A 54,484-nucleotide genomic window follows, 5' to 3' on the forward strand; every position below is an offset into this window, starting at 1 on the left:
ATCGACATGTCGATGGGAATGCCTTCGAGGACGGACATGACGCGTCTCCTTTCAAGCCTGCTTATAGGAATTATTTTATAGGAGTGCGCGGTGGTAGGCAAAAAATGCCTATAAGGAAGCTGTCTGCCGCAAGGGCAGGGCAGGAGCTGTCTTGATGGAACTGAACAACTCGATCGGCGTCTCGGCATCGGGCCTTCGCGCCCAGTCGCTGCGGATGCGCGTGATCGCGGAAAACCTGGCGAACTCGGATTCCGTGGCGAAGACGCCGGACGCCGATCCCTATCGCCGCCGGGTCGCCACCTTCACCGCCGAAGTCGATCGTGCGAGCGGGGCAACCCAGGTCGCCGTCAAGTCGATCGAAGGCGACAAGAGCCAGTTCGGGCGCGTCTACCAGCCGGGCAGCCCGGCCGCCGACGCGCAGGGCTATGTCAGCCAGCCCAACGTCAATCCGCTGATCGAGGCTGCCGACATGAAGGCGGCGCAGCGGTCCTACGAAGCCAATCTCAATGCAATCGAATCCGCGCGCGGCATGACCATGCGCACGATCGACCTGCTCAAGTAAGGAAACACTCCATGGCAATCGGAGCACTCGACGCCGCGGCCGCCTATGGCCGCGCGATGAAGGCGGCTGCGCCTTCCACAGGCGGCGCCGCAGGCGGTCTCGCGGGTCTCGGCGACATGGCCGGCGGCCTTTCCGGCGCATCTGCCAGCACCGGCGGCAACTTCGGCAGCATGGTGGAATCCATGGTGACCGACGCCTCGACCTCGCTGCGCACCGCCGAGGCGGAAAGCGCCAAGCAGGTGGCGGGCAAGGGCGACCTGATCGACGTCGTCACCGCGATTGGCGCTGCCGAGACGGCCCTCGATACCGTGGTGGCCGTGCGCGACCGCGTGGTCAGCGCCTATTCCGACATCATGCGGATGCAGATCTAGGACGGGCCGGAATTCAGCCCATGCGGGCCTGCGAACCGCGATTTTCTGCGCTTCGGTGCTCACGGACTTGATGTCCGCTGCGCTCCGATGCTCCAAAATCACGTTTCTCGGCTCCACCTGAACTGAATTCGACCCATCCTGGCCTAGAGTCCGTTCCAGAGGAAAGCCGGCAGTCATGACCTCATCCGAAGCCATCGAGATCGCCCGCGCGGCGCTGGTGCTGGTCCTGACCATCGCCGGGCCGATGCTGATCGCCGCGCTGATCGTCGGCGTCGTCATCGGCCTGCTCCAGGCACTTACCCAGGTGCAGGAAATGACGCTGACGTTCGTGCCGAAGATCCTGGTGCTGGGCGTGGTCATGCTGCTTTCGCTGCCTATGATCGGCCATGCCCTTGGCGCCTTCATGGACCGCATCGCCGACGCCATCGTCACCGGCTGACACGATGGGCGGGGCTTCTCTCGACGTCGCGACCCTGGCCGCGCTGCCGATCGACGCGGCGACGTTCCTGATCCTGTTCTGCCGGGTCGGGGCAGTCATCATGCTGCTGCCGGCCTTTTCCGAGGACACCATCCCGCCGCAGATCCGGCTGGTCATGGCGCTGGGCTTCACGCTCGGCCTCTACGGCATGCTGCAGGGCCAAGTCGCTCCGGCGGTGAAGTCAGACGCTTCGCTGCCGATGCTGGTGATCGGCGAGATGCTGGTCGGCATCGCCATGGGCATGATCGTGAAGATCCTGTTCAGCGCCGTCGCCATTGCCGGTTCGATCGCCAGCCAGCAGGTCGGCCTCGCCTCGGCGCTGGTCAACGATCCGTCGATGGGCGGGCAGGCGCCGCTGCTTTCGCGCCTGTTCGGCATCGCCGCGATCATCGTCTGCATGAGCCTGGGCGTCCATCACTTGTGGATCGCCTCGATCTTCCAGTCCTACACCGTGTTCCCGGTCGGCGGATTGCCGCCCTCGGCGCAGTTCGCGGACCTCGCGGTCAAGGTGACGGGCCAGGCAATGGCGCTCAGCGTGAGCCTTTCCGCGCCGCTGATCCTCTACGGCGCACTGTTCAACGTCGGGCTGGGCCTTGCCGCCCGCGTCGCGCCTTCGATCCAGGTGTTCTTCATCACCCAGCCGCTCAACCTGCTGCTCGGCATCTCGGTGCTGGCGATGACGCTCGGCACGATGCTGACCGCTTTTGCGACCGCGATGGGCAGCTTCATGCAGAACGGATGGAGCCTCTAGGCCATGGCGGAGAGCGACAAGGACCAGCGCACACAAGAGCCGACCCAGAAGAAGCTCGAGGATGCCCGCAAGCGCGGCGAAGTGGCGATGTCGCCGGAAGTGCGCCATGCCGCGATGATGACCGGCGCGCTGGTCGTCACCGGCTGGGTCGGCATTTCCGCGATCAGTCACCTCGGCATGATGATGACCCGCCTTTGGGGCAGCGCCGAGGATTATCCGCTCGATTCCGGCGGCGCGCAGAACCTGATGACCGGCGTGGCGCGTCATTTCGCGTTGTCGCTGCTGCCGGTGTTCGGGGTGCTTTTCGCCTGTGCGGTGGCGACGATCTTCCTTCAGGGCCGCTTCGTGCTCAGCTGGACGCGCCTCTCGCCCAAATGGTCCAAGCTCAATCCCGCGAGCGGGTTCAAGCGCATCTTCGGCATGCGCGCGCTGGTGGAGTTCGCCAAGACGCTGGCCAAGTTCAGTGCCATCGGCCTCGTCGTGTTCCTGGTGCTGAAACCGCGCATGACCGGCTTCGACCAGCTCGTCGGCTTCGCGCCGGGCGCGGTCGGTGCGGCGGCGGGCGAACTGGCCTATGAGGCGATCCGCGCGGTGCTGCTGCTGGTCATGGCGCTGGCGCTGTTCGACTTCATCTATCAACGCCGGGCCTTCATGAAGCGCATGATGATGACGCTTCAGGAAGTGAAGGACGAGCACAAGCAGAGCGACGGCGATCCCAAGATCAAGGCCAAGATCCGCCAGATCCAGATGCAGCGTTCGCGAGGGCGGATGATGGCGGCAGTGCCCGAGGCCAGCGTCATCATCACCAACCCGACGCACTATGCCATCGCGCTGAAATACGACCACGGGGCCATGGCCGCGCCGGTTGTGGTGGCCAAGGGCGTGGACGCCATCGCCTTGCGCATCCGCGAGATCGCCACCGAATCCAAGGTGCCGATCGTCGAGAGCCCGCCGCTCGCGCGCGCGCTCTACGCCGCCGTCGATATCGACCGCCCGATTCCGATCGAACACTACGCCGCCGTCGCCGAGATTATCGGCTACGTCATGCGGCTTGCCAGAACCGGGAAGAAGTGAGGTGAAAATGCCGAACCTGCCCGCCCTCCGCCGCTTCAATCATCCTATAAGGTCAGTGATGTTCAAGCCTTTGAAATCGAGGATGCACGGTTCGCTGCTGGCCATGGCGGCCAGCACGGCCCTGCTTGCGGTCCTGCTGGCGCCGGGTGCGGCCTTCGCCGGCTCCCAGCCGCGCATCAAGGACATCGTCGATGTCGAGAACGTGCGGTCGAACCAGTTGGTCGGCTACGGTCTCGTGGTCGGTCTCCAGGGCACCGGCGATCGCATCCGCAACATCCCCTTCACCGAAGAGACCCTGCAGGCCATGCTCGAACGCATGGGGGTGAACATTCGCGGCACGCAGATGTTGACGCAGAACGTCGCGGCGGTGACGGTGACGGCGACGATGCCGCCCTATGCGCGCGCCGGTTCGGCGATCGACGTGCAGGTCTCGGCGCTCGGCGACTCCACCAGCCTGCAGGGCGGCATTCTGCTCGTCTCCTCGCTGCGCGCGCTCGACGGCGAGATCTATGCCGTGGCACAGGGCCCGGTCGCAGTCTCCGGCTTCAAGGCCCAGGGCGCGGCGGCGAAGCTCAGCCGGGGCGTCATGACCACCGCGCGCATCGCCGGCGGGGCCATCGTCGAGCGCGAGGTTCCTTACGACCTGCGTTCCGCCCAGACGCTGAAGCTGGCGCTCAAGAACCCCGATTTCACCACGGCGCGCCAGATCGCCGCGACCATCAACCGCGAGGCGCCCGGTTCCGCGCAAGTGCTCGATCCGGGCACGGTGGAGCTTGATCCGGCGGGCGGTTCGGTGATCGACCTCATCACCCGTGTCGAGAACCTGCCGGTGCAGGTCGATCAGGTTGCGCGCATCGTCATCAACGAGGCGGCCGGAACCGTGGTCATGGGCGCGGATGTGCGCGTCAGCCCGGTGGCCATCGCCCAGGGCGGCCTGACCATCAGCGTCACCGAGACGCCGGTTGTCTCGCAGCCCGCGCCGTTCTCGAACGGCCAGACCACCGTGGTTCCGCGCACCCAGGTCCAGGCGGACGACGGCAGCGGTGCCCATCTGGCGGTGCTGAACAGCGGCACGTCGCTCCAGACGCTCGTTGCCGGGCTCAATTCGCTGGGCGTCAGCCCGCGCGATCTCATCACCATCCTGCAGGCGCTGCGCACGGCGGGCGCGCTTCAGGCCGAAATAGCGGTACAGTAAAGATGGCAGATCCGGTTCTTCCCTCGCTTCCTTCCCGTCCCACAGTCCAGACGCCGGACCGCAGCCCCGCCAAAGTGGCGCGCGAGTTCGAGGGCGTCTTCGCCGGGCAGATCACCAAGATCATGCTGGAGACCGTCGAGCAGGGCGAGGATTTCAACGGCGGCCACGGCGAGGAGATGTTCCGCGGTGTGCTGGCCGAGCAGATCGGCAACCAGATCGCCAAGGGCAAGGGCCTCGGCATCGCATCCGCCGTCGAGGCGCAGATCATCCGCCTGCAGGGAGGCAGCAGCCGTGCCGAATGAACTGATCGAGATCATGACCTCGCTGTCGCTGGTCATGCGCGAGGAGACCGAACGCCTCGAAGGCCGCGAACGCGCGCTCGATCTCGCCGAACTGGCGGCGGCGAAGACGCGGCTGGTCGCTTCACTGGAAGAAGTGCTGGCGCGGCGCAACCGGCTCGATCCGGAATGGACCGAACAGATGGACGACGAGACGCGCGAGGCCTTGGCGGCTGCGCTCGGCGAGCTGCGGGCGGCTTCGATGGTCAATTCCGCGCTGCTGGAACGGCAGATCGAACTGTCGATGGAAATGATGGGCGCCATCGCCAACGAGGCCAAGCGGCTCTCCGGCAATCGCACCTATACCTATAGTCCGAAGGGCGACATCGCCCGCCTCGACCTGACCACGCCGATCTCGTTCAACACCGAATACTGATCGCGGCGCGGGGCGCCTATGAAAAAGGGAGGAGCGACATGGCGTCGCTCCTCCCTTTTTCGTGCCGCTTGAGGCGGCAGATTTGTCCCCCGTGGCTTTCATCCGGACGCGAGAGAGTGTGCATGGCGCGCGTGTCAGGAAGCCACCGCATCCATCCCCTTGTGCGCCCGCAGGGCGGTTTCGCCGGACGGAGCGGCGCGGCCGAACAGGTAGCCTTGTCCGAATGCGCAGCCCAGTTCGGAAAGCGCGCGGGCCTGCTGCTCGGTCTCGATCCCCTCGGCGGTCACCGGCATCGAAAGGCTTTGGCCGAGGTCGACGACAACTTTCACCAGCTTGCACCCGGCGTCGCTGGCCAGGGCCTCGACCAGCGTGCGGTCGATCTTGATCATGTCGAGCGGCAGCTTGCAGATGCGGCTGAGGCTGGCGTAGCCGGTGCCGAAATCGTCCAGCGCCACCTTGATTCCGGCCTCGCGCAAGCTGGCCACGGTGGCCTGCGCGGCCACGACATTGTGCATCACCGCATTCTCCGTGATTTCCACCGTCAGGCGCTCCGGGCGGATGCCGCTGGCGAAGACGATGCGCAGCAGCCGGGAGGCGATGTCCGGATCGCAGACCTGCCGCGGAGACATGTTGATCGAGAGACCCAGGCGATCGCCCCAGCCCTGCGCGTCGCGGCAGGATTGTCGCAGCATCGCGTAGAGCAGGTCGTCGTTGAGCCCCACATCCTCCGCCATCGACAGGAAGCGGTCCGGACCCAGCACGCCGCGCTGTGGGTGATGCCAGCGCACCAGCGCCTCGAAGCGGACGATCTCGCGAGAGGGGAGGGCGACGATGGGCTGGTAATAGGGCACCAGCTCTCCGCGCAGCAATCCGCTCCGCAAGTCCTCTTCCAGCGCGGCCCGCTCGCTCAGGAAGGCGAACATCTCGTGGGAGAACCGGCGGACGCGCCTGTCGCCTGCGTCCTTGGCATGGGAGAGGGCTATCGAGGCGCCGCGCAAAAGTTCCTCGGCGGAAATTGCGCTCCCGCGATCCACGGCCATGCCGATCGAGGCGGTAAGGTGGATGATATGGCGGCCGAGGCTGACCGGGGTGCCGATCGTTTCCAGCAATGTTTCGGCCAGGCGATCGAGGTGGGCTTGGTCGCAGCCGTCGTCTTGGAGCGGAAGCAGGCAGGCGAATTCGTCGCCACCGATGTGGACGATCGCGCCGCCATGCGCGGAATCGGCATGCAGGGCACGGGCGCAGCGATCGCGGACGGTATCGAGGAGGCTGTCGCCTGCGGCATGGCCGCAAAGCTCGTTGACCAGACGGAAGCGGTCGAGACCGATGAGCAGCAGGGCCACGGCGGGTGGATCGGCAGCGGGCGCAGCGTGCGCGCTTTCCGGTACCGTGCTTTCGCGATACTGCGCGAGTGCCTGCTCGACGATGCGCAGCGGGGATATGCGCGGGGCGAGCCGAGGCGGCGGCAAAGGCTGCGATCGGGGCCGCTTCCCGATCGACTTCAACAGGCCAAGTATGCGCATTCCGCTTTCCGGTATCCTACACATACTTATATCGCGGCCGCCACGGGCGGCGGCAGGCACGACATGTCAAATTCTGTTACTTACTCGAAAACGGCCGCCACGACTGTTGCAAGGTCGGCCGGATCGATCTGGTCGAGGGCCACCTCGATATCGGGATTTTCGCTGTAGCCGAGCATGTGGCCATGCCTGTCGAGCGCCACGGACAGCACGCGCAGACCTTCCGCTGCCGAGACCACGGCAAGCCCGCCTGCCGACGGGAAGCGGTCGGGGTCGACGATCAGGATCGAGCGACCGGGAAGACCCGCGCCCAGCGTCGGGCGTCCGAGTCTCAGGCCGTAGGCACGGGGACCGGCGCTGCTCGGCGCTTCGACGTGGGTCCCGCCGGGCGTGCGCGCGATCAGGCCGTCGGGCAGGGGGCTGCCGAACACCGGCACGAGGCGCACGGCCGCGCTTTGCGCGGGATGAGCTTCGGCGATGTCGATCGTTCTGGTCGGCAGTCGGCCGGTGTCCTTGCTTGCCACGCGTTCGAGCAGCGGATGCGGGGTGGCGCGTGCGCTCGCCCTTGTCTGCGGCGATACGCCCCGCAACTCGTCATGGAGCGCGGCGATGCGGGTGCGCGACTTGGCGATCCGCAGTTGCGGATTGGCAACGAGCGGCAATACCGCATCGAGATCGCCGCGGAGATGGGCTTCGTTCACGATGGCCGTCAGTTCGGCATCGTCACGGGCATCGAGCAGCCGGCGCAGTGCGGCGCGCACCTCTTCGTTCCAGCGATCGTAGGGCTTCAGCGCGTTCTCGATCCGGGAGAGGATGACGGGCGCGATCCCATAGTCCTGTTCGAGCACGGCGATCGTCAGGGCATCGTCCGAAGCGCGGCGGTTCCTCAGCGCTGCCGCCAACATGACCGCGAAGCGCTCCGCCTCGGGATCGGCGCGGTCGTTACCGTGGAGAGGATCGGCCCAGGCGGCGATGTCGAACTCGGGATCGTCGATGTCGATCAGCAGCTCGGCGGCATCGATTCCCAGGGCCTTCGCAATGTCCCGCAGCTCTTCGGCACGCGCGAAGATTTCACCCCTCTCGATCTTCGAAAGGCGGATATAGGTTATCGTCGGAAGTTTATCCGACAATTCCAGCAGCGATCCAATATTGAGCTGCTTACGAAATTTCCTGATCCGGTTCGGAAAGACGAGCGTGCGGTAAGCATCGATCTCGATTGCGGTCGGCGCTGTTGCAAGCGCCTTCCCATTCCGCTTCTGGGATCCAAGCGGTTTTTGGGTCATTGAAGCTCTTGTCTGGCTATGAATGGTGAATTTGTTCCATGAAAACTTGGAACGGTCAATAATCCATTATAGATGTCGTACCAAAGTGGGGCGGATTGTCGCGGTCGGCAAGAAGTTCCACCTATAATCCATCGTCCTTGCTCCATAATGGATATTCTTGTCGTGTTTCCATCGGATTTCAGCTTCTTTGCAGGAAAAACTTGCCTAGCCGACGTTCGCTGGAATGGCGATTATCCTGTAGGAGAGGCTGGTGTTAAAGAATTGAAATAGATGTATTCCATCTAAACGCCGCACCATCTTTCCCGTTCCTTCCTATCGAAATAAATCCGGAGATTTTCCGGATAAGTTCCGCCGGTTTTAAGGTAATATGAACGGGTGTGGCCTTCGCAGCCGGCCGTCCGATAAAATCGCGGATATTTCGGGTAGGGTGAGTTCGGCTCCTCACTGCGAAGCCGTTTGGAAAAGGGGCGCGGTCCGTTCGGACCACGCCCCGCGTGCACTCCTGAAGATCTCGCCGCAGCCGCGTTGCAGTCGCGAGCGGTGCGCCCGTCAGCCGCGACCGAGGGCCGTCTTCATCAGGCCGATCTGCTTGCGGTAGAGGTTGGTCATGGCCGCGAAGTCCGCCTGGACCTGGCCGAGGTTGAGCAACTGGTCTTCCAGCGTGACGTTGTTGCCGTCCGGCTTGGTTTCGGTGGTGTCGCTGTCGAGCACGATGTGGCTACCGGCCTGGGGCGGCCGCGCGCCGAGCGCGGTCATGCCGCCAGACAGTTCCACTTTCGGCCGCGTAACGCGCGGCGTCCCCGCAGCTCCGCCGTACTGCGAGACGAGCGAGGAGAAATCCGGGCTTTCGACCGTGCGGGCCTTGAAGCCGGGGGTCTCGTTGTTGGCGATGTTCTCGGCGATCACGCGCTGGTGCTCGGACATGAACTTCATCGACTGGGCCATGCCGTCGAAGATAGGAGGAAGCGAAGACATGAAGGATTACCTCAGGAGCCGGTCAGGCGCGACAGGGCGGCCTGATAGTTGGCGAGCTGTTTTTGCTGGTATGCGGTGCCGCCGCCGGTGATCGCCCCGTCCACGAGTGTCGCCTTCGTCGAGTCCCAATAGAGCGAGCGATAGGAGGACTGGGTCATGGAGAGGGCGGAATTGATTTTCGACAGTGCCACGGCGGCGGTCTTGGCGTCGGTTAGCGAAAGGGTGGTAGCAAGGCCGAGGTTGTAGGTGCCGCCGGGCTTGACTTTCGGCGCGTCGGGATCGGGTGCTTTGGAGGAGACCAGGCGCACCGGATCGATACCCAACTTGGCGAGCGCGTCCTTGTCCTCGTTCGCGCCGGCGCCGAGTTCGATCTTGTAGCCCGACTTGACCTGAATCTTGAGGGTCTGCTGGCCATTCACGCGAGGCGTGGTGATCGTGGCCTTGGTTCCGGTAATCTTCTGGATCTTCTGCGCCAGCGTGGCCATCGTCTCGTCTTTGGCGATCGTGATGGTGCGGGTCGCGCCGCCATCGACGCGAAGCGTGAACTGGTCCCCCGGCTGCAAGCTGGTCTGGGAGAAGAGGGTGGTCGATTCCTGGTCGTTGAGCGTCCCGCGATTGAGGCCCAAGGCACCGAGCACGGTCGATCCCCCAGCGACGGCCGAAATCTTCACCGGCTCGCTGGTGGAGTAAGATAAGCCCCACTGCGAAATCTTCTCGATCGCGCCGGTAGAAGCGTCGATGCGCGCGACGAAGCCGTCGACGCTGCCGGACTTGGTTCCCGACAGGTCTCCGGCGGTGCGACCGCCGACATAAAGCGTGCCGTTCAGGTAAGTCACGCTGTCGGCCTGGTCGCTTTCCGAAGTGCCGATGTAGGTCGTGCTGGCCGAGGACATGGCGGCATCGATGCGGGTGACGAAGGCGTCCTGCCCGCCATTGATGCTGTTGACCTGGGTGCCGTTCACGGCCGAACTGGTGGTGCCGACGACGGCGATCTCGCCGGTGTCGGAAACGGCGATGGCGCGGGCCGTAACATTGCCGAGGGTGATCGAGCCGAGATCGCTGGTAAGCGACGTGGAATCGATCCGGCGGATCGTGGCCTGGCCATTCTCGTTCGTGAGAGCCAGCAGGTTGCCGTCGTTGTCGATGGTGAGCGACGTGACCGAATCGGGGCCGCCGCTGTCGATCGTGCGGCGTTCCTGGAACTTGCCGTTGCTATCGAGCTTGGCGATGAAGGCATCGCCGCCGCCGGTCGACGACTTGCCGGCGACATAGATGCTACCGTCGTCGCCCACCGTGACGGCGCTAGCGGTTTCGTTGCCGACCTGGCGGATGACCGTGGCGGAAAGCTGGTCACCGTTGATGTTGTAGCGCGCGACGAGCATGTCGGTCTGGCTGTCGTCGTCGCCGCCGTTGTATGCGCCGCTGACAGTGCCGGCCACCACGATATCGCCGTTCGCGGCAATGGTGACCGCCGCGCCCTCGGCGCTGCCGGCGGCACCGAGGCTGCGCTGCCATACGACATTGCCCTCGCTGTCCACCTTGGTGAGGAAGAGGTCGTCCGAGCCGTCCGAAAGGCGCGTACCGACATCGCCCGCGGTCGTCCCGACGACGTAGCTGAAGCCTTCAGCGTCTGTGGCGATCGCTTTGGCCTGGGTGGCAGCGGCGACCGTATAGTCCTTGTCCTCGTCGTCGGTGGAGGTCGCGGCGGCCTTGGCGTCCGCCGTGGCGGTGCCGTCGACTGCGTTGATCTTGGTCAGGCGTTGCCAGGACAGCGAGTCGTCCAGATCCTCGACGCGATAGATGCGCGCGGCGGTAACCGCGTCCTTCGCGGTCTCGCCGCTGGCGATCATCAGGGCATCGCTGCCGCCGACCTGGTCGATCGCGACTTTTTCGCTGCCCGAGGGGTTGAAGACGAGGCCCCACTTGCCGTCGTTCTTTTCGACGGTGAAGTTCGACTTCCATTTGCTGACGGGATTGCCGTTGGTATCCACCACCGGGTTTCCGCTGCTATCGGTCGCCTGGGTGCCGGCAATCGCCGCATTCAGGGCCGCGGCGACGGAATCGAGCGTCGGCGGCTGTGTCGTTTGGGATAGATCGACCGTCACCGTTTCGGTGGTGCTGCCCTTGGTCAGCTTGATTTGCAGCAATTCGCTGCCGGTCATGCCGGCAAGGGCGGCATCGCGTGTTTTGGACACGCCTTCGCCGATGACGGTGCCGCTGGTGTTCGCCGCCTTGACGGTCACCGAGGTCGCGCTGCTGGTCTGGGTGCCGAAGTTCAGCGAGACGAGATCGCTGTCGGCCGATCCAAGGAAGGACTGAAGGTCGAGCAGGCCCTGTGCGAAGGTCTTCTGGAGCGAGGCGCGTTCCGCAGAGGACGTCGTGGCCTTGGCTGCGCTTTCGGCCAGGATGCGAAGGCGGTCCAAGGCCTTGTAGGTGGTGAAGGCGGTCTGGACGTCGGGAAGATCACCCAGCGCGCTGTCCTTCTTGGTGTCGACGAGCGACAGCATTCGCTTGAGCGCAAGGATTTGCGCGCTTACTGGCCGGGTATCGGCATCCTCCTGCCAAGGCGGCGTTGCGTCCGGCAATGCGGTGGTGAAAGCCTTCTTTGCCTTCAGCACGGCGGCGCTTTCCACGCTGGCGAGCGAGGCGGAGAGACTGGAATAAGCGTTCGTTCCGCCCAAAATGGACAGACCGATCAACCCATTGTTTAAATTTATCGCCAATTGTGTCTCCATCCGGCCGTTGCGCTGACCTTCCTCCTATAAATAGAGGGAACGAGGCCCTGACCGTACGGGATCGAGCAATTTTTCGGGGGTACCGAAGTGACGATGATGGCCGCGGTGGTTGAGCCGCCGGAGCTCAAGAAATACTCGGGAATGCAGCGCGCTGCCGCGCTGATGCTGGCGCTCGGCCGCGACCATGGCGGTCCGATCTGGGAACAGCTCAACACCGACGAGATCAAAGAGCTGTCCTCGACGATCGCCCAGCTCGGCCGGGTGCCTTCTGTCGTCGTCGAGCATCTGCTCGTGCAGTTCTCGGGCGAAGTCTCCAGCATGGCGACGCTTCACGGCTCCTACGAGACTACCGAAAGGCTGCTGGAAGGCATCCTCTCGGCGGACCGCGTGAAGGAGATCATGGAGGACATTCGCGGTCCTTCCGGCCGGACGATGTGGGACAAGCTGTCCAACGTCAGCGAGGCCGTGCTCGCGGGCTATCTCAAGAACGAATATCCCCAGACCGTCGCGGTGATCCTGCACAAGCTGCGTCCGGACCATTCCGCGCGCGTGCTGTCGGAACTGCCGCGCGATTTCGCCACCGATGTCGTCATGCGCATGCTGCGGATGGACACCGTGCAGAAGGACGTGATCGTCCAGGTCGAACAGACGCTGAAGAGCGAGTTCATGACCAATCTCTCGCGTGCCCAGCGCCGCGATCCGCACGAGACGATGGCTGAACTGTTCAACGCGCTCGACCGCTCGACCGAGGAAGCCATGCTTGGCGCGCTCGACGAGAAGGCGCCGGAATCCGCCGAACGCATCCGCGCGCTCATGTTCACGTTTGAGGACCTTGCCAATCTGCTGCCGGCGGCGATCCAGACGATCGTCCGCAACTGCAACAAGCGCGAACTGGCGCTGGCACTCAAGGGCTCTCCGGAAGAGATGAAGAAGCTCTTCTTCAACGCCATGACCGAACGCGCCGCCAAGCTGATGCGCGACGACATGGCCGCGATGGGCCCGGTCCGCGCCCGCGAATGCGAGGAAGCGCAGACTTCGTTGGTCCGCCTCGCCAAGTCGCTCGGCGACCGCGGCGAGATCATGCTCGTCGATCCGAAGAGCGACGATGCGATGATCTATTGATCGCGGTGACGACCTGTTTAAACTGCTGTTCCTCCAGCCTCAGGTCTGGAGCGAGCAGCGAAGAATCCGGTATCCGGCAAGCTCGTGGCAGTCGTCACGAGTTTGCCATTTGGGGAGGCCAATGGCCGATCCGCCGGGTTTCAGAGATTGCCATGCGTCGCGGGCCGGTGCCTGCGATGCGCGACCGCAAGGTCGAACGAATTCCGAGGGTGCGGCGATGATGGAGGATCCCATGACCATTCAGCCATTCGGTTTCGACAGGATATTCCGTTTTCCGAACAACGAGCCGGTCGTCGACGAGCGACGGCACGACGAACTGCGCGAGCACGTCGAGGAACTCCAGGCGCGGATCGAGCGCCTGCACGAGGATCACGTCGCCGAACTCGCAAGGGCGCGGGCCGACGGTTTCGAGGCCGGGCTGGAGCAGGCGCGGGGTGAGCGGGCGGAAGCCATGCTGGCGGCCACCGATGCGCTTCATGCCTCGATCGACGATGTGGAGCGCCGCTTCGATGCGGTGATGGACCAGGTCGTCGCCGAAGCCGGATCGGTCGCGCTTCAGGCCGCCGAACTGCTGGCGGGGCACGCCATCGCCGCGCAGCCCGCCCGCGCCATCGACGAGGCGCTGACCCGCGCGCTCGATCAGGTCGCGCGCGATACCGCGCTGTCGATCCGCGCCAATCCGGCGATGCGCGAGGATATCGAGCGCCTTGTCGAGGAACGACGTGCGCGCGAGCGTCGCACGCTGTCGATCGTCGTCGTCGATGACGAGACTCTGCCCATGGGCGATGCCCATATCGGCTGGGCCGAAGGCGGTCTCAATGTCGATTCCGCCGCGCGGCGCGCCGCGGTGATGGCCGAGTTGGCCGGTGTTCTGGACCAGGAATCCGATCAGCCGGAGGGCGCGTAAACTTTTCCTGTTCCCGGCAAGAGTTGCCTAGCGGTTTATCCTATAATGTCAGAGGCGACACCAAGGGAGTGACGCCGCTGATGTAAGAGGCGACTTTTGAACCCGTTGCGGAACTTTATCGAGCAGATCGGCCCCCGCCGGGCCCTGCTGATGGGCGGCGTGGCCCTTGCCTTGCTGGCCGGGCTCGGATGGATGGCCTTTCGCAGTCCTGCGACCGAGATGGGCTATCTCTATACCGATCTCGATCCCTCGGCGGCGAAATCGATCACCGACAAGCTGAAGGGGCAGAACGTTCCCTTCCAGCTTTCCGCCGACGGCACCGGGGTCATGGCCCCGGTCGACCGTCTGGCCGAGCTGCGCATGTCGATGGCCTCCGACCAGTTGGGCGGCAAGATCGGCTATGAAGTGCTCGATGCGGAAGAGCCTTTCGGCATTTCCTCGTCGCGCGCGAAGATGAACGAGACCCGCGCCATCGAAGGCGAACTGGTCCGTTCGATCGAAAGCCTCGAAAAGGTCAGCAAGGCCCGCGTCCACGTCGTCATGCCGGACCACGCGATGTTCGAGACCGAACCGCGCAAGGCTAGTGCCTCGGTGACGGTGAAGACCAACGGGCGCCTTTCCAGCGAGCAGATCCAGGCGATCCGCTATCTCGTCTCGTCCGCCGTTCCCGATCTCAATCCCGAGGCAGTCTCGATCGTCGACCAGACCGGCGCGCTGCTGGCGCGGGCGGGCGAGGGCGGCGATGCCGGCGCGGGCAATCTCGAGGATCGGCAGAACGCCGTCGAGGCCCGCTTGCGGAGCGAGATCGAATCGATGATCGAACCGATCGTCGGTCAGGGCAAGGTGCGCGCCGAAGTGGCCGCCGTGCTCGAACGCGATCAGGTGCGCGAGGAATCGGAAGTCTTCGATCCGAACACCCAGGTCATTGCGCACCAGACGACGGTCGAATCCAACAACCAGAGCGACGAGAACTCGGCAGGCGCGCAGGGCGTGACGGTCGGTTCGCAGCTTCCCGACAACCAGGGCAACGTCAACGGCAACGGCGGCGACGCCCGCCGCTCGGCACAGAACGAGACGTCCGAAGACACCACCTACCAGAACAGCCGCACCCAGAAGACGGCGATCCGCACCCCCGGGCAGGTCAAGCGCCTGACCGTGGCGGTCATGGTCGACGGCGGCCCGCAGGGCCTGCCCGCCGCGCAAGTGCAGCGTCTCCAGCGACTGGTCGAGAACGCGGTCGGCTTCGACAGCGAGCGCGGCGACAGCGTCGTGGTCGAGAACATGGCCTTCAATGCGCCCACCGATCTCGACGGCTCGGCCGCCGGTCTGCCCTTCGGCCTGACCTGGGACCGCATCTTCGATGTGCTCAAGATCCTGGTCGTCGGCGGCATCATCCTCTTCGCCATCAAGATGCTGAAGCCCAAGCTGGCCCCGCCGCCGCTGGTCGAAGGCGTGGTAGAGCAGCGCCTCACCGCCGACGATGCCGAACTGATGGCGCTCAAGGAACGCGCGGCAGAAGGCGACGAGGAAGCCCTGCGCCAGCTTGAGGAACAGCGCGCGGCAGAGGGCGAAATGCTCGATCAGGAAATCGCGCTGGCGCAAGTGGACGGGCGCATCAAGCTCTCCGCCCTGCGCCGCATCGGTGACGCCATCTCGGCCAGTCCCGCAGAATCCGCATCCGTAATCCGTCAGTGGATGAACAGCTGAAAGGTATGACCATGAGCGACGAGCTCGAGCCGCGCCAACTCGCGCCAGCTCACCTGACCGACGAAATGCCCGCCGACGCGAACGTCGAGGAAACGGCCATCCCGCCGCGTCCGACCACGCCGCCGACCCCCGACGATCTTCAGGCCGTGTTCGACGTGCCGGTGAAGGTCCAGGCCGTGCTCGGCCGCTCGCGGATGGATATCGGTGACCTGCTGCGCCTGAAGCCGGGCATGGTGGTGGAACTCGACCGCCGCGTCGGCGAGCCGGTGGACATCTTCGTCAACAACCGCCTGATCGCGCGCGGCGAAGTCGTGCTGATCGACAGCACGCTGGGCATCACGCTCACCGAAATCGTCCGGCAGGAAGCATGATGTCCACGCCCGAACACGATCCGACCCGGCTGATGCTGGTGGGCGATCTCGGAAACGCGATGGGCCTTGCGGTCGAGATGGTGCGCGGGTCCCCCGCCAGCATCGCCGTGGGCACCGCGAATTCCACGGTGTTCGAGGACTGGCAACGCGCGCGCAACGACCTCGTGGTCGTCGACATCGCGGTGAATCTGGAGGACGTGCTGGCCCGGCTGCGCGGCAAGACTGCGGGAGAGGGAGAAGAGGCATCTCCTTCCGTCGGCACCGCGGTTTCCGAACTGGTGGGGCAGAACATCGCCGACGTCGAACGGGAACTGATCCTCAAGACGCTGGAGCATTGCCGCGGCAATCGCACCAATGCGGCCTCGATGCTGGGCATTTCGGTCCGGACCATGCGCAACAAGCTGCGCACGTTCCTGTCCGACGGCGTTGCCGTGCCTCCCGGCCTGATCCGACACTGAATTTCTAGACTTCGGGTGATCCGATGAACGCAATCGTCTCTCAAAGGCTGGACCAGCTTCTGACCCGCCTCGGCCCCAGCCGCGATCTCGCGCTGGCGCTGGGCGTCAGTGCCATCATCGGCATGCTGATCCTGCCGATGCCGGGCTGGCTGCTCGACATGGGCCTTGCCCTCTCGATCACCGCCTCGGTGCTGATCCTGATGACGGCGCTGTTCATCGAGAAGCCGCTTCAGCTCTCCAGCTTCCCGACGATCCTGCTGATCGTGACGATGCTGCGTCTGGGTCTGAACCTCGCCTCGACGCGCCTGATCCTTGGCCACGGGCACGAGGGGCACCATGCCGCAGGCGGCGTGATCGCGGCCTTCGGCGAGTTCCTGATGGGCGGCGAGACGGTCATCGGTCTCACCATCTTCGCGATCCTCATCGTCATCAACTTCGTGGTCATCACCAAGGGTGCGGGCCGCATCGCCGAAGTGGCGGCGCGCTTCAGCCTCGATGCCATGCCCGGCAAGCAGATGGCGATCGACGCCGATCTCAATGCCGGCACGATCACCGAATCCCAGGCCCGCGAGCGCCGCGCCGAGATCGAGGCCGAAAGCGGCTTCTACGGCGCCATGGACGGTGCCTCGAAGTTCGTGAAGGGCGATGCCGTCGCGGGGCTTCTCATTACCGCGATCAATATCGTCGTCGGCCTCATCATCGGCGTTGCCATCCACGGCGTGCCGTTCAGCGAGGCCTTCACCACTTACACGATCCTGACGGTCGGCGACGGTCTCGTCAGCCAGATCCCGGCGCTGATCGTCTCGACTGCAGCAGGCCTGCTGGTTTCCAAGGGCGGCGTCGTCGGCAAGACCGGCACGGCGCTGGGCGAACAGCTCGGCCGCTACCCGAAGGCTTTCGGCATCGTCGGCGTACTGATGGGCGTGCTTTCGCTGATGCCGGGGCTGCCGTTCTTCCCCTTCGCCTCGCTCGGCGGCCTCTGCGGCTGGTTCGCCTGGTCGATGTCGCGCAAGGCCCAGGCCAGTGCCGCGCAGGAGCGCATGCAGGAGGCGATGGCCAAGCAGCAGCAGATGGAAGCCCAGGCCGAGGAACCGATATCGCGCACGCTCGCCATCGACGCGCTGCGCATCGAACTCGGCTACGGCCTGCTGCCCCTCATCAACGATTCCGAGGCCGAGCCGCGCCTCGACGACCAGGTGCGCGCGCTGCGCCGCCAGATGGCGATCGACTACGGCTTCGTGCTGCCGTCGGTCCGCATCCTCGACAACATGGCGCTCCAGCCGAACGAGTACATCGTCTTCGTCAAGGAGACCGAGATCGCGCGCGGCGAACTGCGCATCGGCAAGCTGCTGCTGATCAACGCGGGCGGTCAGGACGTCGGCATTCGCGGCGAGCCGACCAAGGAGCCGGTATTCCAGCTTCCGGCGCTCTGGATCGACCGCGACATGCGTCAGGAAGCGGGCTTCCGCGGCCTCACGGTCGTCGATTGCGGCACTGTCGTCACCACTCACCTGACCGAGATCGTCAAGGACAACATCGCCGACCTACTCTCCTACACCGAGACGCAGAAGCTGCTGAACGAAGTCCACAAGGACACCGAGAAGCTGATCGCGGACCTGATCCCCAGCAAGATCTCGATCTCCGGCGTGCAGCGTGTGCTTCAGAACCTGCTGTCCGAAGGCATATCGATCCGCGACATTCCGACGATCCTGGAAGGCGTCGCAGAAGCCACGGCGATGACCGGCAATCTCACGCAAGTGACGGAGCATGTCCGCGCTCGCTTGGCCCGGCAGATCTCGGCGCAGCAGACGATCGACGGGACGATCCCGATCGTCACCCTGGGCGGCGAATGGGATGAGGCCTTTGGCGAGGCCATCGTCGGGCAGGGCGACGATCGCCACCTGGCCATGGCGCCCTCGCAGCTCCAGGCCTTCATTGCCTCGGTGCGCGACACCTACGACCGTCTGGCTGGGCAGGGCGAGATTCCCTGCCTGCTCACCAGCCCGCCGCTGCGGCCTTTCGTCCGCTCGATCATCGAGCGTGTGCGCCCGGCGACCGTGGTGCTGTCGCAGAACGAGATCCATCCCCGTGCGCGCCTGCGCAGCCTCGGTGCGGTGGGCTGATTACAGGATGTGCGACCGGGTAGGCCGCAATCCTTCTATTATGAAATGATGGCCGCAATTCGTCGGCCGGGAGACGACCAGTAATGCCGGTTTCCGTGAATTCCCTGTTTCCTGTGGCCGCCGGAGTCGGAACCACTGCCCCTCAGGCCGTCTCTCCGGCTGGGGCGGCCGACAGCCTCTCCGGCAGTGCAAGGCAGGCCACGGGGTCTTTCCAGTCGCTGCTCGGTGCGGCCCAAGTCGCTTCGACGAAAGCGGCGGGGCTTGCGGTCGCTGCGACACCGGGCACCGAGCAGCCCGCCGACCTCGCTGCCGTAGTGGCGACGTCTGCCGATCTCGCTGCCGTTGTGGCGACGCCGGCCGATACTCTGGCTGGCGAGGTCGACGCGCTGCCGCAAATCGCTGCGGAAGCGCCGGTGCAGGAAGCCATTGCGGCTCAGGCCAAGCCTGTCGATCTCGGTTCTTCGGCCAAGCCCGCAGAAGTGGCGCACGCAGCAGCGGCTGACCACATCAAGCCGCAAGTGGCGGCCAGCGAACCGATCCTGCCGCAACTCGTGAAGCAGGCGGCCTCGGCCGAACCGGTGGCGCCGACTGCGGAGGCAGAGAAGACGGGCGAGGAAGCGGCTCCGGTACAGGACGATGCCGAAGCGCCGGCGACGAAGCACGAGGACGGCGATGCTTCCGCCGTCGTTCTGCCCGTTCAGGTGCAGGCGCCCCAGACCGCGCCGAATCAGGCCTTGGCCGCTGCGGCTTCGATCCAGCCGCAACTCGCGGCCACGCCGCAGGATGTTCACGATGTTGCCTCGGCGGATGCCGCCAAGGGCGCGTCGGAAAACAAGGGCAAGGTTTCCGCCAAGTTTGCGAAGACGGCAGATGCTGCAACGTCCACGTCGTTCGCGTCTGCAGCCAGCGAGCCTGCCGGTTCGCGCAGTCCGGGCACGGCGGGAGATACGGGGGCAAACGGTGCCGCTGCGGCCGAGGCTGCCCCGGATCGGGGCGCTGCATCGTCCGATTCAAACCTTTCCACGCCGCTGTTCACGCAGACTCTGGCGAACACGACCAGCCGCCCGGGAGCGCTGCCTTACACGCCCACTGCAAATGCCGCGCCGCAAAGCGCCACGGTCTCCGTGCAGCAAGGCCAGTTCGGCAACGATATCGGCGTGGAAATCGCCCGCGCGCTCGACAAGGGCGGCGAAGACCTGCTCATCCGTCTCGATCCGCGCCACATGGGCCGGATCGACGTGCGGCTCTCCTTCGATCACGACGGCGTCCTGCGCGCGGTCCTCTCAGCCGACAGCGCCTCCTCGCTGGACATGCTGCGCCGGGAAAGCACCGACCTGAACCGCGCCCTGGCCGATGCCGGCGTGCGCAGCGATGGTCAGTCGCTGCGCTTCGACAGCCGCTCCGGCGGGCAGGGCGGCCAGCGCTGGCAGGGTGAGCAGCAGGGGCAGCAGCAGGCGGGCCTCCAGTCCCGTGGCGGCGGCCTTCCGGACGGTTTCGGCGGGAGCGACGACCCGATCTATCGGTCGCTGCGTAGCAGCGGCCATGTCGATCTCATGGCATAAGGCATCAAGGCAATGACCACCGTTTCAGGCACTTCGTCCACGACGACGAACGACAACACAGCAGCTTCTTCTTCGGGCCTGCTGGCCGACTACAACCTGTTCCTCAAGCTGTTGACCACGCAGATGACGAACCAGGATCCGCTCGATCCGATGGATACCTCGGACTACACGCAGCAGCTGGTACAATATTCGCAGGTCGAACAGTCGATCCAGCAGACCGGCAAGCTTGGCGATATCCTCAGCCAGATCGCGTCGCAGCAGATGTCCACGGCGTCGAACTACATCGGCCGCGAGGCACGTTTCGATTCTCCCGTGGCGGGTCTCGGCGATGCACCCGCGCACTGGACCTACTATGTCGACGGTACGCCTTCCGCGATCACGGCGACGATCAAGGACTCCGCAGGCAAGGTCGTGAACACGGTCACGCTCGATCCCAAAAGCCAGGGCACCTATGAATGGGACGGCACCAAGGCGGACGGCACGAAAGCGGAGAACGGCGCCTACACGCTCTCGGTGGAGGCGACCAATGCGGCAGGTGACAAGCTGGACACCACGATCAACTCGGTGGCGGTCGTCAGCGATGTCGTGACCGACGGCACCAACATCATGCTGGGCGTGAACGGCATCCGCATGTCCGCCTCGGGCCTCGTCGCGATTGCGGCGGCCGGCACCAATATCGATAACTGAGAGGGCACCGGAAGGTTCGCCGAAAGGGAATCTTCCGGTCATTACCCCTGAAAAGCGAAGCGCCCCCGAACCATGGTTCGGGGGCGCTTTTCGTTAGGACTGGCCTACCGTGCTGTGGCAGTGATCCCTGTCGATGACGGCGACCATGCCGGGACTTTCCGAAGCCTGCAACGCCACGTCGAGACGCGTGCAGCCCGGTATGCGATCCGGCAGGGCCAGGACCATCAGGCAGTCCGCAATTGACGGATCGTCGATCGGGCCGATCAGTTCGTCGACTTCCTCATAGGACATCTCCGATTGGCTCATGCAGCGAAGCGCGGCCGCCTGCCAAAGTTGAGAAGCTGAATCAACTCTCAATTTCAGCGAGAACCAGAACTCTTCGTGCGAAACGACAGTTGGACCGGCGTCACCGGCGCAATTGAATGGTAAATTTTCTATCATCGCACTCTCAACAGTACATCAGACCGAATAGATGCAGTCCGTGCCCCCGGACCTGAGAGGTAATTCCACAACCCCTGCGACGAGCAATGGCTGCGGGCCTCGGCAGGACCAACTAAGGGATTTCCCGTAATCGATCAGAAACGGGGTAAACCATTTCTTACCGTTCCATTTCGGACATTGACCTGGATCAATTGCGGCATCGTGACGCGTTGAGAAAAAAGGGGATTATCCCTGAAAGAAACGTCACACGGAGGCGCGCCGCCTATAGCAAGGGTCGGCGGGGGCGGGGATGAAATCTTGTTAACAGGGGGTGTGCCGAGCCGCTGAAGCGGCCAACGGCGCTTTGCAGCGTTGCGCCCGGTCAGGGCGCGGCGGAAGAGCCGGGTGCTTCCGGCATTTCCGGCGATGGTGTCGACGGCGGCGGGGCGGGGACCCGGCGGACGCTGACGATCTTCACCGGCGGTTCCAGCATCTGTCCTTTCATCACGCCTTCGCCCTTGGTGGCCGAGCGTGGCTCGTCCCAAATCCTGTGCACTACGTCCATGCCGGAGACGACATGGCCGAACGCCGCGAAACCGGCGCGGCTTTCCGGATTGTCGGAAGCGGGCTGGGCATCGAGCGAGGGAATGTCGCCGAGCATGATGGTGAAGTCGGCGGTGGCACTGCCGGGCGCGAAACGCGCCATCGAGATCGTTCCGGCCTTGTGGCTGATCCCGGTCGCGCTGGTCGGTTCGTGCGCCACGGGCGGGAAGACGTTCACACCCTGAAGACCGCCCTGCAGCAGGCCGTTGGGCGCATCGCCCCAGTCCAGGTGCATGGCGCGGTAGAAGGTCGCGCCGTTGAAGCGCTTGCTATCGACGTACTTGAGGAAGTTGGCGACGGTGAGCGGCGCGTGGGTCTTGTCGAGGTCCAGCACGATCGCACCGGCATTGGTGGTCAGCGCTACGTAGACATGCTCGACGGGCGTTGCCGGGGCAGGGGCGACGGATGCAGCTGCCGCCGAACCGTCCTGGGCATATGCAGGAATCGTCATGGCCAGCGCCGTGCCGGCCATGAACAGAAAAGACGCGGCAGGCAGCCGGATCACCGACATCGCGCGCCGCGTCTTCGTCATGGGATCAGCGGACCCGCGGGCCGCCGAAGGGCAGCGGCGGAGGAGGACGGCGGGCACCGCGCGGAAGCTGGGCCTGATAGGCGCGGCCGCAGTGCTCGACGCAATAGGGGAAGCCGGGGTTCACCTTGTCGCCGCAGAAGTGGAAGTCCGGCTCGCCGGGGTGGCCCATCGGCCAGCGGCAGACGCGGTCGTTCAGGTCCAGCAGGCTGGTCTTGTCGGCGATCTCGGCGCTCGGCTTGGCCGGAATGAGGCGGCGCGGCGGTGCGGGCGGGATCGGCTGCTGCTGATCGCCCGGACCCTGGCGCAGGAAGCCGCCGGGACCGACCGAGACCACGCGCGGTCCCTTGGGTGCCACCGGCGCGGCATCGTCGGCCGCGACCGGCGGTGCGGCCGGTTGCGGCGCGCGCGGCGCAGGGGCGGCGGGCGGCGGCGGCGCGGCGCGCACGACCGGGGCCTCGACCTTGGGTTCGGGCGCAGCAGGCGCAGCCTCTACCGGCTTCGGCTTCTTGGGGGCAGGCGCCGGGCGCGCAGGCTTCTCATTGGCCTTGACCGGGGAGGGGCGTGCCTTGAGGCCGAGGCGGTGCGCCTTGCCGATCACTGCATTGCGGCTCACGCCGCCGAGTTCGTCCGCGATCTGGCTGGCGGTGGCACCGCCCTCCCACATCTTGGTCAGCTTCTCGATCCGCTCGTCCGTCCAGCTCATTCGTGTTCCATCTCTTCATCGGGCGAAGTGAGAATCGCCCCAAAATTCCGTGGCGCGGCTTGCCTTGGAAAGCCGCAGCCGATACTCGCCGGTCCATGCCCGATCAAACGAATTCGACCGACCTGCCGACGCCCGGTGGGATCGTGCCCGAAAGCATCGCACCCCGCACGGTGTCGGCCCGCCAGTTCCCGGCGAAGGGAGAACCCCAAATCCACCAGGTGAACTGGGAGGGGCTCAAGACCCTTTATATGAAGGAGGTCAGGCGCTTCTTCAAGGTCCAGACCCAGACGATCTGGGCACCGGCGATCACGACCCTGTTGTTCCTGGTGATCTTCACCGTGGCGATGGGCCGGGGCGGGCGCGAAGTGCTCGGCGTCAACTTCGCGACGTTCGTGGCGCCGGGCCTGATCGTCATGGGCATGATGCAGAACGCCTTCGCCAATGCTGCCTTCGCGTTCCTGGCCGGCAAGATCCAGGGCACGATCATCGACTATCTGATGCCGCCGCTGAGCGAGGGCGAACTGATGCTGGCGATGATCGGCGCCTCGGTGACCCGCGCCGTGCTCGTGGGCCTGGCGCTGACCGGAGCGATGCTGCTCTGGCCCGGCGTCGATCTCTCGATGGCCCATCCCTGGGCGGTCGTGTGGTTCGGCCTGACCGGCGCGATCTTCCTCTCGCTGCTCGGCCTGCTCTCGTCGATCTGGGCCGAGAAGTTCGATCACAACGCTGCCGTCACCAATTTCGTGATCGCGCCGCTCTCGCTGCTGTCCGGCACGTTCTACGTGATCGACAACCTGGCGCCGACGTTCCAGGCGATCAGCCGCCTGAACCCGTTCTTCTACGTGATTTCGGGCTTCCGCTTCGGCTTCCTGGGCGTCAGCGACATCGGCGATACCAACATGGCAGTGCTGCACAGCGCGCTGGGCATGGGCCTGCTCGATGCGGTGTTCGCCGGCATCGTCTACATGGTCCTGCGCTCGGGCTGGAAGATCAAGGGCTGACCGCGCACCCTATATAAGGGCGCTTTCGAAAATCCCGGCCGGACTTCCGGTCGGGGTTTTCGTGTTTGGGCAACTCAGTGCGTCAATCCGCGCCGCAAGTGATAGCGCCCTTTGTCGAAATCCTCGAATATCTGCGAGAGCGAGGGATGGTCGACCGGCCCGCCTTCCGCGTCGTCCATCAGGTTCTGCTGGCTGACATAGGCGACGTAGCTGGATTCCTCGTTCTCGGCGAGGAGGTGGTAGTAGGGTTGGTCGCGCCGTGGGCGCACGTTGAGAGGAATGGATTCGTACCATTCCTCGCTGTTCGCAAAGACCGGATCGATATCGAAAACGACGCCGCGGAAGTCGTGATTCCTGTGGCGAACGACATCGCCGATTCCGAATCGCGCTCGTGTTTCACGCGGTGCATCAATGATGCGGCCGGCCGTCGGAGAAAAAAATGAGGCCTTGTTCATGCGGGAAATATAGGTTTCCTGCGGTTTGCTCACAAGGATTGCTTGTGGATAATCCCCATTTTTGAAAAGAAGGGCTTGGCAAGCCCGAAAGGTCAGGCTAGTGGCGCGCTTCCCGACCCGATGGAGACCTTCCATCGCTATCGCATCTCTAGCGGAGAGGTGGCAGAGTGGTCGAATGCGCTGCACTCGAAATGCAGTGTACGGGCAACCGTACCGTGGGTTCGAATCCCACCCTCTCCGCCACTTACCCATCCAGATCAACCCCAAACAGTCCCGCAAGGGGCTGATTTCGTGCGTTCTGTCGGCTATACCTTGTCCCAATCGGTCCCGTTTTGTTCCTTCCCTGCAAGGGGTATCGTGGGGTACAAGGCGGGGTATTGCGGAAAGGAGGGGGTACGATACCCCGAGGCGCATGCTGACAGACAAGGAAGTGAAAAACGCCGAGCCGCGCGACAAGCCGTATAAGCTGTCGGACGCGAACGGTCTCTATCTCTATGTCGCGAAGACGGGCTTGAAGTCCTGGCGCTTCAAGTTCCGCCTCCATGGGCAGGAGAAGCTTCTCACCTTCGGGCCCTATCCCGAGGTCAAGCTGAGCGAGGCGCGCGCGAAACGCGATGAGGCCCGGCAGCGCATCCGCAACGGGGAAGATCCGTCCGGCGCGCGGAAGCGCAAGCAGGAGGAGACCAGGAGGGCGCGCTTCGAGGCAGCACAGGCGCTGAGCTTCGAGACGATCGCCCGCACCTGGCACGAACAGTACAAAGATCGCTGGACACCGGTTCATCAGGCCGATGTCCTGCTGTCGCTCGAACGCGACATCTTCCCCTTCTTCGGCACCCTTCCGCTGGCGGAGATCGATTCTCCCACCATCCTGCGGGTTCTGCGCGCGGTCGAGGACCGCGGAGCGATCGAAACGGCGCGGCGGCTGCGTCAGCGCGTGTCGGCCGTGTTTGTCTATGCGATCGGGGAGGGCATCGCGACGGTCGATCCCGCGGCGGTCGTGCTCAAGGCCCTGAAGCCTATGCCCAAGGCGGGGCGGCAGCCGGCGCTGGCCAACCCGACGGAAGGTCGCAAGCTGCTGAAGGAGGCGGAGGCGAGCGCGGCGTCGCCTATCACCAAGCTCGCTTCGCGGCTTCTCGCGCTCACACAGGCCCGGCCGGGAATGGTCTGCGCCGCCGAATGGAGCGAGTTCGAGGGCATCGACTGGAGCGACCGCCAGTTCGGGCCGTTCCAGCCGCTATGGCGGGTCCCGGCGCACAGGATGAAGCTGAAGGTCGATCAGAAGGACGAAGAGGTCTTCGAGCACCTCGTGCCGTTGTCCTGGCAAGCTGTCGACGTGCTGCGCGCCGTGCGGCGGCTCACCGGCCGGGGGCGGCTGGTGTTTCCTGGGCACCGGAGCAGCGGGCGCCCGCTCAGCGGCAACGCGATGAGCTACCTCTACAATCGTGTCGGCTATCACGGTCGGCACGTCCCGCACGGCTGGCGCGCGACCTTCTCCACCACGATGAACGATCTTGCCAAGAAACGGCTGCGGCCCGACGATTCGGACGTCATCGAGTTGATGCTTGCGCACGTGCCGGAGAACAAGGTGAAGGCCGCCTATGACCGCGCCGGGCACATGGAACGCCGCCGCGAGCTGTCCCAGGAGTGGGCAGACATGCTCATGAAGGGCATGTGCCCAGCCGACGACATTCTGAGCACGCGGCGGCGGAATTGAATCGTTTTGCGGGATGGGATGCCGTGACATCGATCACGGCATCCCGATCTACTGATGGTCTACGAACAAAGCCGACGGAAGCGGCATCTCCGATCTCTTTTCTATGCACACTCATACACATAATCCTTGACAATCTGTTCGTTTGTGTGTATTCGATACACACCTTAAACAGCAGGAGATTGTGTTGCGAAGTAGAGAAGTCATAAAAATGCTCGAAGATGCCGGTTGGTTTGAAGTACGACAGAAAGGTAGCCATCAACAGTTCAGACATGCCGAAAGGCCCGGAACTGTAACGGTGCCACACCCCAAGAATGAATTGGGCGTCGGAACACTCAAAAGCATCGAGAAGCAATCTGGGGTGAAGCTGCGGTAGCAGCTTCACTTTCTTTGTTTTTAGGCTTGGCGTTCGAAGATATTTTTCAAGAAGGTATTGAAGCAAATTTCAAACAAACATTGACAAAAAATCTAGGGTGTGTATATGTGTGTATATCAGATGATGATTGACCACACAGGAAATTGAAAATGGCTACCGTTGTTTATCCCGCCATTGTTGAGCGGGCTGGGGACGGATTTAGCGTGTTCTTCCCCGATCTCCCCGGCCTTACGACCGCCGGCACCACCGTCAACGAGGCGGTCCTAAACGCAGAAGACGCTTTAACCGGCCACCTACTGGTGTCTTCGGAATATGGCGATGAACTCGCACATCCGAGCGACATCCTTGATTTGGAGCATGACCCCGAAGTCGAAGAGGTTGCTCGCGTTTTGGTGCGCGGCGAGGCCCCTGGCAAAAGCGTTCGCCTCAACATCACACTTGATGAGGGGCTTGTTTCCGCCATCGATCGAGTTGCCACCAATCGCTCGGGCTTTCTCGCAGAAGCCGCTCGCGTACTATTGGCGCAGCGACGAAAGCTCGAAGCCGCGTAACCACGTCCTTCCAACAACGACCCGCCAGCACCCACTGGCGGGTGTCCTCCTATGCGCCTTTCCAAAGCGGAACAAATGTGGAACAAGTCCGGACGTCATGGGACGATTCGGGACGGTTTCATATGGATATTCGGGAAGTCAGCGCAGCCGCCGTCATACCGTTTGGCACGTGGCTTGTGGCCCAGCAGGGCCGGGGCGGCTTCATCGGCGGCCTCGCTGATGCAGCGGCTGGTGACCGGACGTTCCCGCGCGCCGGAGACGTCGAGGCCGCGAGGAAGTGGCTACAGCGCCGCATGGCGAGCGGGGACGACTGGGAGGCGCTCGACGACGCCGAACTGGATTGGCTCGCCCTGTGAGCGCTGCGGTCCACATCTACCCGCGCGAGGGCTTCCTGCTGAACTCGGGCCATTGCGGCGCGCCGAGCGAAGACCGGCTATCGCTCTGCCTGAAGCCCAAGGGGCATGACGGCGATCATGAACTGGTCTGCTGGGAGGGGTTTCGCGTCCGAGCACCCTGGGGCAAAGGAGAGACCGTCCCCTTCCGTGGTTTCGCGGGCTGAAACGAAAAGAGGCCGTCCCCCGCAAAAGGGACGGCCTCTAACTCGGTGGAACCGGGGGTGGTACTCCGCCGAACCTCGGGATTAACATGTCGCAAGGGCGGTTGTTCCCGCGTCAGATTGCAGTGACCAAAACCGTTAGTGGGCAAAAACAGGAGCCGCAGCATGGAGGGCAGCCAACCTCACGCGATTTTCGCGTCTGTCATTGGGGGCGTCGCACTCGCGGCTACTGGTATTCTCGGCGACAGTCTTTTCAGCTACCGCGTCCGGGTTGTGATGGCAGTGATTGGCTGCTGCCTGATCCTTGTCGGTGTGACGGTCCTCTAGTTCCAAACGAAAAGAGGCCGCCCCTTGCGACACGGGCGGCCTCCAGTCCGGTGCGTCTCGGGTGATTCAGCACAGGACACTGTCCCTGTGACAGTGCGGGGTTAACATCCTGCAAGGGCGGTTGTTCCCGACCCCGCGCGTGTTACCTTCGACTTGGCTGCGGCTGCACGGATGGACGTGTCCCATGCTTGAGGATCGCGAAAGCGATCGGACCAGGCGGAGTGAAGGCTGCTTGGTAGCCGGTGTCGAGCCCGGTCCGCAGCTACTACACCAAAAAAATGGACCACGCAGAGAGGCATTCGGCCGCGAGGCTTAGTTGCAGCATGAAGTGTCCGACCGACACAGACTGATGCCGACGTGGCGATCAATCACGCTGATTCAGGCGCGCCTCGGCTTAGAGACGTGGGTCGCTATCGCCCAAGGTGGGCTTGTAGCTCCCGGCAGAGCCTGCTTGTTCCCTACATCTCGAAATAGTCGAGGCGGGTCATCTTTTCTCCGGCAGGTTTCCTGCAGCGGCGCGAGCCTCAGCGTCATGTGCCCGGATCGCGTCCACCTTCGCGGCGCACTTCTCGAACCCCTCCTTGTAGATGCCCCGGCTCGTGACGATGTCCGCCGTGGTCTCGAGCGGGATGTCCTTGACGGTGCAGCGCGCCATCAGCCCGGCCGGGATGCCCTCATAGGCGGGCGGGGGCGGGGCGGAGGCTACGTCACTTCTTTTCGAGCAAGCGGCGCAGGTCAGCAGGGATAGGGCGAGACAGATATTCCTTAACCTCGGCATTGCTGGCCTCCAGATCCTTCAGTTGTACGGCGGCGGCGGCGTTCTGCTGCTCGATCAGCGCGAGCTTGTCCTCCAGCAGCAGCACGTTCTTGTGTTCGAGGGCGCGCAGGCGGTCCTGCTCGGCGGCGTGAGCCGCCCACCCTTTGTTCGTGGCGACCAGCTCGTCGATCTTCCCGTCCTTGTTGGCGATCTGGTCATTCTGGCGCTGGATCTGCATCCAGCCGATGATGCTGGCCCCGATCCCCGACACGGCGAGCACGCCCACCATGGCGAAGATCTGCGATCGGTAGGGCGCGAGCAGACTGAGTAGCTTCACGGCTGATCTCCTTGCGATGCGTTCTCCCGGCCCTTGGCCGCAGCGACGCGCTTGTCCGTGTTGGCGCGCAGCTTGATTCCGAGCTTCTCGTAGACGAGCCGCTCCAGGAGCCGGATCGACACATTCGCGCCGAGCCAGCCGAACACGCCGACGATCACGCCCGACCACAGCGGGTCGAGCGCCATCGCGCGGCAAAGGAGCATGACGAGGAAGCCAACGAACCCGGACGCCACCGCTTCAGTAGCGGCGCGCGGGCCGTTCAGCTCGTTGCCCTTGTCGTGCTCCCGCATGACGTATCCCAGCAGGCCGCCGAAAGCGGCGAGCAGGAAGTATCCAACCGACGTGAGCCAGTCGGACAGGGAGAAGTTTTCCATAAGCCCCCGTTTGGTTCAGCGAGCCCATTCGCCGGTTTTGCCGTGCAGCCAGGTCAGGAACTGGCCCACGGTCTTGCCCTTCAGGATCGAAGGATTTGCCTTGGTTGCGGCCTCGCCCGCGATCTCGTCGGCGCGGGCGTCGACGTCGGCGGCGATGACTTTTGCAGCGGTGCCCGCGCCGAAGAAGTGGGCCGCGTAGAGCGAGGCCTTGTTGATCGCGATTTTCTTACCGCGCAGCGAAACCGCGTTCTTTTCGGTGAAGGTTTTCACGCGTGCGAGCTGCTCCTCGGCGGTCGGCCTGAGCCCGCCGAACGCGAGGCGCATGTCGGAGCCCCACTTGCCGCCTTCGCCGATCCACGTCGCTTTCAGGAACTGATAGAGGCCAGATCCGCTGGAGCTGGCAGCCTTGACGTAAGGCCGGTCGCCGCTCTCGATCTTGGAGAGCATCGGCCAATAGTCGTCGGGGATGTCGGTCGCGGGCATGCGCTGTGCTCCAAATGCGTCGAGGAGATTATTGAGGGCAAGGATATTGCCGGGATCGTTGAACAGGCCGGGTGGGCTGATGGCGCGAACGGCATCGAAAGTGTCTTTGCGGGGATCGGTCATGGCGGTCTCGCTGATTGCGGGAGGGAACGGTGACAGCAGCCTTCGCCCGCAGCGGCGACCCGCGCGGTTTTCGGTTGGGATTGAATCTGCTGAGGTTGTGGTTGGCGGCCTGTCCGGGCTGCCGCTACGCGGTGGTTACTCGGGCCAACCGGCGAGGATCTGAGCCTCGATGTCGACGATCTCTTCCTCGGTTGTGCCCTGCGCGATGGTGGCGATGAGCGCATCCAGCTCATTCTTCCGGCGTTGGCCCGCCTCCACGAAGGTGCCGACGGTCTTGCCGAGCTGGATCATGTCGGCAGCATCGAGGGCGACGATGGAGTTGTCCGCCATGCGCCAATCGGTGGCGAAGTCCTCGTTGCCCTGAAGTGCCAGCATCGCCATGACCACGGAGCCGGAGATGTTCACGCGGCTCGTGGCATCGGTTTCCACTCGGCGGGTCTCGCCCTGGATCTCGACGAGGCACCCGCCGTCGCGCACCTGGTCGCGCCGGTTGCGAACCTTGGCCAAGAGCAGCGCGCGCTTCGAGACGTAGATGAAGTCGGAATCGCTGGAGAGCTCCGCGCCGGGGAACGGACCGGCGGCCGAGACCATCCACTCGCTGACGACGCGCTGCGAGACGTTCTCCTCGGCAATCGTGCCATCGGGCAGAGCAAAGCTCCTCGCGCCAAAGAAAGTGCTTGGCTTGCCCCCCGGCACAGGCTGCGGCTCCGAAGAGATGGTCTCAATCGCGACCGAGACGCTGGGGCCGTCAACCGTGAGTGCGCCAATCTTGTGGAACATGGGGGTTGCCCCCAGGATGTCTTGAATGATGTACATTCGTCAGTTTCCCTTTTTTGCCGCTTCATCACCGCCTGTGGTCGGGGAACCGGGCCAGCCTGCCGTGATGTCGACGGCCGCCAGGTCCTCGAGTGAAAGGACGGCTTCAATCGTGTTTTTCAGGGCAAAGCTTCGCTCGTAACAGGCGTTCACGTAGCCAGCGACCTCGAGGCCGAGAGCTATGATTTGTTCGGCGTCGAGGACCTGCTCGGAGTTGTCGAACATCCGCCACGTTATGGAGAAAGGCCTACCTGCCTCCTGGGACAGTCGCGCCATGCTGACCGCCCCATTGAAGTTCGTCCGACTTGTTTCATCGGCCTCCACCAGACCGAATGAGGTGGACGCAACAGAGGCCCGGCAGCTTCGATAGCTATTCACCTCGTCCAACTTGGTGCGCTTGGCGGTCGCCAGTTGAACGGCTGGATCCTCAACATACTCAATCGCATGGTATTGGCCGTCAGCGACAGAGATCCGGTAGGATGTCGCGGGGGTGGGGCATTCGGTCCAGAGGTAACCTTCGGGAGGCGGCGGCAGATAGCCGCTTGTCATTTCGAGGAACTGGACCTGTTCCGCGCAGTCCACGCTGTGAAGGATGTAGGCGAACATTTCACTTCCAGTTGACGACTTCGGCGACGAAGTTCGGGTTGACGATCTGGGCTGTGTGACCGGCGCCGCCAGAGCCGGTGCCGAGGACGCGCATGCAGAAAGCGATGGTGCCGCCGCCCACGCACTGCCAGACCGGGAGCTGGGACCCGACCGACACCCCATCGACGAACCAGGTGGTGATCGTCGGAGCCGTCCCGTTGTTGGTTCCCTGTACGCCGGTGTAGGTCCACGGGCCGCCATTCAGCGAGTAGTAGAACTGGAGAGTAACGGTCCACGTCGACGTGCCGTAGCCAGCGGCAACGTTTGCTCTCGTGGCGTTGCCGTTGAAGGTGACGCGACTCGTTGCCGCACACACGCCGGAGCTGGTCCCCCCGATCACACCGCTATCGATGTTGCTCGAGGGACCGTAGGTTACGTTGACCGTCGCAGCCGCGCGCCAGTTGAGCGAACCGGGCACGATCGAGGCTAGATCGACGCCTTGGTCGGTGACGAACTTGCTGGCGGTGATCGTACCGGCGCTGATGGCAACGGCGGTTACGGCACCAGCAGCGAGCTTGCCGGTGGTGACTGCGCCCGCGCTGATCTTGTCCGCCGTCACTGCACTGGCGGCAAGCTTATTGGCGGTGATGTTGCCATCGACGATCAGCTCAGCCGCATTGCGGCGGCGCATCTTGCTGTTCCAGAAGTAGCAGTGCGCATTGGGCGTAGCAGCAACGGGACCCATAAACCTTACGTTCGCCCGGCCCTGCCTGCCGCTGACGTTCCGGAAGGTTCCCTTCAGGACAACATAGCCTTCACCGGGCACCGCGCCGAGGTTCGTGGTGCTGTTCAAGTAGGTGTTCTGCACGGCTTCGCAGGCCATCCATTGCAACTGGCCGCTGGTGTCCAGCATGATCATATCGAACTGGACGGAGGCACCGTTGGAGCACCAGCAAGTAGTTTCGAACGCGAACTCGTCACCCGGACTTATCGGGATGCCATAGCGCTTGTCGTTATTGTCCCAGGTGCCCAGGCCGTTCGTGATGCTGAGTTCGTTGGAGCCGGTCCTGCCGTTGCGTAGCATGTGGAGCGCGTATCGAGACGGCCAGCCAGTACCGACGCCACCGTCGTCACACTGGATGATCATGCCGTCGACGCCGTTGTAGTTGCGCGACCAGCCGTCGAGGTTGCCGGAGGCGAGATCGCCATTGAGGAACAGGTTCTCATATTCGGCGACGGTCATCTTCGCGGCCGTGACTGCGCCAGCGGCGATCTCGGAAGCACTTACGGCGCCAGCCGCGATCTGCCCCGAGGTGATGGTGTCCGTGGCGATCTGCGCGGCCGTAATCGTCTGGGCTGCGATCTTGCCCGCCGTGATCGAGCCATCGACAAGCATCTCGGCGGAAGCAGCGATGTCCATCTTGACGCCGGACACCAACATCCAGCCGTTGCCCGCGACAGTGCCTTCGTTGAAGATGATGACCTCGTAGGCGACGGTCCCAGTCGGCACGGTCATCTGGCCGGTACGCAGGATGCTGACACCGGAGCCAGCAGCCCACATAAGGCTCAGGTCACCCACGCTGATGCCCGCGCCGTTGTAGAACCTGACGAGCACATACATGTGATCATTTGTTGGGTTCGTGCCCATGGCGCGAAGGCGGACTACCTGGCCCTGACCAGAGAACGGTGTCCAGGCGGACCAGCAATGTTTGCGGGTGTTGTTCTGCGCTGCCAGCGCCAGGATGCGCGGGACGCCCATATTGAACGCGGAGTTGTTCGACGCCCCGTTGTTGTCCTCGGTGTACCAGCCACCCGCATCGAGGCGTCCGCCGCTCCACCACGCCATATCCCTGAAGTATGGGTCGGGGATGATGCTCTCCGGGATGACGGCGAGCTTCGATGTAGTTACGGCCCCGGCCGCGATTTCGGAGGCGCTGACAGCACCCGCCGCGATCTGGGCGGCGGTGATCGTGTCGGCCGCAATCTGCGCGGCCGTGATCGTCTGCGATGCGATGTGGTTTGCCGTGATCGCCCCATCGACGATCAGCTTACCCGCGTTGCGGCGACTTGCCTTGCAATTCCAGAAGTAGATGTTGGTATTTTCGGCCGCTGCTTGCCGCCCGAAACCAGTGTGGACGAGGCGGAAGTACGCCTTGCCCGCTTGGCCCGTATTGTTGGTGAAGTATCCGGAGATCCGCACCGTGCCCTGACCGGGCTTGGCCTGAAGTGTCGAACCGCCGGTGCAATTCGACAAAGCGGTAGCTGGCTGCGAACCATACAGGGAAGTAGCGTTGGACCGGACGAGCATCTCCACCACAGCGGCCGAGGTCGTGGTGTTCGTGGTCCATACCGTGGCTTCGAAGTAGATGCTCTCGCCAGCAGCGATGTCGATGCCGTCGCGCATGTTGGTGTCGTCAAAGGATGTGACACCGTTCACCAGGGAGAGTTCTCCGGTTTCCCCTGGACCACGGTAAAGCCGGATGCCGAAGTTGGAGGGCCAGTTCGTGCCACCATCGACGGTGATACTCGATCCGTAGGCTCCGGTGCCTTGGTAGACCCGGGTCCATCCATCGAGATTGCCCGAGGCGACGTTACCGTTGATGAGCAGGTTGCCCGTGTCGCCGATCGACATCTTCGTCGCAGTGACCGCGCCTGCGGCAAGCTCGGAGGTGCTGATGGCTCCGGCCGCGATCTGCCCAGCTGTGATGGTATCCGATGCGATCTGCGCTGCGGTAATGGTCTGCGCGGCGATCTTCGCGGCGGTGATCGCGCCGTCGACCAGCATGGTCCCGGACGCGGCTTCACGCAGGCTGATGTTGCCGATGTTGATGAAGCCCGAGAAAGGCACACCAGCAGCGGCAGGCGTCTCCCAGAAAATACGAAGGCCTACGGCGTCCGCAGGCGTCGTGAATTGAACGCGGGCAATTATCGTAGTCATGTCCCCGGCGCTGAACGTTGCGACGGTAGACATTGATGACACGGTGCCATCCGCGCGGAAGAACTGCGCAAATGCTCGGAGGAGGCGGTTTGAACCGTTCGTGCACCCGAAGGCAAACTCCATAGCCGTAGCCGGTTTGCAGTACATGGACGGGGCAACGATTTGGGTGAGCGCGTCGCCCACGTAGCCGGGGAAGCCGCTCTGTCCCGAGTAGAGCTGCCACATGCCCTTCGAGCCGCCGACCCGGGCGGCAAAGGCCTCAAGTCCGGTAGATACGCACTGCCACCCCGAAGTTTGGTTGTTGCTGGTGTTGGTCGGCAATACTCGCCCGGTTTCGGCGAGCGGCCCTTGGGTCGGCCCCTTCCACCAGCTGATGTCTTGGCACTGCGGATCGGGCCATAGGTTGTCGCCGATGATGGCCAGCTTGGAGGCAAGAATAGACCCGGCGGCGACCTGCGCGGCGGTGACGGACCCGGCCGCCAGTTTGGCTGTCGAGATCGCACCATCGGTGATCTGGGTGCCGATGATCTGGCCAGCGAGCTTGGCCACGTCAAGCGACGCGATCTGATCGGAGGTGAGCGCGCCGGTAATGTCGGTGGCTGCGGTGTTCGCCACATAGGCCGCGCCGTTCCACCGGTAGAGCTTGCCGCCATAGGTGATAACGTTGGTGATACGCGTGGTCGGCAGGGCGCCCGACACCAGCGTTACCGGTTCGATCCCGGAGGCGAACTGCGCCGCGACAATGCTGCCGGTCAGGTCGGTGGTCGCTACAGTCGCGACATAGGCCGAGCCGTTCCACCGATAGATCTTGCCGTTGTAGGAGACTACCGAGGTGAGCGGCGTGGTCGGCAAGGTCGTGACGACGGTTACAGGCTCGATGCCGGATGCGAACTGGGTGGCATCGATTTTACCCGTAAGGTCGCTGGTGGCGACGGTGGCAACGTAAGAGGTCCCATTCCAGCGGTAGGTCTTGCCGTCCGTCTGGTTGAAGATGACGCTCGTGCTTTTGGCAGCAGGAACAGCGGTCACGAGGCCAACGGGTTCGATGTTCGGTGCGAACTGGTCCGCTACGATCTCACCGGCGATGTCAGCCGCGTCCACACCGGTTTTCCAGGCTCCGCTGGTATAGGTGTAGAGCTTGCCGTCAGTCTCGTTGTAGACGATCCGGCCCTCGAAGTTGCCGGTGGTCGGGAGCGCGTCCACGATCTGGTAGCCAGCGACGACACGCGAAACGGTGAACACCTGCTCGAAGGTCATGCCCGCATAAGAGCCATTGCCGCTGGCTCGGATGGTCAGAGCTGCGCTATCGACATTGAGGCCGGCCGTGACGGCGTACGTGTTGCCCTCGAGCGAAGCCGTGAGATTTGCCGGATTGCTAGTAATCTCGAACGTGAAGTTCGAGCTGATATCGGTGGTGCCGAGCAGGATCTTGAACTGGCCGGTCGCGCGCGAATAGTCAGCGATGGAGCCGTTGGCGTAACCGTAGAGAGTGACTGCCGGCACGCTCAGGTGAGCCGTTACCTTGCCGGCCTGGGCGAGATCATCGAGTTGGTTCTCGATCGTCGTGATCTTGCCGACGCCCGTTAGCACCTGTTCAAAGATAGTCGTGGCGCCGTCGATCGCCTCGACCCGGTAGCTGATGCGAACGTCGTACCGGGTTTCGCTCTGCAGCGGGGAGATGACGTGCCGGACGGTGTCTGCCGCCGACAGGATGGCGGAATTTGTCCAGCCCTCTGTTGCTGTTTCGTTCCCCTGATGAAGGCGATAATCGATTACGACCGCATCTGCGGACGGCATCTCGCTCTCGCCCGCGATGAGCAGCGCGGGGAAACCCTCACCCGAAGTTGTGCCCGCGACGGTCCAGCCGGTGGCGACAGGTGCTGGCGGCTTCAGATCGGGAGCAGAAAGCGTGACGGCCGCCGGTGGCGTGGTCGACTGGCCCAGCGCATAGGCATGCTTCGAATAGGTCTCAGTCTCGACCGCGAAGGACACCTTACCGGTGGCAGGATCGATCGCGCGGCGGGTGATCATCACCGGCTGATTGACCAGGCCCTCTTCCGGCACATTCAGATAGACGACGTCGCCGGTCTTCAGGCCGATCCACTCCGGCCCGGTCGTGAACGTCCAAGGTCCGGCCTCGCGGCTGTTGACGATCTCGTAGGCCGCGAGCTGGCCCGGCTGCTTTGCCTGCTGGCCGGCGAACACCTGCACCAGCGGGAAGTCGATTTCTTTGCTGCGCTTGCCCTTATCGGCCGTGACATACTCGGGAACGGTGATCGCGGTACCGGTGATCACCGACCAGTCGCTGTTTTCGTCCACATAACGCGGCAGAACCGTGTTGAACCGCTCCCGGCGACTTTTCGTCGCGGCGAGCGACAGCCCGTCGTGAAGATGCCGGCTCTCGATCGTCGCAATGGCAGTGCGGGGCGTGTTTACTAGGCACCCGATCATCGCGGCCGTCTGCGTCGGGCGTGCACCGCCAGCTTGAAGGATGCGCTTCAGGGTGTCCCACTTGCTGTCCGTGGTCCACTCGACGCCGCCGACCTTCCAGCCGTTGGCGTCGCAGACGTTGGCACATTCGACGAACTCCGCCATGCGGATGGTCTCGACCGGCGCGCCGATGCCGCAGGTACGGTTGCCGTTCTGCCAGCGGCCCAGCGCCCAGGTGAGCGCGTGCAGGCCGGGGTTATCCGACCAGACATAGGTGCTTTCGTCCAGGGCACGGCAGGAGCCTGAGCCGCCGGGATAAGTGCTGTCGAGTCGTGGGTCGTAGACCTTGACCCACTTGCCGATCCAGGCGGGCTCAGGCGCGCCGGCGCCGTACATCTCGCCCTGCTTGTTGTAGCGCAGGCACCACATGGCATGGGTGATGCCGGATAGCCGGTGCGCCGAGGTCCAGCCGGGGGCGGTACCGCCGCCGAGCGAGAGGTTCAGCGCGGTGGACATCGGCCCGCCGAGGTGGACCTTCTGGGCCATGTAGTCGTGGAAGTTGCCGACCGCGTTGCCGCTGGCGTCGAAGGTCACCACCTCGCCGTCGGCGGTGAATTTCTCGATTCCCTCGATCTGGCCGCCGATGCTGAGCAGCGCGCCGAACCAGAGCAGGTCATTGAACTTGGTGTAGCCCGGCCGGGTGTTGGTCGCGGCGAAGAAGCGCAGGCCCGACATCCGGGTGCGGCCCATGGCATAGGGCAGGCCGCTCTGCGGGTTCGTGGTGAAGTCGGTCGCGCTGCCTTGCGAGGATACGCCCGGTGCAGTTGCGGCGGCGGCGGCCGTGAGGACCGATGCCGCAAGTCCACCATAGGCGCCAACCGCGGTAAGTGTCGCAGCGGATACACCCGCGACCCCGCCAGCGCTGGCGGCTGCTGTAGCGCTTCCAGCGATAGCGGGGGCTGCCGTACCAGCAGTCATCGCCACCAGCGCGACGGCGGCGACAACTATTCCCGCGGTTCGGAGCATCTTCGACATTTAGAGAACGCTCCAGGCGCGCAGAATCGAGGACGCGTTGGGCGACGCGGTGACCAGACCGTCGTGATCCTGATGGAAGGCGAAGACGTTGCCGTTACCGGCGTAGAGGGCGATCGTTCCGACGGGGCTGTCTCCCTCTACCTCTGCGATGTCGCCGAGAAGCATGCGGGCGGGCGTGATCGGGATGAGGCCGAGACCATCAGCCATCTCGGAAAGGCTGGCATAGCCCAAGCGGCCCAGCGCCTTCGCGGCGCCAAGCGCGGTGCGGTACCGGCCCGCCTTGCTGATCGCGATCTTGTAGCCGAGCTGCTTCAGGTGGAAGGCCGCGACGCGTGCGCAATCGACCTGTCCCCATTGGAAGGGCTGGTCGCGGAACTTGGCCATCGTCGCCTCGATTGCAGCGTGACGGATCTCGAGCGGGGTCATGCGGCCACCTGGCGGCCGGTGATGACGGACACACCCTTCGAAGCGTTGCTGTTCTTCGGAGGCTTCACGCCCCAGTAGAGATTGACGTTGGTGCCAGTCATGAACTCGAAGCCGCGCTCTCCCGGCCAGATGGATTGATGCCAGCCGTTCGAGGCGCGCTGACCTTCCTCGACTTCGAACAGGCGCTCGAAGACGCTGACGGCAGTGTATTCGAGCGTCCTAAGGCCGGAGGCATCGACATCGATCTTCGGGACGTCGATTTCACCCAGGAACAGCGTCTCGGGCTGGCCGATCGACAGGCCGGTGATCGGGTCGAGCGCACCGGCAACGAGCCGAATCACGCTGCCCTGCATCTCCGGATGCGCGAGCGCGGCGGCGGCGCTCAGGTCCGGGGGATTGAGCGTGACGGTGATTTCGGGGGCACTGTCACCCATTTCCTCCGTCAGCTCGGAAATCGCAGCGATGGAGCCGAAGGTGGGGTCCATGCCGGAATAGCTCTCGCCCACGACCACAACCGTCGCGGCGCCGTCGAGCAGGCGCAGATCATAGTCGGGGAGTTCGATGCGCACGGCGCCGAACATCCACACCGACGACTGAGCCAGGGCATTCTTGAGGGTCGGATCCATGGTCAGGCTGCCTCGGCTATGGTGAAGCTGAAGTCGGCGACGCGCTGAAGGGCGAGTTGCCAGCTCAGTTCCTCTCCCGGGTTCACAAGGCCTTCGATCATCGGGCGTGCGATCTCCACGACGTCACCGGCGGAGAGGGGCGTGCGAATCATCGGCCACATCGACGTGGTCACCGCACCCCCGGCTGTTGCGACGGCGTCGGCGGTGAACATGTGCAGGTACCGCCGACCGGCATGGATGATGGAGGCGTACTGGCCTTCCTTGATCGGGTACCCAGCCGTGAGGCCGGACAGCGGGATGACGGTGCCGCTGGCGACGGCGGCCGCCAGTTTCGGCGCGCCGGGATTGCCGGTGTCGAAATCGGGCTGCGGCCACGCCATGAGCAGGCGATCCTCGCGCGCGCGCAACAGGCGCGACTGGATCACCATGGCCTCGTCTTTGGTGCGCTTGGACGGCAGGATGACGCGGAGGCCGAAACGGGAGCCGGGTCGATTGATCCGTTGCTCCGGCCCTCCGAGGAACGGGGTCAGAACGCCGCCGAAGTCCCGGAGATACGGGATGGCCGAATTGGGAACTGCCGTGTCCGGCAGGCTGATGACGGGCAATCGCTATCTCCCCGGGATGCGGCGGCGGCCCTGCCGCACGATGTCGCCACCAGCCGCTGCGCGCGCGTGAGCGCCGGAAGCGGCGGCCATCGGCGCGGCAACCCCGGCCGCTCGATTGTCGACTTGGCCCCAAAACACATCAGCGCCCGGCCCGTAGAAGTTCTGCACGGTACCGCCGCGCCGCGCGCCGCCGTCCGCTCCGGGCTTGCGAATGTCGACCATTTCCCCGCGCGTCGCGCGGAACGCGATCAGGTTGTTGTCGATGCCGGACATGCCACCGACCTTGAAGGAACCGCCGGTGGCGAATCCGGGCAGGTCGTTCCAGTTCACACCCGCTCCGGCCGCGCTCGCCGCCGCATTGGTTCCAAGGCTCACCTTGCTACCGCCGAAGATGCTGCCGAGCGCGCCGCCGATGGACCCGAAAAGGCCGCCGCCCCCACCGCTTGAGGATCCTGCGCGAGAGAACAGCTTGGAGATCAGATCGGCGAGGCTGTTGATGGCCTCTTCCATCCCTTTCGCGATCCGATCTTTCCACCAGTTCTTCATCCAGTCGCCAATGTTCCCGTCGAGCGCTGCTCGCATTCCATCCTGGATGGTGGAGCGCCAGACGCCGGTGATACGGGCTTTTTCTTGGTCGCTCACTTCGGCAACCGCCTTCGCGGCGGCATCTGGGCCCGACATGCCTTGGTCCTGAAGGTCTCGGATCCGCTCGCGGATATCGACCTCGCGTTGCAGCTGGCGGATATGCTCCTCGCTATCCCCGCGCTGCTGCGCCAGCCGCAATTCCCGGTCCTGGGCATCATCGGCAAACCAGCGCTGCCGGGCGCTAGCCCGTGCATCGTCGATCTGCGCCTGATCGGCCTCGGCAAGAGCGGTGGCTTCGGCAAGGTTCTTGGTCTGCTCGTAATAGAACGCGATCCGGCGCTTCAGTTCGGCCTGACGTTCAAGGCTTTCTTCAAGAGCGCGATCATTGTTGAGACGGGCGACATCGATGGCGTTTGCCGCCTGCTCGTCAGCAATTTCGCGCGCTGCGGCCTGCGCGCGGGCGGCATGGATTTCGTTCATGTCCCGCTGCGCGGCAACGCGAGCCTGATCGAGCGTCAGGCCGGTGCGCTGGTAGGCCTCCACCTGCTTGGAAAGAGCTAGCTGATCCTGAATGCGCTGTTCGGCCTCCTTGTCGCCGCGGGCGCGGGCTGCATCCCATTCGGCTTCGATGCGAAGCTGGTCCCGATTGCCTGCATCATATGTGGTGTCGCGCCCCTTGGGCGTGCGCTTGGCCCGGCTGTTCTTCGGCGGAGTGAAATCCACGATCCGGCTGCCGCCTGACGCGGGTGGCGCTGCGGGCGTCTTCGGAGCTTCCGGCGGGGCGGGTGCGCTGTCTGCCTTCGCGCCACCAAGCCCAAGGCGATCCTTAAGGGCCCCATACTTATCGCCGATCCACTTCGCGGCGTTGCCGATCCACGTCATCAGGCCGCCGAACTTATCGACAAGCCAGCCCTTCACGCCTTCATAGACGGATTTGGCCGCAGCGGTCACACCGGGGAACGCGGTGGCGACCCACGCCACTGCGGAAGCGACAATGGCGGTGAATGCGGTCGCGATATCGCTGAAGCCGTCGACCAACACCGCTTTTACCGCCGTGTAAATCGCTTGGACCGGCTCTGCGATAGAGGGGTACATCATGCCGACGACATCGACGATGGTCTGACAGATAGCATCGACGACTGCGCCCGCGGCTTCCCAGGCGCCAGCGAAATCGCCCTGTAGCAGCGCGCTGACTACGTCGACGACCGAACTGACCACGTCGACGACACCTGTGATAGCGCGGATCGCGATCTCCAGCGCGTTCACGAGACCGGCGCCGAGAAGCTCGACGATACCGGCGACGAAAGTGCCTGCGACGTCCAGCACGGTGCCGAATATCTCGATCAGCTTGCCAAAGCCCGCGCCGATCGGACCGGATGCGATCTTCGAAACAACCTCTCCCACCTTGTCGAAAAGCGCAGTCAACGGCGGTCCGAGCGTCTGGGTGGCCATCTGCCACACCTGCTGCAGCGCTGGGATGATCGAATCCGCAAACGTGATGACGGCAGTGACAGCCCAGCCGATCGGGCCGGTCAGCCCGAGGAAGGAGCGGGCGAGAATGCCAAGACCCTGCCTGATCCCAGCTCCAGCCAGCAAACGGACGAGCGCCGCGCCCAGCGTGCCGATCGGTTCGATCACGGCGCTGATAGCCCAGCCAAGGGCGCCGAAACCGCGCGCCAGCTTCGCGAAGATGAAAGACGCGAGGGCGCCGAACGCAATGGCAAGCGGGCCCAGCGCTGCCGCGACAGCGCCAATTACGACGCCGACCTTCAGTAAAGCGGGGTTCGCCTTGGACAGGGATTCGAGGAAGCCCGCGATCGCGTTCTTCACGCTGGTCATGATGGCGGTAAGACCCGCCTCGCCGATGGAAATCTTCAGGCTTTCGAATGCATCGGCCATGCGCTTGGTCGCGGCGGCCTCACCCTCCAGCCGCTTGTCGATCTTCGCGCCGACATCGCCCTCGGAGATTTCCTTCTGCAGGTCAGCGATGCCCTCGGCGCCCTGTTCCATCAGGCCGATGGCGGTACGTGCGGCGTCAGAGCCGAAGATGGTCTTCAAGGCGTCGGTCTTCGACTGGTCGGATAGGCCATCGAAGGCTTTCCGCAGAACCTCAGCCTGTTCGGCGAGTGGCTTCATGCGGCCGGTCTGCATGTCGAAGAACTCGATACCGAGCGTCTTCATCGCATATTCGGCCTCTTTCGAGACGGGTACGAGAGACTGGATATATGTCTTGAACGACGTACCCGCGTCCGAGCCGCTGGAGAACTGCGTGCTTGTGGCCGCGATCGCAGTGGCGAAGTCGCGGAAGTTGATGCCAGCCGACGCGGCCACGCCGCCGCCCTGCGCAATGGCCTGCTGGAAATCGATGAAGCCGAACTTCGATGCATCGAGCGATCCGACCACGTCGTTGACGACGGTGGGCAGGCCAGACGCCTGCACCTTGAACTGACCCATGACGTCGGTGACGAGCGCTGCTGCCTCCGCCACCGGGGCAGCGCCAGCTGCTGCGAGATCCAGCGATGACTTCAGCGCGCCGCCGAGAATGTTGGACGTCGATACACCGGCAAGACCGAGCGCCTCGATACCGTCAGCAGCTTCGGTCGCCCCTTTGCCCACGCGCGGGCCAAGTTCGCGGGCCTGGTCAGAAAGCTGCTTCAGCTCCTTGCCGGTGACACCGCGCAAGGCGGCCTCGACGCGCTTCATGGAGGCCTCGAAGCCGCTGGCCGTCTTGTTCGACGTCGCCGCAAGCGCGCCGAGCGGAACGGTGACGCCAGCGGTAAGTCCGACGCCCCAGTTGCGCGCCTTCTCCGAGACGTCGTCGAGGACGCGCCCGATCTGTTCGAACGCGGTGCGCAGCGAAGAAAGATCGCCCCTGGCACCCCTGACTGCTGGGGTCCAATCACCGGTATCCAGCGTCAGGACGCCGCGAAGCGCGCCGACAACGACGTTATTCATGGCTATCCTTTTCAGTTGGAGGTCCGGCGACGGCCGACCACATGCGCGCCATGGTCAACATCTGGTCGGCGGACATGACCGTCGGTTTCTTGGCCTTAGCCTTGGTGCCGACAAGATCCTTGAGCGGTGGCATTTTCTTCGCACGGCCCAGTGCCGCCGTCGTCCACGCCAACCAAGCGCGGTTATGGTGGTCTGCGTCAGCAGCGCGTCGCTTGCCCTCGACAAGCAAGGACAGGAGGCGAGGGGTCGAGCGGAAAAAGGTTTCGTGAGAACCGAGGTCCAGCTCGATCCAGATTGTCAAGGCTTTCGCCCAGTCCCACGGTTCTTCGGCTTCGCGTTTCCCGCCTGCTCGCTATCGTCTTTGGCCTCAGGGAACGCGGCCTTGAACGCACGGGCGATCAGCTGGGCGGCTTCGTTCACACCCAGATCATGAATCAGGCGACCTGCTTCCAGATCGCTCATGGCGCCATGGTGAGCCGCGAGGCCGATGCGGAAGATAGACCGGATCATCGTCGGACTGCCGAGACGGTCGCCCACGTCCGCAACGTCGATTTCCAGATCCTCCTCGATCGTGCAGAGCGCATTGAAGTCGAAGACGAGCGTCCAATTCTGCTCAGCCGCCTTGAAGCCGACCTCGCCTTTGATGGTAGCGGCCATGATTAGGCGCCCCCGGCAGGCGGCGCGGCGCGGACGATCGAGCCGCTGACGCGACCGGTGACCTGGCAAGTCAGGCGGTCATTGAGAGGCGCGGTCGGCTGATAGCCGCGAATCAGCAGATCGAATTCCCAGGTCGCGCCGTTGGGCCACGTGAAGCGGAAGCCGCGTGGGCGGCGAGTGGCCTTGGCGTCGAGGATCAGTTCTTCCGTGGGTCCGCCGGGGACGTAGTTGATGTTGAAGGTGCACTCGCCGGGATCGGTAAGGCCGCCGATGAACTCCTTGACGCCGTCGACCGACTGGAAGTGGGTGACTTCGATTTCGTCGTCCATCTGCTCGGGCGGCGTGATCTCGAACGGCTCGCCGATCTCGGTGTACGTGGTTCCGGTGGGCGTGCTCTTCATCTCGATCTTGATACCGAGACCGGTCATTGCCTGGCTGTTACCTGCCATGCTCATTCTCCTCAGTTGCTTGGGTAGTGCCAGACCATCACGTCGATGGCGGTTCGGAAGGTTGTCGCTAGGGCGCCGTTGGTGCGGCTGCTGTCGTTCCTGACGTCGATGATGCGCGTGCTCTCGACTTCGGGCCGCTCGACCACGGCGCGGCCATCGATCTCGACGACAACGGTTTCGGCAATGGCGTCGGCCTCGCCGCGGCTCGTCGACAGGCACTCGACGGTGAGCCACGCACGGCGAAGGGATTGAGGCCCGCTGAAGGTGAGCGGACGCGGATCGCTGATAAGTTGAATGACGATCGCCGGCAGCGGATCTGCTTGTGGCCTTTCGTCGCGGTAGACCCGTTCGGCCACGAAACTTTGCACGGCGTCCGCATCTCGCAGGACGTCGCGCAGGACGGCGGAGATTGCCATGTGTCAGCCCTTCAGTTCGCGGGCGAGAACCTTGCCGAGGCCGTCTGCGGTCGCGGGCAGGATGCCGTCGCTGTTCTGGTTCCAGGCCGGGCGCATGTATGGGTATGCCCGCGTCGCATCGTACTCCCGGCCGTCAGCGCCAACGCTGGGTGGACGGCCAATCTCGACGTCAACGGCATAGTCTGCGTCGACAGATGGGCCGACGTAGGCGGTTATCCCGCGCTCACCCCCGCCGCCGTCGGCCCGGTCCGATACCCCGATGGCATCGCGCAAGCGGCCGGTTCGAACATGGACGATTGCTTTCGCGGCATCAGAGACAGGGCTCAATGCTTCCTGGAGAACAGGCTCGACGATATCCGGGTCGCTCATTAGCTCCGCGGCGCGGGCAAGATTGTCATCGAGGTCGTCAAGACCTTCAATTTCGAACCGGGTGCGCATCAGGCTACCTTTGCGAATCCTGTGATCTCGAGTGCGGCGCGGGTGCCGACCTCGGCCACGGTCTGAATGTCGAAAATGCGGCCGCCTTCGCGCAGCTGGTACGCCGGTGTGACGGCTGCCGCTGCGGGGCTCCACGGAATGAAGAATGTCGCCTGCTGCAAGGCGGTGACCTGCGCGACGGCGGTCTGGTCGGTCTCGGTGCCGGAGCGGTCCAGCCGCGCGGCGGGCAGCGTCATGATCACGCCGAACGTGTCTACCATGTCGCCGTATTCGTTCTTCGCGCGCGTGGGGCCGAGAATTTCAAGGTCGCGATCGAGGCCTGGCACGTCACAGAACCAGGTGAGGCCTTCAGCATCGAGCTCCGGCGGCAGGGTGAGGACGAGGATCCGGTCGCCGAGGAGGAAGACAGCGCCGACCTCCGGCGCAGCCACGTCGCTCACCCTGAGGTCGAAGACCTTCCCGAGACTGACGGGGCGAGGCCGGACGGTTCCTTCCGTCGCCACCCGCTGCCGCTCGATAACGCGGATTTCTGATTGCTCCCCGCTAGGGGAAACGTAGACCGCCGCCGCAGAGCCAGGCGCGTTGAATAGCGCGTCCAGCGCTGCGGCGAACGCGTCCATTTTAGGCGGCCGGGATCTGGCCGGAGAGCAGGACGCGGCCGGTTGCGTCAGCTGATGCCTGAGCCTGCGCTGCAACCCCGATCAGGGTGTTTCCGGCCGCGGTGCTGGTGACGCGGAACGCGGTGTTGTCCCAGTAGAGACGCTGGCCGGCAGTCCATGCCTCACCCGTCGCCTTGGCGAGATCCCAGACGCCGACGCGGCGGCCTTCCACAGGCGCGCCGATGGCAGCGGCAGCGAGTGCCACGGCAAACAGCGCACCGACCAGAAAACCCTGACCGCTTGCGAGGGCGCGAGGGGCGGGAAGGGTGATCGTTTCACCCGGCTGTACGAAGTTACGAGCCATCGGCCTTACTCCTTGGTTGACGCGGGCTTTGCGGCCTGCGTTTTGCTGGGCTTCTCGGTGGTCGCCTGCGGCTGCTCGGCAGCGGTTTCGGCGTTCACCGGAGGGGTGGGCGGCGCGGCGGTGATCGGTTCGGGCTGTGCCTCCGCGATCTGGTCGGCGGTGAAGTCGTCGGTAACGTCTTCCGCCACTTTTTCGTCGTCAACGAGGCGGGTTGCCTCCTTGTCTTCAACCGGAATCGCACCTTCGTGCGGGTGGCGAAGTCGCCCGGCCACATAGGCGGACGACAGAAGTTTGATGAACTTCATGCGGTCATCTCCATGTTGGACGGGGCGTTGCCGCCCCGTCTGGGGTCAGCCTCAGGCGGCGCCCGGCTGCTTGTAGGCGGAGCGGTAGTTCACTGCGCCGACGCCGTAGTCGTGGCGCACCTTCCATTCGACGCCATCGACCCTCCAGCCGTCTTGGCTGTCGGTGAACGGTTCGGTGACGCCGTTGAGGAACACGACTTCCAGCGCCGGGGCGGTGCCGGGGTCGGCGAAGCCGTAATACGCATTCCCGGTGAGGCGCTGCGTGGCGATGATGTCGCTGAGCAGGCCCTTGACGATGTTCGGCTTCTGGAGCTTGCCGACGGCATCGGGGTCATATTCGCTGCCGTTGATGGTGATCGCAGCGCCGCGCAGGCGGCGTGGAACGAGCAGGCGGTCGAGACCGATTTCCAGGAACTCGTTGCCGCTGATGTCCTTCTGCGCGCCCATGGCCGCGTCGATGTCGTCGAACGCCTGCACCGAAGGTGCGGCGCCGACGGCGGCGAGGTTGCCGTGATCGGCGTGGAACAGCGGGAGGCCGTCATTCATGAGGGGGTTGCTGTTGAGCAGGGCATACACGTCGACTTCGATAGTCAGCTTGGCGGCACGGCCCAGATCGACGGCAAGGCCGGAGAACACGTCCATGTCGTCGTTGACGATCGCCTGACGCGACAGGTTGATCATGTTGCCCACCGTCTTGGCGACGATCTGCTCGCGCGCGAGGTCGGGGATCGGCTTGTTCTTGAACTCGCCAGCTTCATTCACCTGATCGAGCGCACCGAAGCTGCCGCGCAGGTAGCGGCTGTGCGGGCGGAAGTCGGTGACGGTGCCGGTCCCGCAGAAGCGCGTCCAAGTGTCGGGCGTGGTGGCATAGGCAGCCTGGAGGATCCGATGGATCGCGGTTTCGAACAGGACCGGGAAGTCGCTGGTCGTCTGCGTGATCACGGCGGCCCGCGACGTCATCGCCTGACGGACGATCATGTCGGGGTCGCGCATGCCGCGGGTGTTGGTACCCGCATTTTCCAGAGATTCGCGCGCGAGGTCGACGTTGCGCATGCCGCGGAACTCGCCGGGATCGACCTTGACAGTTTCGCCCTTGAGGGCCGCTGCCTTCTCGATCAGGTGGGCCACGCCTGCCTTGACCAGAATCCAGTTGGTGGCGCCTTCGCGGAACTTGTCGCGCTCGTCTTCGGTCACGCGGGCGGGGCTGTTGTGCCCGACGTTGGCGGCGTCACCGGATTCTGCCAGCTTGTCGAGGATCTGCTCGCGCGCAGCGGCAAGGGTGGTGTCGCTGTTCACCAGGCCGTCGATGAAGTCGGTAGGCAGGCGGTGCTGCGTGCCCAGGGCGCGGATACCGCCGACGCGGGCGCGTTCGGCAGCGACGGCATTCTGCACGTCGGCAGACGTGAGGCCAGCGGGCTGATTTTCCGCCGGTGCAGGCTGAGACAACGCCAACGCGCCGGTATCAGGGAGCGCGTCCTTCGCGTTGAGGGCGAGGGCCGACGCCTGGATCTTGTTGATTTCGTCCTGGTTGCCGCCATCCTTCTGGAAGGCAGCGATCGCGGCGACCAAGGCCGCGCGGGTCTTATAGAGGTCCATGGTTTTCTCCTGTGGACGGTTAGGAGCGGCAGAGGCCGCCTTTGGCTTGCCGATCATCGCCATTGCTGAGATGCGCGGGGTCTCCGGGACCTTGCGGAACCCGAATGCGGTGACGTCGCATGCGGCGGCGCTGGACGCGTCCACGACCGATGTGACGAATTTCTGTTCGAGGGCCTGCTCGCTGGTCAGCCACGTCTCTGCGTCGAGCATGGCCACGAGTTCGTCAGAGGACAGGCCGGTCTGACCGGAGTAGATGCGGACCAGCTGATCGCGGATGACATCGAGCTTGTCGGCAGCGGCGCGCAGCTCGCGCGCATCGCCGATGGCCACATCCCAGGGATTGTGGATCATCATCAAGGCGTTGTCGGCCATGATGATTTCGTCGCCTGCCATTGCGATAACGGAAGCCATCGAGGCGGCCAGGCCGTCGATATGGACAGTGACTTTCCGCCCAGCCGCCTTCGCGCTCGCAAGCGCATTGAAGATGGCCAATCCTTCCATGACGTAGCCGCCGGGCGAGTTGATCCGGACAACCAGATCGTCATCCCCGCTCATGATCAGCGCGAACAGGGTGCGGGCGTCGAGGCCATCCCATTCGTCGCCTACGATGCCGTAGATCAGGATTTCGATCATGAAGCCGCCTTTTCGTCTTTCTGCGCGGCAGGGGCCGCATCTTGCTCTGCGGGATTGCCGACGGCGGTCACGCGGCGCGGATCGCTGTCGAAGACCAGGCCGAGCTCATCGAGTTTCGCAAAGTCCGCCGCGGCTTCGGCAAGGAACGTGTCCGGGTCCTCACCGCGCTCGCGCGCCCACTGCGAGATCGTCTTGCCGCCGGCGCGAATGGCGTCCCGGCTCGACTTCACTTCTTCGGTGGGGTTGATCATTTCACGGCCGGGCGGCGTCCACCGTACTTCAACACCGTCGACGTTCTCGCCGATCATGGCCAGCGCATCGATCATCCACTGGCCGACCGCGCCGCAGAACTGCGGGATGAACATGGTCCACTGCCAAGTTGACAGCGAGCGGTGATACTCAAGCCACCCCATGCGGCCGGAAGAGAAGTTCACACCCGACAAGTCACCAGTCAGGGCCTCGTAGGGGGTGCCAAGACCAGCCGCGATCGCGCGCAGAGACACCTTTGTGTAATCGGCGTACCCTTCGACGCTGGGCGGCGACGAGAAGGTTACCTCCTCGCCGGGGCGGGCATACTGGAAAGTGCCCGGCTCGATGTAGTCCAGCGGCTCCTGGTCCGCGAAGACCTCGCCTTCCTCGGTCTGGATACCGGGGATTACGCCGCCGTCATCTTCGCCGGTCACCACGCCGACGTACGCCGATGCCAGCTTCTGGCGGGTCAGCTGCGCGTCCTCGTAGTCCGCGAAATCCTTCATGCGCAGGACAATGGGCGCAAGCCAGGTGGCGCCGTGTTCCATCTCCGGCCGATCAGCGCGGAAAACGTGGGCAACATCCGCTGCCGGAACCAGCGTCGACCCCAGAGATGAAACGCGACCGGCGCCGGGATGCCCGCTGTAAAGCCAATACCCTTCGCGGGCACCGAGCGGATTGAACTGTATGCCGTGGACGAGGAACCCGCCGTTTTTGCCCGGCTCGGTTGCAAGCGGACCGTGCTTCGACGGGTCGATGTAGTCCGGCTCCAGCACCTGGAGCTGGACCGGAAGGGGAAGCCCATCCGACGACCGGCGCCAGCGCCGACGCATAATCACGGCGCCGCTTTCAACGATGGTGCGGGCGGCCTGAAGCTGAAGGCCGTAGAGATCGTGCCGACCTCCGCTATCGCACTTTGTGGTGTCGAAGTGCGCGCGCGCCTTCTTGTTCAAGGCATCATCGATCTTCCCGTTGCGGTAGACCTGAAACGTAATGCCGGTGCCGACCATGTTGTTGGCGATGGTGGCAACGCCGCGGGCGGCGAAGGGGTTGTTGCGGGTTAAGTCGCGGGCGATCCCACGCAGTGCGGCCACGACAGACGGGGAAAGCTCTCCGTTCGCATCCCGAACCGTGCGGCGCCAGCCCGCAGCGCGTCGGCCCTGAGTGGCAGCATCATATTCGGCCCGCGGGCCAGCATGGCGGCGAGGAACTGCCACTTTCTTTGGGGTTGCCGCCGGGCGACCGAGCAGCCGGTCAAGGAAGGTTCGTTCGGCCACTGATCAGAGGCCGCTGCGATAGTATGGGGTGCGCTGACGCACGACACCGCCCAGGGCGCGCTGTTGCATACGCAATTGAGCTTCGACGACCGATATCGCCGCCGTCACCGCCTCCACTGTCTGGAACTTGGTGCGGCGCCCGTCGGCGAACTGGACCTCTTGTGGACCGGTTGCCACCGCGACCAGCGTAGCGTGCAGCTTATCCAGATCGGTTTGCTGATAAGCCACGCCTACCTCCTGTTGTTACTTGTGAAAGGGTTGGGGCGTTTCGGCCGTCGCGCGGCGCGTGGCGGCATCGCATTCTGCGTAGGAGTGGCCGCCTCGGCAGCGACTGATTCTGTTTGACCGCGCGACGCGGTGCGGGGCTTTTTCGGTGTGGCCGGACCGGGCGGAGTGGTTTCGCCCCGCGCTTTCAGCCAGTCCGCGTCGCGCCAGCGGTCGACCCCGAGGGAGAATGCAACGGCGCGGGCGTAGACCGCGTTGTCGAGCGCTTCGTTACGGTCGCGGACCTTATGCCACTCGCGGCGGAACCCACCGTTCCGAAGCCTGATCATCCGAAGCTCTTCGGCGACCAGCTGCTTGATCCATTCGTCTGTCGTGCCGTCGGGCAGGAACACATACCCGTCCGGATAGGCTTCGCCGTCGACCGGCTTTTCCTTCTCGAGGTCGCCGAACAGTTCCAGCTTCAACATTGAAGTGCCGACGTTCCAGAGCCGGACACCCTTCTTCAACTTGCGGCCGTTGGCGGTGACATCCTGCCAACTCGGGGCGCCGATCGGTTGGTTGGCGGCAATGGCATGCCGCCCCTTAACCGCCATTGCGAAACCGGGATGACGGCGCGCCCAGCCGTAGACCTCCATCGTGTTTTCACCGTCACCGGAGTCGATCGCAACGCGGGCGAGCCGCATCGATCGGCCGTCCTCGGTTAACCAGGTGCGGGCGACCTCCTTGTCGAGCTTCTTCCAGGTGGCCTTCTCTGAGATCGGGCCGAATACTTCGATGCGCTCGACGAATTCGCGGCGCCGATCCGGCCCGAAAGCCCAGATATCAAGATCGATGCGGCCGCCACCACCGCGCTGGACGTCGGCGGCGCCGATTAGAAGCCCGGCTTTTGCCGATGGAGTGCCAAGCCGCATCGCCTTCTCCCGGCGATCATACAGGCGCTGCCATTCCGGAGCCTCCCCGCGCTCCGCCCATGCCTCGCCGAGAACCTGATTTACGAAGGTGCGCAGGAGGTTCGGATCCTTGCGGACCTCGAGAAACTCGCGCGCGATCTCCAGCCATGCGGCGCCGGGATGCTGGCTATAGGCTGCCCAGACATGGAATGAGCGGTGCCGAGGAAACTGCGCCGGATTGTGCGCCCGCCATTCCCCGTTTTCGTCCATCCAAGGCTTCTCAGCCTCGTCAATCTCGCACCCTTCCTCGCACTGATACCAAGCGCGCGTCGGGTTTTCCTTCGGCGCCCATCGTATGCCTGCACCCGTGCCGTCACCGAACACCAGCGCCTGCATATGCCCGCAATGGGGGCAGGGGACGTATCTGAACTCCTGGCTTCCCTGCTCGAAAAGCAGGTCGATGCGGCTGAAGCCTTTGACTTTCGGTGTCGAACCGGCCGCGCTGAACCGGCGCGGCGATGTCAGGTTGCGCTTGAAAGCGAGGCGGGCAGGGTCGCCTTCCTCTTTCGACGCCCATGGATAGCCGTCGCACTCTTCCAGAAATACGTCGTCGGCGGTGACGCGGCGGAACTCTTTCGGGCTGTTCGCGCCCTTGATCTGAATCCAGCCGCCTTTGTAGCGCTTCGCCCGGATCTGGTTGTCGGCGTGCCGGGGCTTGAATGTCGCCACCGATCGGACAACCGGCCATTGCAGAACAGGGTCGAGATCGTCGCGGCTGAACTTCTCGGCGTCGTCGATCGTCGGCTGATAGATCAGCGTGCGCGCCGGATCGAATTTGATGCGCCAGGCGACAAAGCACTGAAGGATGGTCGAGTAGCCGATGCGGCTGCTCTTTCTGACCGAGAGTTGGGCCGTGTCGGGGTCAGTAAAGGCGTCGGCAATGTCCGCCTGGAACGGGAAGGGCCGGATGCGCGCACCGTCATCAGAACGCGCATGCTCAACCATGAACTTCGAGAGCGGCGGCCTTTCGCGCGGGCGGCATGCGGCCAGCCATGCGCGGGCAACTGCAACACCATGCTCACCAACCGCGCGGAAGGTCTCAGGCGCCCCCTTCTTCTTCAGGCTCGCCTTCATCCAAGCCCCCGCCGCGCGCCTCCTCGACTCGCGCCATGCTCAAGTCAGACAGGACGTTGTTGATTTCGGCATCGATCCGAGCGCGCAGCTTGGTGTCGCCCTTGCCGACGCGGGCACCGACCTGCTGCAACTGGGCTACGATCATCACGATGACGCCGGTGCCGGCCGCGACCATGTCCGGGAGAGAAGCCAGTTCGCCGCGGCGCTCAGCGTTGTCCATCGCCTTGGCGTCCGCCTGCTCTTTGGCCAGTCGCGCCTGCTGCTGCTCTTTGTCGAGCGTGTCGGGATCATCATCCTCGCTCACGCCATACTTCGCTTGCGCCCAGGCCTCGATGTTTTCGAGCAGCGAGGCGCCGTCCGGCGGCAAATCACCCTTCGATCGCAACTCCCCGATCCAGCGGCTGGAGCACCCGAACAGGGCTGCGAGCTGGGGCCGGGTGGGTTCGTTGAGGTCGATTTGCGCCACTTCCCTGCTCCATGTGGTTGAAAGCCGCAGAAATTGGCCGTTTCTGGCCACAGGGAGGAAGAAGTATAGAGATTTTCGTGCCTAGCGACGTTCTGAGCGATGCTCCCCCTCACGGCGTTTGCGCTCCCGGAGGACCCAAAGGGGGGGGGAAGTGCTCGACGATCCCCGGTGGAGATCGGAGATTGGCTTTTCCCCCAACGGCTGGCATCAATCCGCCCATGAGAGCTTATCTTATTGCATTCGCGCTAGCGGCCATCAGCGTATCCACACCAGGTGCTGCCAAGGCTACGAAGGTCAACCACTTCGTGGAAATAGACGGAACTCGCTATCGGGTAGCCGTTTACAACAACGAAATAGTGCTCGTTGCCAACAAATCCCTCGTTGTTGCGTACGACCCGTATGAGCGCGACCGCCAGCGGAAAGCCGTCGTCGCAGCGACTGGATGCAAGGTTGTGGACGAGTTGCCGTCGAACGACGGAAAGACCCGCGGAAAGCTGGATTGTTCTGAGAAAAGATAGCGTTTCGTTAGATACGCTTCGCGCGTCCCCCCGGAAGCGATGTGCCTTCGTGAGGTGCGGTGAGGTCCGTTATCCACCTGATGGTGCGGTACAATTAGCTCACCTGTGCTGCTCCTGGCAGCGTGTGGAGGAACAATGCACGAACTGCCCAACGCGCGCAAGGGGCGAACCGCCGATATCCGAGGGCTCATGCCGCCACCGGAAGGAGGGCGTTCGATGGGATGTTGGCCAGATAGTTGCATCCGGGGAACTCCACTATGGCGTAGCGGCCCTTGATGCGCTGCACCGTTCCCACCATGCCCTCGAAACCAGCATCCGCGTATCGCACCGCCTCTCCGGGCTTGAGAATGCGAGCGGCAGTGCGCGGGAGACCCCGTTGCTCTGCTAAGCGCACCGCATCCAGCGACCGATCTGCGATACGCGGGTACATATCCAGATGCCGGAACACGCTGAATGATGGGATGGCATGCGACACTCCGCACTGCAGCTCCTCGCTCCACACATCGCACTTTGGGATCGCCATGCGCGACAAGGCCAGTAGGCGGGGCAGTTGCTCGTAATCCGCAAATACAATCATCGGCATCATCGGAAGCGCTATCTGACGCTTCACCTTAGAGCGCGGCCGGGCGCGAATGATCGTCTCCTGCGGCGTCCATGCACGAAAACCAGCGCCTTCAAGCGCGGCGGCAAGGAGAAGGGTGCGACTGGGAGCTGTGCGGAGGATGCACCATTGCATTAGTAGCGGTATCCGGTTTGGGGGGAGCAAGCCTGCAAGTGGCGCAGCAGGTCGTTAACGGGCGACATGTGGTAGCGCTGAGCGTTCGAGTGCCGCATGACACCTCGAAGGGCCTCCGCAAGCACGCCCGCCTCGATGCCGCGAATGAACAAGCCTGGCAGGTCCTCGCCGATCTGAACGGGTCCGGTTTCGACCGGACCGTCTAGCTTGCAGGGGATGATCTGCACTTTCACGATTCCGCCTCGGGCGCGCCGTTCTCGTAATCCTCCCGAGCCAGCTCGATTGCTCGCAGGATTATGCTTCGCTGAGCTTCGCGGTAAGCCTGCTGCACATATGGCGCGACCTTGTCGGCGTCGGTCGTGGCCGAGGCGACTACGGTCAGACGATCCTGAAGCACGCCACCACTCAAGGGCACTCGCAGGCCGCCGCCGGTCGCCGACAGCGCGTGGTCCGAGAACCAAGCCAACGCCAATCCGCCGTTGGAACGCCGACGCAGCAGGGCCTGTTCTTTCGCAATGCGCTGAAGTTCCTCTCGAACTGGGATGGGATCGACGCTCATGCCGCTGCCTCCCGGCGAACGCGCGCGCTGTACGAGCCATCCTCATGCCGCCACAGATAGCTGCGGGT

At 64.1% G+C, this 54,484-nt stretch carries 57 protein-coding genes and 1 tRNA gene; 23 read left to right on the plus strand and 35 right to left on the minus strand.

The window, feature by feature from the left end; translation table 11 throughout:
* Positions 1-154 precede the first annotated feature (154 nt).
* The 8 genes from flgC to V7066_RS04335 all read left to right on the plus strand — a co-directional run bounded on the left by flgC (position 155) and on the right by V7066_RS04335 (position 5,145).
* Complete coding sequence (gene flgC, locus V7066_RS04300; RefSeq protein WP_086491344.1) at positions 155-562, plus strand: flagellar basal body rod protein FlgC; 408 nt, start codon at positions 155-157, stop codon at positions 560-562.
* A gap of 11 nt (positions 563-573) precedes the next feature.
* Positions 574-933: a flagellar hook-basal body complex protein FliE gene (locus tag V7066_RS04305; RefSeq protein ID WP_334182012.1), complete on the plus strand. Its 360-nt coding sequence runs from the start codon at positions 574-576 to the stop codon at positions 931-933.
* Between the two features lie 175 nt (positions 934-1,108).
* Entirely contained in the window at positions 1,109-1,372 is a 264-nt protein-coding gene (locus V7066_RS04310) for a flagellar biosynthetic protein FliQ (RefSeq protein WP_334182013.1), read from the plus strand.
* A 4-nt stretch (positions 1,373-1,376) separates the two neighbouring features.
* Entirely contained in the window at positions 1,377-2,162 is a 786-nt protein-coding gene (gene fliR / locus V7066_RS04315; RefSeq protein ID WP_334182014.1) for a flagellar biosynthetic protein FliR, read from the plus strand.
* Between the two features lie 3 nt (positions 2,163-2,165).
* Complete coding sequence (gene flhB / locus V7066_RS04320; protein WP_334182015.1) at positions 2,166-3,236, plus strand: flagellar biosynthesis protein FlhB; 1,071 nt, start codon at positions 2,166-2,168, stop codon at positions 3,234-3,236.
* Positions 3,237-3,318: 82 nt separating this feature from the next.
* Positions 3,319-4,431, plus strand: coding sequence for a flagellar basal body P-ring protein FlgI (locus tag V7066_RS04325; RefSeq protein WP_334182016.1), 1,113 nt, complete (start codon positions 3,319-3,321; stop codon positions 4,429-4,431).
* A 2-nt stretch (positions 4,432-4,433) separates the two neighbouring features.
* Positions 4,434-4,733, plus strand: coding sequence for a rod-binding protein (locus V7066_RS04330; protein WP_334182017.1), 300 nt, complete (start codon positions 4,434-4,436; stop codon positions 4,731-4,733).
* Entirely contained in the window at positions 4,723-5,145 is a 423-nt protein-coding gene (locus V7066_RS04335; RefSeq protein WP_334182018.1) for a flagellar biosynthesis protein FlgN, read from the plus strand. The genes V7066_RS04330 and V7066_RS04335 overlap by 11 nt, the downstream gene beginning before the upstream one ends.
* A gap of 134 nt (positions 5,146-5,279) precedes the next feature.
* Here V7066_RS04335 and V7066_RS04340 read toward each other — a convergent pair whose 3' ends face one another.
* The 4 genes from V7066_RS04340 to V7066_RS04355 all read right to left on the minus strand — a co-directional run bounded on the left by V7066_RS04340 (position 5,280) and on the right by V7066_RS04355 (position 11,646).
* Positions 5,280-6,668 (minus strand): putative bifunctional diguanylate cyclase/phosphodiesterase, encoded by a 1,389-nt coding sequence (locus V7066_RS04340; RefSeq protein WP_334182019.1) that lies wholly within the window; start codon positions 6,666-6,668, stop codon positions 5,280-5,282.
* 80 nt (positions 6,669-6,748) lie between these two features.
* Positions 6,749-7,795, minus strand: a complete 1,047-nt coding sequence (locus V7066_RS04345) for a helix-turn-helix domain-containing protein (protein ID WP_334182020.1) — start codon at positions 7,793-7,795, stop codon at positions 6,749-6,751.
* A 702-nt stretch (positions 7,796-8,497) separates the two neighbouring features.
* Positions 8,498-8,923: a flagellar basal body rod protein FlgB gene (locus tag V7066_RS04350; protein WP_334182021.1), complete on the minus strand. Its 426-nt coding sequence runs from the start codon at positions 8,921-8,923 to the stop codon at positions 8,498-8,500.
* 11 nt (positions 8,924-8,934) lie between these two features.
* Positions 8,935-11,646 carry a hypothetical protein gene (locus tag V7066_RS04355; protein ID WP_334182022.1) on the minus strand — a complete coding sequence of 904 codons (2,712 nt, stop codon included), beginning with the start codon at positions 11,644-11,646 and terminating at the stop codon, positions 8,935-8,937.
* A gap of 105 nt (positions 11,647-11,751) precedes the next feature.
* Between V7066_RS04355 and V7066_RS04360 the strand changes: the two genes are divergently transcribed.
* The 8 genes from V7066_RS04360 (at position 11,752) to V7066_RS04395 (ending at position 20,595) form a co-directional block, all read left to right on the plus strand.
* Positions 11,752-12,780: a flagellar motor switch protein FliG gene (locus V7066_RS04360; protein WP_442947305.1), complete on the plus strand. Its 1,029-nt coding sequence runs from the start codon at positions 11,752-11,754 to the stop codon at positions 12,778-12,780.
* Positions 12,781-13,012: 232 nt separating this feature from the next.
* Positions 13,013-13,687 carry a FliH/SctL family protein gene (locus V7066_RS04365; protein ID WP_334182024.1) on the plus strand — a complete coding sequence of 225 codons (675 nt, stop codon included), beginning with the start codon at positions 13,013-13,015 and terminating at the stop codon, positions 13,685-13,687.
* 96 nt (positions 13,688-13,783) lie between these two features.
* Positions 13,784-15,394, plus strand: a complete 1,611-nt coding sequence (gene fliF / locus V7066_RS04370) for a flagellar basal-body MS-ring/collar protein FliF (protein WP_442947302.1) — start codon at positions 13,784-13,786, stop codon at positions 15,392-15,394.
* Between the two features lie 11 nt (positions 15,395-15,405).
* Entirely contained in the window at positions 15,406-15,765 is a 360-nt protein-coding gene (fliN, locus tag V7066_RS04375) for a flagellar motor switch protein FliN (RefSeq protein ID WP_334182025.1), read from the plus strand.
* Positions 15,765-16,223 (plus strand): helix-turn-helix domain-containing protein, encoded by a 459-nt coding sequence (locus tag V7066_RS04380; protein WP_334182026.1) that lies wholly within the window; start codon positions 15,765-15,767, stop codon positions 16,221-16,223. The genes fliN and V7066_RS04380 overlap by 1 nt, the downstream gene beginning before the upstream one ends.
* A gap of 23 nt (positions 16,224-16,246) precedes the next feature.
* The gene (flhA, locus tag V7066_RS04385; RefSeq protein WP_334182027.1) at positions 16,247-18,346 is read left to right on the plus strand and encodes a flagellar biosynthesis protein FlhA; all 2,100 of its coding nucleotides are present in this window, start codon (positions 16,247-16,249) and stop codon (positions 18,344-18,346) included.
* A gap of 83 nt (positions 18,347-18,429) precedes the next feature.
* The gene (locus V7066_RS04390) at positions 18,430-19,908 is read left to right on the plus strand and encodes a flagellar hook-length control protein FliK (RefSeq protein WP_334182028.1); all 1,479 of its coding nucleotides are present in this window, start codon (positions 18,430-18,432) and stop codon (positions 19,906-19,908) included.
* 12 nt (positions 19,909-19,920) lie between these two features.
* Positions 19,921-20,595: a flagellar hook assembly protein FlgD gene (locus V7066_RS04395; protein ID WP_334182029.1), complete on the plus strand. Its 675-nt coding sequence runs from the start codon at positions 19,921-19,923 to the stop codon at positions 20,593-20,595.
* Between the two features lie 93 nt (positions 20,596-20,688).
* Here the strand turns inward: V7066_RS04395 and V7066_RS04400 are convergent, their stop codons facing one another.
* The 3 genes from V7066_RS04400 to V7066_RS04410 all read right to left on the minus strand — a co-directional run bounded on the left by V7066_RS04400 (position 20,689) and on the right by V7066_RS04410 (position 22,853).
* Positions 20,689-20,901 carry a hypothetical protein gene (locus tag V7066_RS04400; protein ID WP_334182030.1) on the minus strand — a complete coding sequence of 71 codons (213 nt, stop codon included), beginning with the start codon at positions 20,899-20,901 and terminating at the stop codon, positions 20,689-20,691.
* Between the two features lie 496 nt (positions 20,902-21,397).
* The gene (locus tag V7066_RS04405; RefSeq protein ID WP_334182220.1) at positions 21,398-22,069 is read right to left on the minus strand and encodes a peptidylprolyl isomerase; all 672 of its coding nucleotides are present in this window, start codon (positions 22,067-22,069) and stop codon (positions 21,398-21,400) included.
* 85 nt (positions 22,070-22,154) lie between these two features.
* A complete protein-coding gene (locus V7066_RS04410; protein ID WP_334182031.1) occupies positions 22,155-22,853 on the minus strand; it encodes a GcrA family cell cycle regulator in 699 nt (232 codons plus the stop codon).
* A gap of 95 nt (positions 22,854-22,948) precedes the next feature.
* On the opposite strand from V7066_RS04410, the gene V7066_RS04415 reads away from it, so the two are divergent.
* Positions 22,949-23,854 carry an ABC transporter permease gene (locus tag V7066_RS04415; RefSeq protein ID WP_334182032.1) on the plus strand — a complete coding sequence of 302 codons (906 nt, stop codon included), beginning with the start codon at positions 22,949-22,951 and terminating at the stop codon, positions 23,852-23,854.
* Between the two features lie 74 nt (positions 23,855-23,928).
* Here the strand turns inward: V7066_RS04415 and hspQ are convergent, their stop codons facing one another.
* The gene (gene hspQ, locus V7066_RS04420) at positions 23,929-24,444 is read right to left on the minus strand and encodes a heat shock protein HspQ (RefSeq protein WP_334182033.1); all 516 of its coding nucleotides are present in this window, start codon (positions 24,442-24,444) and stop codon (positions 23,929-23,931) included.
* Between the two features lie 18 nt (positions 24,445-24,462).
* Here hspQ and V7066_RS04425 point away from each other — a divergent pair.
* The 6 genes from V7066_RS04425 to V7066_RS04450 all read left to right on the plus strand — a co-directional run bounded on the left by V7066_RS04425 (position 24,463) and on the right by V7066_RS04450 (position 27,506).
* Positions 24,463-24,552, plus strand: a tRNA-Ser gene (locus V7066_RS04425).
* 169 nt (positions 24,553-24,721) lie between these two features.
* Positions 24,722-26,023, plus strand: a complete 1,302-nt coding sequence (locus tag V7066_RS04430) for a tyrosine-type recombinase/integrase (protein ID WP_334182034.1) — start codon at positions 24,722-24,724, stop codon at positions 26,021-26,023.
* A gap of 181 nt (positions 26,024-26,204) precedes the next feature.
* Entirely contained in the window at positions 26,205-26,396 is a 192-nt protein-coding gene (locus V7066_RS04435; RefSeq protein ID WP_334182035.1) for a type II toxin-antitoxin system HicA family toxin, read from the plus strand.
* 149 nt (positions 26,397-26,545) lie between these two features.
* The gene (locus V7066_RS04440; RefSeq protein ID WP_334182036.1) at positions 26,546-26,947 is read left to right on the plus strand and encodes a type II toxin-antitoxin system HicB family antitoxin; all 402 of its coding nucleotides are present in this window, start codon (positions 26,546-26,548) and stop codon (positions 26,945-26,947) included.
* A 122-nt stretch (positions 26,948-27,069) separates the two neighbouring features.
* Entirely contained in the window at positions 27,070-27,303 is a 234-nt protein-coding gene (locus V7066_RS04445) for a hypothetical protein (RefSeq protein ID WP_334182037.1), read from the plus strand.
* Positions 27,300-27,506, plus strand: a complete 207-nt coding sequence (locus tag V7066_RS04450; protein ID WP_334182038.1) for a hypothetical protein — start codon at positions 27,300-27,302, stop codon at positions 27,504-27,506. The genes V7066_RS04445 and V7066_RS04450 overlap by 4 nt, the downstream gene beginning before the upstream one ends.
* 808 nt (positions 27,507-28,314) lie before the next feature.
* Here V7066_RS04450 and lysC read toward each other — a convergent pair.
* The 27 genes from lysC to V7066_RS04585 all read right to left on the minus strand — a co-directional run bounded on the left by lysC (position 28,315) and on the right by V7066_RS04585 (position 54,416).
* The gene (gene lysC / locus V7066_RS28760; protein WP_442947303.1) at positions 28,315-28,608 is read right to left on the minus strand and encodes an Rz1-like lysis system protein LysC; all 294 of its coding nucleotides are present in this window, start codon (positions 28,606-28,608) and stop codon (positions 28,315-28,317) included.
* Positions 28,538-28,924 (minus strand): hypothetical protein, encoded by a 387-nt coding sequence (locus tag V7066_RS04460; RefSeq protein WP_334182040.1) that lies wholly within the window; start codon positions 28,922-28,924, stop codon positions 28,538-28,540. Before V7066_RS04460 ends, lysC begins: the two co-directional genes overlap by 71 nt.
* Positions 28,921-29,298 carry a phage holin family protein gene (locus V7066_RS04465; RefSeq protein WP_334182041.1) on the minus strand — a complete coding sequence of 126 codons (378 nt, stop codon included), beginning with the start codon at positions 29,296-29,298 and terminating at the stop codon, positions 28,921-28,923. Before V7066_RS04465 ends, V7066_RS04460 begins: the two co-directional genes overlap by 4 nt.
* A gap of 15 nt (positions 29,299-29,313) precedes the next feature.
* Positions 29,314-29,904: a hypothetical protein gene (locus V7066_RS04470; RefSeq protein ID WP_334182042.1), complete on the minus strand. Its 591-nt coding sequence runs from the start codon at positions 29,902-29,904 to the stop codon at positions 29,314-29,316.
* Positions 29,905-30,039: 135 nt separating this feature from the next.
* Positions 30,040-30,684: a DUF4376 domain-containing protein gene (locus tag V7066_RS04475; protein ID WP_334182043.1), complete on the minus strand. Its 645-nt coding sequence runs from the start codon at positions 30,682-30,684 to the stop codon at positions 30,040-30,042.
* A gap of 39 nt (positions 30,685-30,723) precedes the next feature.
* Positions 30,724-31,326 (minus strand): DUF4376 domain-containing protein, encoded by a 603-nt coding sequence (locus V7066_RS04480; RefSeq protein ID WP_334182044.1) that lies wholly within the window; start codon positions 31,324-31,326, stop codon positions 30,724-30,726.
* A gap of 1 nt (position 31,327) precedes the next feature.
* Complete coding sequence (locus tag V7066_RS04485; protein WP_334182045.1) at positions 31,328-37,708, minus strand: hypothetical protein; 6,381 nt, start codon at positions 37,706-37,708, stop codon at positions 31,328-31,330.
* Complete coding sequence (locus V7066_RS04490) at positions 37,709-38,134, minus strand: DUF6950 family protein (protein ID WP_334182046.1); 426 nt, start codon at positions 38,132-38,134, stop codon at positions 37,709-37,711.
* Positions 38,131-38,760 carry a hypothetical protein gene (locus tag V7066_RS04495; RefSeq protein WP_334182047.1) on the minus strand — a complete coding sequence of 210 codons (630 nt, stop codon included), beginning with the start codon at positions 38,758-38,760 and terminating at the stop codon, positions 38,131-38,133. Before V7066_RS04495 ends, V7066_RS04490 begins: the two co-directional genes overlap by 4 nt.
* A gap of 2 nt (positions 38,761-38,762) precedes the next feature.
* The gene (locus V7066_RS04500; protein WP_334182048.1) at positions 38,763-39,365 is read right to left on the minus strand and encodes a hypothetical protein; all 603 of its coding nucleotides are present in this window, start codon (positions 39,363-39,365) and stop codon (positions 38,763-38,765) included.
* Between the two features lie 3 nt (positions 39,366-39,368).
* The gene (locus tag V7066_RS04505) at positions 39,369-42,905 is read right to left on the minus strand and encodes a phage tail tape measure protein (protein ID WP_334182049.1); all 3,537 of its coding nucleotides are present in this window, start codon (positions 42,903-42,905) and stop codon (positions 39,369-39,371) included.
* Positions 42,898-43,206 (minus strand): hypothetical protein, encoded by a 309-nt coding sequence (locus V7066_RS04510; RefSeq protein ID WP_334182050.1) that lies wholly within the window; start codon positions 43,204-43,206, stop codon positions 42,898-42,900. Before V7066_RS04510 ends, V7066_RS04505 begins: the two co-directional genes overlap by 8 nt.
* On the minus strand, positions 43,203-43,562 hold the full coding sequence (locus V7066_RS04515) for a hypothetical protein (RefSeq protein ID WP_334182051.1): 360 nt from the start codon (positions 43,560-43,562) through the stop codon (positions 43,203-43,205). The genes V7066_RS04510 and V7066_RS04515 overlap by 4 nt, the downstream gene beginning before the upstream one ends.
* 2 nt (positions 43,563-43,564) lie before the next feature.
* The gene (locus tag V7066_RS04520; RefSeq protein ID WP_334182052.1) at positions 43,565-44,011 is read right to left on the minus strand and encodes a phage tail tube protein; all 447 of its coding nucleotides are present in this window, start codon (positions 44,009-44,011) and stop codon (positions 43,565-43,567) included.
* An 11-nt stretch (positions 44,012-44,022) separates the two neighbouring features.
* On the minus strand, positions 44,023-44,427 hold the full coding sequence (gene gp17, locus V7066_RS04525; RefSeq protein ID WP_334182053.1) for a tail completion protein gp17: 405 nt from the start codon (positions 44,425-44,427) through the stop codon (positions 44,023-44,025).
* Positions 44,428-44,430: 3 nt separating this feature from the next.
* The gene (locus V7066_RS04530; protein WP_334182054.1) at positions 44,431-44,865 is read right to left on the minus strand and encodes an HK97 gp10 family phage protein; all 435 of its coding nucleotides are present in this window, start codon (positions 44,863-44,865) and stop codon (positions 44,431-44,433) included.
* Positions 44,865-45,485 carry a head-tail joining protein gene (locus tag V7066_RS04535; protein WP_334182055.1) on the minus strand — a complete coding sequence of 207 codons (621 nt, stop codon included), beginning with the start codon at positions 45,483-45,485 and terminating at the stop codon, positions 44,865-44,867. The genes V7066_RS04530 and V7066_RS04535 overlap by 1 nt, the downstream gene beginning before the upstream one ends.
* 1 nt (position 45,486) lies before the next feature.
* Positions 45,487-45,828 (minus strand): DUF2190 family protein, encoded by a 342-nt coding sequence (locus V7066_RS04540; RefSeq protein WP_334182056.1) that lies wholly within the window; start codon positions 45,826-45,828, stop codon positions 45,487-45,489.
* Between the two features lie 5 nt (positions 45,829-45,833).
* Positions 45,834-46,133: a hypothetical protein gene (locus V7066_RS04545; RefSeq protein ID WP_334182057.1), complete on the minus strand. Its 300-nt coding sequence runs from the start codon at positions 46,131-46,133 to the stop codon at positions 45,834-45,836.
* 51 nt (positions 46,134-46,184) lie between these two features.
* Positions 46,185-48,362 (minus strand): ClpP-like prohead protease/major capsid protein fusion protein, encoded by a 2,178-nt coding sequence (locus V7066_RS04550; protein WP_334182058.1) that lies wholly within the window; start codon positions 48,360-48,362, stop codon positions 46,185-46,187.
* On the minus strand, positions 48,359-49,888 hold the full coding sequence (locus tag V7066_RS04555) for a phage portal protein (protein WP_334182059.1): 1,530 nt from the start codon (positions 49,886-49,888) through the stop codon (positions 48,359-48,361). The genes V7066_RS04550 and V7066_RS04555 overlap by 4 nt, the downstream gene beginning before the upstream one ends.
* Before the next feature lie 3 nt (positions 49,889-49,891).
* A complete protein-coding gene (locus tag V7066_RS04560; protein ID WP_334182060.1) occupies positions 49,892-50,116 on the minus strand; it encodes a hypothetical protein in 225 nt (74 codons plus the stop codon).
* Positions 50,117-50,118: 2 nt separating this feature from the next.
* Positions 50,119-52,137: a phage terminase large subunit family protein gene (locus V7066_RS04565; protein ID WP_334182061.1), complete on the minus strand. Its 2,019-nt coding sequence runs from the start codon at positions 52,135-52,137 to the stop codon at positions 50,119-50,121.
* Complete coding sequence (locus V7066_RS04570; protein ID WP_334182062.1) at positions 52,103-52,603, minus strand: terminase; 501 nt, start codon at positions 52,601-52,603, stop codon at positions 52,103-52,105. Before V7066_RS04570 ends, V7066_RS04565 begins: the two co-directional genes overlap by 35 nt.
* 705 nt (positions 52,604-53,308) lie before the next feature.
* Complete coding sequence (locus V7066_RS04575; RefSeq protein ID WP_334182063.1) at positions 53,309-53,707, minus strand: hypothetical protein; 399 nt, start codon at positions 53,705-53,707, stop codon at positions 53,309-53,311.
* Between the two features lie 149 nt (positions 53,708-53,856).
* Entirely contained in the window at positions 53,857-54,090 is a 234-nt protein-coding gene (locus V7066_RS04580) for a hypothetical protein (protein WP_334182064.1), read from the minus strand.
* Positions 54,087-54,416, minus strand: coding sequence for a hypothetical protein (locus V7066_RS04585; RefSeq protein WP_334182065.1), 330 nt, complete (start codon positions 54,414-54,416; stop codon positions 54,087-54,089). Before V7066_RS04585 ends, V7066_RS04580 begins: the two co-directional genes overlap by 4 nt.
* Positions 54,417-54,484: the final 68 nt, after the last annotated feature.

Source organism: Novosphingobium sp., from assembly GCF_036820275.1.
In the GTDB taxonomy this organism is placed as follows: Bacteria; Pseudomonadota; Alphaproteobacteria; order Sphingomonadales; family Sphingomonadaceae; genus Novosphingobium.

What these genes read in the sequence shown, in the direction of transcription:
- flgC (WP_086491344.1), top strand. Translation starts at nt 155, where the DNA reads ATGGAACTGAACAACTCGATCGGCGTCTCGGCATCGGGCCTTCGCGCC.
- V7066_RS04305 (WP_334182012.1), top strand. Translation starts at nt 574, where the DNA reads ATGGCAATCGGAGCACTCGACGCCGCGGCCGCCTATGGCCGCGCGATG.
- V7066_RS04310 (WP_334182013.1), top strand. Translation starts at nt 1,109, where the DNA reads ATGACCTCATCCGAAGCCATCGAGATCGCCCGCGCGGCGCTGGTGCTG.
- fliR (WP_334182014.1), top strand. Translation starts at nt 1,377, where the DNA reads ATGGGCGGGGCTTCTCTCGACGTCGCGACCCTGGCCGCGCTGCCGATC.
- flhB (WP_334182015.1), top strand. Translation starts at nt 2,166, where the DNA reads ATGGCGGAGAGCGACAAGGACCAGCGCACACAAGAGCCGACCCAGAAG.
- V7066_RS04325 (WP_334182016.1), top strand. Translation starts at nt 3,319, where the DNA reads ATGCACGGTTCGCTGCTGGCCATGGCGGCCAGCACGGCCCTGCTTGCG.
- V7066_RS04330 (WP_334182017.1), top strand. Translation starts at nt 4,434, where the DNA reads ATGGCAGATCCGGTTCTTCCCTCGCTTCCTTCCCGTCCCACAGTCCAG.
- V7066_RS04340 (WP_334182019.1), bottom strand. Translation starts at nt 6,668, where the DNA reads ATGCGCATACTTGGCCTGTTGAAGTCGATCGGGAAGCGGCCCCGATCG.
- V7066_RS04350 (WP_334182021.1), bottom strand. Translation starts at nt 8,923, where the DNA reads ATGTCTTCGCTTCCTCCTATCTTCGACGGCATGGCCCAGTCGATGAAG.
- V7066_RS04360 (WP_442947305.1), top strand. Translation starts at nt 11,752, where the DNA reads ATGATGGCCGCGGTGGTTGAGCCGCCGGAGCTCAAGAAATACTCGGGA.
- V7066_RS04365 (WP_334182024.1), top strand. Translation starts at nt 13,013, where the DNA reads ATGACCATTCAGCCATTCGGTTTCGACAGGATATTCCGTTTTCCGAAC.
- fliN (WP_334182025.1), top strand. Translation starts at nt 15,406, where the DNA reads ATGAGCGACGAGCTCGAGCCGCGCCAACTCGCGCCAGCTCACCTGACC.
- V7066_RS04380 (WP_334182026.1), top strand. Translation starts at nt 15,765, where the DNA reads ATGTCCACGCCCGAACACGATCCGACCCGGCTGATGCTGGTGGGCGAT.
- flhA (WP_334182027.1), top strand. Translation starts at nt 16,247, where the DNA reads ATGAACGCAATCGTCTCTCAAAGGCTGGACCAGCTTCTGACCCGCCTC.
- V7066_RS04390 (WP_334182028.1), top strand. Translation starts at nt 18,430, where the DNA reads ATGCCGGTTTCCGTGAATTCCCTGTTTCCTGTGGCCGCCGGAGTCGGA.
- V7066_RS04395 (WP_334182029.1), top strand. Translation starts at nt 19,921, where the DNA reads ATGACCACCGTTTCAGGCACTTCGTCCACGACGACGAACGACAACACA.
- V7066_RS04400 (WP_334182030.1), bottom strand. Translation starts at nt 20,901, where the DNA reads ATGAGCCAATCGGAGATGTCCTATGAGGAAGTCGACGAACTGATCGGC.
- V7066_RS04405 (WP_334182220.1), bottom strand. Translation starts at nt 22,069, where the DNA reads ATGACGATTCCTGCATATGCCCAGGACGGTTCGGCGGCAGCTGCATCC.
- V7066_RS04410 (WP_334182031.1), bottom strand. Translation starts at nt 22,853, where the DNA reads ATGAGCTGGACGGACGAGCGGATCGAGAAGCTGACCAAGATGTGGGAG.
- V7066_RS04415 (WP_334182032.1), top strand. Translation starts at nt 22,949, where the DNA reads ATGCCCGATCAAACGAATTCGACCGACCTGCCGACGCCCGGTGGGATC.
- hspQ (WP_334182033.1), bottom strand. Translation starts at nt 24,444, where the DNA reads ATGGAAGGTCTCCATCGGGTCGGGAAGCGCGCCACTAGCCTGACCTTT.
- V7066_RS04430 (WP_334182034.1), top strand. Translation starts at nt 24,722, where the DNA reads ATGCTGACAGACAAGGAAGTGAAAAACGCCGAGCCGCGCGACAAGCCG.
- V7066_RS04440 (WP_334182036.1), top strand. Translation starts at nt 26,546, where the DNA reads ATGGCTACCGTTGTTTATCCCGCCATTGTTGAGCGGGCTGGGGACGGA.
- V7066_RS04445 (WP_334182037.1), top strand. Translation starts at nt 27,070, where the DNA reads ATGGATATTCGGGAAGTCAGCGCAGCCGCCGTCATACCGTTTGGCACG.
- lysC (WP_442947303.1), bottom strand. Translation starts at nt 28,608, where the DNA reads ATGCCGAGGTTAAGGAATATCTGTCTCGCCCTATCCCTGCTGACCTGC.
- V7066_RS04465 (WP_334182041.1), bottom strand. Translation starts at nt 29,298, where the DNA reads ATGGAAAACTTCTCCCTGTCCGACTGGCTCACGTCGGTTGGATACTTC.
- V7066_RS04470 (WP_334182042.1), bottom strand. Translation starts at nt 29,904, where the DNA reads ATGACCGATCCCCGCAAAGACACTTTCGATGCCGTTCGCGCCATCAGC.
- V7066_RS04475 (WP_334182043.1), bottom strand. Translation starts at nt 30,684, where the DNA reads ATGTTCCACAAGATTGGCGCACTCACGGTTGACGGCCCCAGCGTCTCG.
- V7066_RS04480 (WP_334182044.1), bottom strand. Translation starts at nt 31,326, where the DNA reads ATGTTCGCCTACATCCTTCACAGCGTGGACTGCGCGGAACAGGTCCAG.
- V7066_RS04485 (WP_334182045.1), bottom strand. Translation starts at nt 37,708, where the DNA reads ATGTCGAAGATGCTCCGAACCGCGGGAATAGTTGTCGCCGCCGTCGCG.
- V7066_RS04490 (WP_334182046.1), bottom strand. Translation starts at nt 38,134, where the DNA reads ATGACCCCGCTCGAGATCCGTCACGCTGCAATCGAGGCGACGATGGCC.
- V7066_RS04495 (WP_334182047.1), bottom strand. Translation starts at nt 38,760, where the DNA reads ATGGATCCGACCCTCAAGAATGCCCTGGCTCAGTCGTCGGTGTGGATG.
- V7066_RS04505 (WP_334182049.1), bottom strand. Translation starts at nt 42,905, where the DNA reads ATGAATAACGTCGTTGTCGGCGCGCTTCGCGGCGTCCTGACGCTGGAT.
- V7066_RS04515 (WP_334182051.1), bottom strand. Translation starts at nt 43,562, where the DNA reads ATGGCCGCTACCATCAAAGGCGAGGTCGGCTTCAAGGCGGCTGAGCAG.
- V7066_RS04520 (WP_334182052.1), bottom strand. Translation starts at nt 44,011, where the DNA reads ATGGCAGGTAACAGCCAGGCAATGACCGGTCTCGGTATCAAGATCGAG.
- gp17 (WP_334182053.1), bottom strand. Translation starts at nt 44,427, where the DNA reads ATGGCAATCTCCGCCGTCCTGCGCGACGTCCTGCGAGATGCGGACGCC.
- V7066_RS04530 (WP_334182054.1), bottom strand. Translation starts at nt 44,865, where the DNA reads ATGCGCACCCGGTTCGAAATTGAAGGTCTTGACGACCTCGATGACAAT.
- V7066_RS04535 (WP_334182055.1), bottom strand. Translation starts at nt 45,485, where the DNA reads ATGGACGCGTTCGCCGCAGCGCTGGACGCGCTATTCAACGCGCCTGGC.
- V7066_RS04540 (WP_334182056.1), bottom strand. Translation starts at nt 45,828, where the DNA reads ATGGCTCGTAACTTCGTACAGCCGGGTGAAACGATCACCCTTCCCGCC.
- V7066_RS04545 (WP_334182057.1), bottom strand. Translation starts at nt 46,133, where the DNA reads ATGAAGTTCATCAAACTTCTGTCGTCCGCCTATGTGGCCGGGCGACTT.
- V7066_RS04550 (WP_334182058.1), bottom strand. Translation starts at nt 48,362, where the DNA reads ATGATCGAAATCCTGATCTACGGCATCGTAGGCGACGAATGGGATGGC.
- V7066_RS04565 (WP_334182061.1), bottom strand. Translation starts at nt 52,137, where the DNA reads ATGAAGGCGAGCCTGAAGAAGAAGGGGGCGCCTGAGACCTTCCGCGCG.
- V7066_RS04575 (WP_334182063.1), bottom strand. Translation starts at nt 53,707, where the DNA reads ATGATGCCGATGATTGTATTTGCGGATTACGAGCAACTGCCCCGCCTA.
- V7066_RS04585 (WP_334182065.1), bottom strand. Translation starts at nt 54,416, where the DNA reads ATGAGCGTCGATCCCATCCCAGTTCGAGAGGAACTTCAGCGCATTGCG.